The sequence below is a fragment of the Novacetimonas hansenii JCM 7643 genome (genome assembly GCF_000964405.1).
GTDB classification, from domain to species: domain Bacteria; phylum Pseudomonadota; class Alphaproteobacteria; order Acetobacterales; family Acetobacteraceae; genus Novacetimonas; species Novacetimonas hansenii.
Map to the genome: position 1 here is coordinate 1 of NZ_BANE01000067.1, position 50734 is coordinate 50734.

Genomic DNA, 50734 nt, shown 5'->3' on the forward strand with positions numbered 1-50734 from the left:
TTTTGAAAAAAGGCGGCGTCTTCTGAAGCTTTTTAGAAAAAGCTCTACCAAAAACCTTTATAATTTCAGGGTGTTATAAAGCCTGACTTTTCAAACACCCCTTACAACTGGCGAAGCGCAGGCATGACCTGAGTGCGCAGCAGCGGGGCCAACAGTGGCTCGGCCTTGGGATCATGAAGGTCAATCCAGCGAATTTCCGCAATTTCCGCCTGCGCCTGTGGAACGCCTGACAGGTCCGCCAGCCAGATATCGGCATGCACCGTCCGCCCGGCCTCATGCGCGGCAGGGGCCTTATACCGCCCCAATGGCCGCGCACCACCCGGGTGCAGGGCACAACCCAGTTCCTCCATCACTTCACGTTGCAAGGCGGCAAGACCTTCTTCCCCGGGTTCGGGCTTTCCCCCCGGCAGCATGAACAGTCCCGTCCCCACCTTACGCACGCACAACAGGGCGCCATCACGGACGATCGCGGCACAGGCAACGCGGATGTCCCCATCCGCCGCCATTACTTGTCCCCTCCCTTGAGCGGCGACATCAGGAAGCAGAACGGCACCACCAGAAGCGATCCGATCCCAAGGATCATGAACACCTCGTTATAGGCAAGGATCGCGATCTGTTTGGAAAACTGCTGGTACAGCTTTCCCATGGCCACGGAATTGACGACAGGTTCGGCAAAGCCCCGCGCCACCGCCGCGATACGCGCCTGTGACAGATATTCGTTAAAGGGCTGATGGAACGGCGTCATCCAGTGGACCATATTGCTCTGATGTGCCTGGCGCAGTTCCGTCACCATCGCTGTCGCCCCGGAGATACTGAGCGATCCCAGCACATTGCGCGCCATGCTGAACAACGCGGAACCATCGGCATTAAGTTCACGCGGCAAGGTGGCATAGGTGATGGTCGAAATCGGCACGAACAGGAAAGCCATGGTGGCCGTCTGGCTCATACGGAACAAGACGAGATGGCGGAAATCCAGTGCCGGGACCAGCCGCGCCGACCACAACATCGACATGCCCATCAGGAAAAAGCCAAAGGCGATGATGTAACGCAGTTGCACCTTTTTCATCGCCATGCCGACAAGCGGGATCAGGATGATGACGGCCACACCGCCGGGCGACAGGATCAGGCCCGACAGGGTCGCGGTATAGCCCATGACCTGCTGCGCAAACTGCGGCACGATAATGGCAGAGGAATAGAGCAACGCCCCCACCGCCCCCATCAGCGCAGTGCCGACCGCGAAATTCCTGTCCTTGAACACCCTTAAATCCACGGCCGGTTTCTTGGTATGCAACAGCCAGGCAATGGCCCCGCCGATACCCAGCACCGCCAGGATCGCCATGATGACAATGATGCGCGACCCGAACCAGTCTTCGTCCTCGCCACGATCGACCGCGACCTCCAGACAGCCGAACCCGATGGTGATCAGGCCGATCCCGATGAAATCCAGCGGGGCCGGCTGCTTGCGCGCCCATGGCGGGTCCTCGATCATAAACGACACCGCAACCGTCGCCAGTGCGCCGACGGGCACATTGATGAAGAACACCCACCGCCACGAATAATTGTCGGTAATCCACCCCCCGAGCGACGGCCCGATGACGGGGGCCACCACGGTTGCAATCGCCGTCAGGCCAAAGGCCGCAGCGCGTTTTGCCGGGGGAAAGGTATCAAGGATGATCGATTGCTGGTTCGGTTGCAGGCCGCCCCCGAAAAACCCCTGCAACAGGCGGAAGAAGATCAGTTCAGGCAGGCTGGTCGAAATTCCGCACAGGAACGAAGAGATCGAGAACATCGAAATACATATCAGGAAGTATTTCTTTCGCCCGAACAGCTTCCCCAGCCAGCCGGAAATGGTCAGCACGATGCCGTTGGCGACAAGGTAGGATGTCAGCGTCCATGTCGCATCATCATAGGTGGACGACAGGTTCCCCGCGATGTGCGGCAGGGAGACGTTGACGATGGTGGTGTCAAGGATCTCCATGAACGCGGCAACCGTGACCACCACGGCAATCAGCCACGGATTATGCTTCGGCTTCCACGCCTGTTCGGCGTGGCCATCGGTGGGGGCTGCCGCCGCACTCATCGCGTGAAGACCGTGGGTTCGACCGACAGGCCAAGCGACAGCGGCAGGTCAGGACGCAGCCCTTCGTCGATCAGGATCTTGACGGGGACGCGCTGGACGATCTTGACGTAATTGCCCGTGGCGTTTTCTGGCGGGAAGGCGCTGAAGGTCGCACCGGTGCCCAGCTGCAACGAATCAACATGCCCCTTCAGCTTCAGGAACGGATAGGCGTCAACCGCGATATCCACCTTCTGCCCCGGACGCATGTTCGCAAGCTGCGTTTCCTTGTAATTGGCGACGATCCACACCTCGGGCTCCACGATGGAAAAGAGCGTCTGCCCCACCTGTGCAAGGGTGCCGCGCTCGATATTACGCTGCGAGATCCAGCCATCATGCGGTGCGCGGATCACGGTCCATTCAAGGTTCAGCTCCGCCTGCCGCAGCCGGGCTTCCGCCTCATGCTCCTGCGCCTGCGCCTGGGAAACCTTGCTCTGCGTGCTGGAAATATTGGGCTCCACCGGCAGGGCCTGCTGCAATTCGCCCTGCGCCTGCAACACGCGGGCCTTTGCCTCGTCCAATGCCGCGGTGGCGTAATCTATGTCCTGCTGCGACGTGGCGGCACGGGCAACGGAATGCTGCCGCCTGAAATCGGTCTGCGCGCGGAATTCCTGCGCCTGTGCGCCCTGCAACGCGCCTTGTGCCGCCAGCAGGTGGCCGGGGAAGTTCTTCTGCGCAACGGCAAGCATCAGTTCGGAACTTGCAACCTGTGCGCGGGCCATTTCCAGGTTGGCCGCGGCCTGGTCGCGTTCGGCGCGCCAGTCACGGTCATCAAGCCTCGCAAGGACCTGCCCTTCATGGACGAACTGGTTGTCATTGACCAGCAGCTCGGTCACGTAACCACGCACATGCGGTGCGATCGTGACCGCACGGCCAGAGGTAAACGCGTCATCGGTCTCCACCTCGCCCCGATGCAGGAACCAGTACACCGCCGCAGCAAGGACCAGCGCGACGAGTACCGCGATCAAGATGATCTTGCGGGACGATTTTTCCGTGGGCTTGTGGTCGCTTGCCTGTGCTTTGTCTGGCGTCTGGGCTTCATCACCGGCCATGTGGTTCCCTCATTTCGTGCGATTCGTATCTTCCGGCTTCGCGCAGCGCGACCGTATTGACCGAACGGGTCGGTCAATGCATGGCACGAACGCGAAGCGACTTCAACCATCGTGCATGGCTTATTCGCCCCTAATGCACCAGCAGGCGCACTACAGGCCAAAAGCCTGTGTTCGGACCATACGGGCATAGACGCCGTCATGGCGCATCAGGTCATCGTGGGTGCCACGTTCGACGGCCCGCCCTTCGGCCATCACGACCACCAGATCTGCGGAACGAATGGTGGACAGGCGATGGGCGACGATGATGGTCGTCCGCCCGTGACGCAGATGCGCCAGCGCCTGCTGCACGGTGGCCTCGCTTTCGCTGTCAAGCGCGCTTGTCGCCTCGTCCAGCAGCAGGATGCGCGGATTGCGCAGCAGCGCACGCGCCAGGGCGACACGTTGACGCTGCCCCCCCGACAACCTCTGCCCCCCCGGCCCGACGATGGTGTCATACCCATCGGGCAACGCCATGATGAACGCGTCCGCCGCCGCCGCACGGGCTGCCGCACGCATCTGCGTTTCATCGGCATGGCGGTTGCCCATGCGGATATTGTCCCCCACCGACATGTCGAACAGCAGCGAATCCTGACTGACATAGGCAATGGCATCGCGCAGGTCCGACAGGATCAGGTGGCGCAGATCCTCCCCATCCAGCACGATTCCGCCGCCGGACACGTCATGCAGGCGCGGCACCAGCGACAGGGCCGTGGACTTCCCCGCCCCCGATGCCCCCACCAGTGCAACGGTCGTACCGGGACGGGCAACGAAATCCAGCCCCGCCAGCCCCATCCGCCCGTCGGGATAGACGAAGGACACATCATTGAAACGCAGATCCCCCCGCCCGGCGGGCAGGGGCCGCGCGTCGGCGGACTGACACACTGCGGCGGGTTCATCAATGACCTCAAAGACACGCTGTAACCCGCCCATGCCTTCTTGCAGCGCGACATTGAGCGTGCCAAGCGCGCGCAGCGGCCGCGCCGCAAGCAGCAGCGCTGCGACAAAACCGGAAAAATCCCCCAGCGTCGCGCCACCCTGCGTCGCGCGCCACCCGGCAAAACCAAGCACCGCCGCCACCGCGATCCCGCCCAGCACCTCCAGCATCGGGTCCACGCGCGCACGCCCCCGCGCAATGCGCAGCAGGCCGGCATGCAGCATGTCGAGGACATGGTTCGCGCGCGTCTGCTCCACCGCCTCCAGCCCATAGACGCGGATGGTACGGGCCTGTGCAAAGCTTTCGGTCAGCAACGCGGCAGTACTGCCTGTCTGTTCATGCACCCCCCCCGATTCCCGGCGCAGGCGCTTACCCAGCCTGCGCACGGGCATTGCGGCGATGGGATACAGCACGGCGGCGATCAGGCTGAGTTCCCAATCCATGTAGAACATCGACACGATCAGGCCGACGACCGTCACGCCATCGCCAAGCGCGTTGGTCGCACGGATCATCGCCTCGCGGATGGAAACGGCATCGGTGGTGAACCGCGCGGCCAGCCGGGCCGGGGCCTCCGCCTCGATGCGGGAGATGTCGGCATTCACCAGATGGGCGAACATCCGCCCCTGCAGACCCCGGATGACCGACAGGACCAGCCCCTGCACCGCAACACTCTGCCCATATTGGGAAATGGCCTTGGCCGTGGTGATCAGGACCACCAGAATCGGAACCTGATACAGGATGCGCCTGTCCTGCGTTGCGAACATGTCCAGCGCACGCTGGATCACCAGCGGATACAGTGCGCTGAAGACCGCCATCAGGGCCGTCAGCACCACCACCCCCGCGATGCGCAGGCGATAATGGCTCAGCTCCTCGCGCCACAACCGACGGGCAAGCCCGTCGGCTGACGCCGGGGCATGGGGATCTGGCGGCATTATTTTTCCGGCGGCATCGGGCCGCGTCGATCGAACAACGTTCATACGGCCCTATAAACTCCTGCATGCCTTTAATGCAAAACCGGTTCGTGTTTTTTTTCATCGCCCCAGAAAAACGGCACTTAAAAACGGCACCCAAAAACGGGACGGAAAACCGGCACGGAAAAACCGGGACACCACGAAATCCGGTGTGGCGTGCCCCTCAGGCCCCCAGCACATGCCGCAGGTGCGCAAGGCAGGCGACGCGATCCGCCACGCATCCCCCCGACAGCCACCAGTCCCGCACCTGTGCCAATATCGCCCCCACACGGGGGCCGGGCGGACATCCGGCCGCCACCACGTCGCGTCCCGCCAGTGTAAAGACCGGGCGTGGGCATCGGGTTATGATGGCACGCAGGTCGTCCCACCCGACATCGGGGCGCCCCAGCACCTCCCCCTGCCGCAGCCATGTGCGGGCGATCAGGATATCGGTCGGGTCCGCCACCAGCATGCGCGCGATCTCCGCTCCTGTCATGCCCGGATGAAGGCCATCGCCCCCGCCATGCAGTGCCCCATCATGCACCGCCCGCACGAAACGTTCATCCGCGCGCGACAGCCGCAGCCGTTGCGCCACCACCTGCATGTCCCCCACAAACAGTGCCGCGCACCGCAGCAACGCATCTGCCGGCCCATAGCAGGCCAGCAGCCGCCCAAGGCGTGAAAGGTCGTAGCCTTCGGGCAGGATACGGGCCAGCACGCCGCCATGCTCCATCAACGCCAGTGTGGCCGCAACCCGTGGTCCGCTCAGGATACGGCGCAGTTCGGACCATATCCGTTCAACCGACAGGCGTTCGACCATGGGGGCCAACGCGGTTGCCGCCGCCATGGCATCCGCATCGGGCACGTCGCCACCATAACGGGCATTGAACCGGAAAAAACGCAGGATACGCAACGCATCCTCCGTAATACGGGCGTGCGCGTCCCCCACGAAACGCACACGTCCCGCCGCAAGGTCCGCCCGCCCGCCAAACGGATCATGCACCACGCCCGCACGGTCGCAGGACATCGCGTTGATGGTGAAATCACGCCGGGCCGCGTCCTCGCGCCAATCATCGGTCCATGCAACCTGCGCGTGGCGGCCATCGGTCTGTTCATCACGGCGCAGGGTCGTAATTTCGTAAGGGCGCCCCTCCAGCACCGCCGTCACCGTCCCATGCGCCAGTCCCGTCGGCACAACCCGGATGCCCGCAGCGCCCAGCCGCGCCATGACGTCCTGCGGGGGAAGCGCCGTGGCCATGTCCATGTCCGACACCGTACGTCCACACAACAGGTCCCGCACCGCACCGCCCACCAGCCGTGCATCAGGCACGATGTCCCATATCCGCGCCAGTGTCGCGACAGTCTCCGGCCGCGTGCGGTACAGCCGCGCCAGCGGGTCAGAGGCAAGCTGAACATGGGCAGGCTGAACGGGGGCGGACTGACGGGGCGTAGGCTGGGTGGGGGCAACTGGCGGCAGGGCATCGTTCATCGCCCGTCCCCTGTGCAATAAATCCCCCCACGCGCCCCGAAGCATCGGCACATCAGACGGGGCGTGGCGTCATTGCGCACAGCCATCCCCGTCATCATCGTCGCCCATATCCCCCTCCCTGCAACAGGGCAGGCGGCCAAGGGGGAAAAAGACCCCGCCGCTCCAGACCCCAAGGCAGGGGGCGCCGTGGCAATGCCCCGGCACCGCAAGGGCCGCAAGTTCGTAATAGACAGCCCGCGATACCCGTGCCTCGATCGGCAGGGGACCATCGCCCGGCCGCACCTGCACATACGGCACCGCCCCGGCCCCGTCCTCGTCACAGGGACGGTCCCAGTCGACACGAATCGGATGGTCCGGCCCGGCACAGACTACCTGATCCACATTGGTGCGAAAGGACAGGACCTGGTTACGGCCACAGCCGCACCATTCAAGGCTGACGGCGACAAAGGGCGCGTCCTCCACCTCTATCGTGCCGGATTCCACCGGGGTCTGCAGCCGGAACGCCCCGGTCAGGTCACGCCGCAATGTGGAGGCGAACAGGCAGACCATCGGCTTGCGCGTAATGGGCGAGCCACGATACAGCCACGTCCCGTCCCGGCGGATCAGGAAAGGCAGCGCCCCGCATGACGGACCGCCCGGCCCCATGGATGCCCCCATGGATGGCCCCGTAGATGCCCCCGTGGCCGCGCGCGCCCCTTGCGAAGGCATGCCCGGACCGGCATCGTGCCCATGTAGCCCGGCAACGGAACCTGCCGCAGCGGGGCGGCCAGCAGCGGGGCGCATGCCACCGAATGTGACTCTCGTCTCGAAATCGTCCGTCAAGTGCGTTAACCCGAACATTATGAAACCTTGCTCCACCTGATATAGGGAGCAACCCCGGCTTGATGAAACCCCCGGACGTGTCAGACTGAAGGAATGATGACCTCCGATGCCTTTTCCCCCTCCCGCGCGGAGCCTGCGAACATGACGATATCCTCCCCCCCCGATGCCATACAGGCCGCGGCGATGGCCGATGCCACTGCCGCACGGCTGCGCGCCGCCCGTGCGGAGGTGGGCAAGGTCATACTGGGACAGAATCGCGTGATCGACCTTGCGCTGACATCCCTCCTCGCGGGGGGGCATGCGCTGCTGGTGGGTGCGCCGGGGCTGGGCAAGACGTTGCTGGTCACGACCATCGGGCGGGTGATGGGCCTTGATGCACGCCGGGTGCAGTTCACGCCAGACCTGATGCCGTCTGACATCCTCGGCAGTGAAATCCTTGACGAGGACGCACAGGGGCGGCGCAGCTTCCGCTTTGTCGCCGGACCGGTTTTCTGCCAGTTGCTGATGGCCGACGAAATCAACCGCGCAAGCCCGCGCACACAGTCCGCCCTGCTGCAGGCGATGCAGGAACACCATGTCGCGATCGCAGGCACCGACCATGCCCTGCCGCGCCCGTTCCACGTGCTGGCGACGCAGAACCCGATCGAACAGGAAGGCACCTACCCCCTGCCCGAGGCGCAGCTTGACCGCTTCATGATGCAGATCCTGCTTGATTTCCCGGACCTTGAGGCCGAACGCGCCATGCTGCTGGCCACCACCGGCACCACGCAGGCCACGGCGGAACCTGTCATGAGCGCGCATGACGTCATCGCGGCGCAGCAGGTCGTACGCGCCCTGCCCACGGGGGAAAAGGTGGTGGACGCCATCGTCCGCCTGGTGCGCGAGGCCCGCCCGGAAACCACCAGCACCCCCGCGATCCGCGATACCGTGGCCTGGGGCCCCGGCCCGCGTGCGGCACAGGCGCTGATGCTGGCGACGCGGGCACGCGCGCTGCTTGACGGGCGGCTATCGCCCACGCTGGATGACGTCGCAGCACTGGCGCACCCCGTACTGGCGCACCGCATGGCCCTGACCTTTACCGCACGGGCCGAAAACCAGAAACTGGAGCAGTTGATCGACGGACTGCTTGGGCATCTGGGCTGATATGGGTCGTGGCTGATCATATGCCCGCGCCCGCTTTCCTCAGACGCTTCTTTCCACGCGCCAGAAGGGGCGTCATGGGAAATACCCCAGGTCATGGCGTGGGGGATACCGTGGGGAAAAGCGCCACCGTCGGGACCACCACGTCCGCTGTCCTGCCCTCTGGTATCCTGCCCTCTGGCCTCTCCATGGCCACGCAGGACGGACCCGCCCTGGCACGTGCGCTGGCCGCGCGGATGCCTGCCCTGATCATGACGGCACGCCGGATCGCACAGGCGGTACAGCAGGGCGGGCATGCCCGACGCCGGGCCGGATCGGGAGAAAATTTCTGGCAATACCGCCCGGCACAACCCGGGGAGGCCGCATCGCGCATCGACTGGCGACAGTCCGCGCGCGGCGAACGTCCCTTTGTGCGCGAAAACGAGGCACAGACAGCCCAGACTATTTTCATCTGGTGCGATAACAGTTCTTCCATGAACTGGCACTCCTCCGACACCCTGCCGACCAAGGCGGAAAGCGCCCTTGTGCTGGCGCTGGCGCTGGCGGCGATGCTGCTGCGGCAGGGGGAACGCGTGCGCCTGCTGGGCGCGGATGGCGCGACGGTCACGGCCATATCGGGTAATGGCGGGCTGGAGCGCATGTCGATAGTGCTGATTGATGCGATGCGCCGCCCTTCCCCGCCCGCAACCCTGCCACAGGCCGGACATCTTGCGCGCAATGGGCGACTTGTACTGCTGGGGGACGGGTTATACGATCCGGCCGCATTTTCGGGCCTGTTGCGCGCGGCGCTGGCGCGACAGGTGCGTACCAGCCTGATCGAGGTTATCGACCCGGCAGAACGCGACATGCCTTATGCCGGGCGCACGCGGTTCATGGGGCTGGAGGATGAAGCCCCCCTGACCCTGTCTGCCGGGACGGACCTGCGCACCGCCTATCGTGCGGCATTCACGCAGCATCAACAGCAGCTTTCGGACCTGTGCCGCGCCGGCGGGAACGCGATGATCACCCAGACCACTGACCAGCCCCCCGAACGTGCCCTGCTGGCGCTGCATGCGCAACTTGCCGCGGCCCACCATACAGGCGGGGGGATGCGCGCATGATCCTGGCCGCACCATGGGTCTTGTGGGCGTTCGTACTGCTGCCGGTGGTCTGGCTGCTGTTGCGTGCGCTGCCGCCGCGTCCGCGCGAACAGTCCTTTCCCCCCATCGCCCTTCTGCGCGGGCTGGGCGCGCGCAATGATGACGTGGCACGCGCGCCGCTGTGGCTGCTGATCCTGCGTTGCATGGCGGTGGTCCTTGTCATCACGGCCTGCGCACAGCCTTTCATCACGCGTGACCGCGCAGGCATCAGCATGTCTGCGGACACGCTGCTGGTGATCGACAATGGATGGGCCGCCGCCCCCGGCTGGACACAGCGCCTTCGCGCGGTGGACAGCATCCTTGAACGGCTGGCGCGCAATGGGCATTCCGTGCGCCTGCTGCTGACGGCGCCACCCACGGGAAATGAGGTCATGCGGGTTGGCGATGCGCAGGACCCTGCGATCATGCGCACGATACTCGCCCCTTCGGAACCGCAGCCATGGGGGGTGGACCGCCGGGCCGCCACCGGGGCGGTGCGGGCGCTGCTGCAACATGGCTGGCACGGGCCGGTGCTTTATCTGGCGGACGGAATGGCGACGGGCGATGACGCGGCGTTCGCCACGGCGCTGCGCGATGTCGGTCCGGTGCATGACCTGCGCCTGCCCGATGCGGATATCGTCACCCTTGCCCCCGGCCATAATGGTGCCGAGGCGCTGGACCTGCGGCTACGCACGGTACCGCGTCCCGTCCTGCGCCAGGTCAGCGTGCGGGCGCAGACCATCGACAACAGCACGCTACAGGTCCTGCATGTTACGATGCCCCCTGATGCACGTCAGGCCGATGTGCGGCTGACGCTGCCGGTGGAACTGCGCAACCAACTGGACCATGTGGAGGTCGATGCCATCAATGGCCCCGCCAGCGTACGACTGCTGGATGAAAATGACCGCAGGCGCCCGGTGGGCCTGATTTCGGGCAACGCGTCGGATACCCCCCTGATGGGCAGCCTGTTCTATCTGCGCCGGGCGTTGGCGCCGGGGGCGGAACTGCGCGAAGGGACACTTGACACATTGCTGTCGCGTCCCCTGTCCATCCTGATCGCCCCGGACGGCACGCTGGGCAGTCCCGATGCACGCCACAAGGTCGAGGAATGGGTCCGCAGGGGCGGCACACTGATCCGCTTTTCCGGCCCGCTGCTTGTACAGGCCGCGGGTGGCACCGGCATTGCCCCCCCCGTCCCTGCCGACGGACCGCGTACCGATACACCCCCGGCCGAGACCACTTCGCGCGATATACACGGGGCCAATACCTCTGTGGCGGATACCCTGCTGCCGGTGCCGCTGATGGATGGGGAACGCGTGCTGGGTGGTGCGATGTCGTGGAGCAAGCCTGAACATCTTGCCGCTTTCGATGCGCGCTCGCCCTTCCATGACCTGCCGGTGCCTGCCGATGTCACGGTGTCCAAACAGGTGCTGGCACGGCCCTCGACCGATCTGGACACCCATACATGGGCCCGGCTGGTGGACGGGACGCCGCTGGTGACGCATGCGGCACTGGGGGCGGGACAGGTTGTGCTGTTTCATGTCACCAGCACGGCAGACTGGTCCAACCTGCCGCTGTCCGGCCTGTTCGTCGGCATGCTGCAACGGCTTGGCGAACGGGCGGTCGGCATTGAAACCCCGGCGGACCAGAGCCTGCTGTCACCTTACATGACGCTTGATGGCGCGGGGGTGGAAGGTCCACCCCCCGCAGGCGCGCAGGCCGTACGTGCCGATGCGTTCGGACATATCGCGGTATCCGCGGCGCATCCGCCGGGCCTGTACGGCCCACGCGCGTCGCGCCGGGCGCTGAATATCGGCGATGATGCGGGGGAAATGCTGCCGCAACAGCCGGTTGGTACGGTCATGGACCTGCGCGGGCAAACCCCCGACCTCGCACTGGGACCGATCCTGGCGGTATTGGCGCTGGGGCTGGTTCTGGTGGACGGGATCGCCGCGATCCTGATGCGTTCGGGCATGATCCGCGCGGGCGGGGGGCGCACGAACGGACGGCGGGCGGGACTTGTCAGCGCCGTCATCCTTGCGGCACTGGCATCGGCGCCCTCCGCGCCCGCATGGGCCGAAACACGCGACGTGCCGGGGGCGGCACTGGAAACGCGTCTGGGCTATATCATCACGAACCACGCCGATATCGACGACGTCTCGCGCGAGGGGCTGCAGGGCCTGTCGGATTACGTGAATGCCCGCACCTCCGCCGTGCTGGGCCATCCCGATGCGCTGGTGCCCGAACGCGATGACCTGTCTTATTATCCCATGATCTACTGGCCGGTAACAGCGGACGCCACCGCCACACCCGCGCGCACGGCGGCGCTGAACGCCTATATGCGCCATGGCGGTATTCTGATGATCGACACGCAGGGGCAGGACCCCGCCACGGCCCAGGCGGGAAATGACGACAGCTTTACCGGTTCCGCCCCCGGAACCGCGGCCGCATTGCGACGCATGACGGCGGGTCTGGACATCCCGCCCCTGACGAAGCTGGATGACCACCACGTCCTGACGCACACGTTCTACCTGCTGCATGACTTTCCCGGCCGTTATGACGGGATGCCCGTATGGGTTGCGCAGGAAGGCGACAGCACCAATGATGGCGTCAGCCCCGTCATCATCGGCAGCAATGACTGGGCGCATGCATGGGCGGTGGATGACAGTGGCGGCACGCCCTATGCCACCATCCCCGACGGCCCCGAACAGAGGACGCTGGCCTATCGCTTTGGCGTCAATGCCGTGCTGTATGCCCTGACGGGGAATTACAAGGCAGATCAGGTCCATGTCCCGGCCCTGTTGAAGCGCCTGGGGGAATGATGCCGTCACTTGACCGCCTGCATCACATGATCGGCTTTCAGCCGCTGGTACCACCATGGCTGCTCTGGGTGCTGGGCGGCGCGCTTCTTGCGATGGGTGCATGGGGGATCGCACGCCGCGCACGGGGCACCACGTGGCGGGTGCTGGCGGGTGCCGGGCTTGTACTATGGCTGTCGGGGCCACAGCGGTTACGCGAAAGCTGGCATCCCCTGCCGCAGACGGCGCTTGTGGTGGTGGACCAGTCGGCGTCCATGTCCATCCGCGACCGCGCGGTCATGGCCCATCGCGCCGCCGAACGCGTGCAGGAGGAAATCGGCCATATCGACGGGTTGCAGACCCGCACCATTACCGTGCGCGACGCCCATCATGACGGCACGCGCCTGTTTTCCGCCCTGACACAGGCGGCATCGGACATCCCGCCCTCACGCCTGGCCGGTGCGGTCATGATTACCGACGGGCAGGTTCACGACATCCCGGCCCAGTTGCCCGAAGTCCTGACACCACCGGATGCGCAGGGCCATCGCCTGACCCTGCCGTTGCATGTGCTGCTGACGGGACAGGGCGAGGAAACGGATCGCCGCCTGCGCATCCTGCAGGCGCCGCCTTATGGCATCGTGGGGCAGGACGTGACGATCCGTGTGGAAGTGGACGACCTTGGCCGTCCCGACGCCCGGAACGCCACGACGGAACTGACGATGACACAGGGCGGCGCACAGCCCAGCAGCCGGATCGTACGGATCGGACAGCCACAGGACATCACCCTGCCTGTTACCCATCCTGGCCCGATGCTGGTGGGACTGTCGGTACCGGAACTGCCCGGTGAGGCATCGGATATCAACAACCGCGATATCGTGCGTATCAACGGCGTGCGCGACCGGCTGCGTGTATTGCTGGTTTCGGGCACGCCCAACCAGGGCGAACGCGTATGGCGGCGGCTGCTGAAGGCCGATCCGTCGGTCGATCTGGTCCATTTCACCATCCTGCGCCCACCCGACAAGGATGACGGCACGCCGCTATCGGATCTCGCGCTGATTGCATTTCCCGTCAACGAACTGTTCCAGCAGAAGATCGGGCAGTTCGACCTTATCATCCTCGACGGGTTTGAAAATCACGGCATCCTGCCCCAGGCCTATCTGCGCAACATCGCCAACCATGTGCGCGAGGGCGGCGGCCTGCTGCTGATTGGCGGGCCGGAGTTCATCGGTCCGGGGTCGTTGCAGGACACGCCCCTGTCGGAAATCCTGCCTGCCCATATCACGCCCGACGGGGTGAGGAACGAGAAGTTCCGCCCCATGCTGACCGAAGCGGGGCAGCGTCATCCCGTGACGGCGCGGCTGCCCGGTGCCCCGGCATCAGCCGGCGGGCCGGGCTGGGGGCCATGGTATCGCAGCCTGGCATCCGATTCCGTCAATGGGGAAGTGCTGATGACCGGCCCGCATGAGCAGCCTCTTCTGGTGCTGGACCATGCGGACAAGGGACGTGTGGCCTTCCTGATGTCGGATCAGGCGTGGCTGTGGTCGCATGGAGAGGGCGGCGGAGGCCCACAGTCCGAACTGCTGCGGCGGATTTCACACTGGCTGATGAAAGAGCCGGAGCTGGAGGAAAACCAGCTTGAGGCAGAAATCACGGGCGGGCAGCTCAACATCACCCGTCGTTCTCTCCTCCCCGCGCCACCCGCGATGGTGCGCGTGACCCATCCCGACGGCACGATGCAGCAGGTCCCCCTGACCGCGACAGGGGACAAGGGCGTCACCACGGCGCACCTTCCGGCCCGCGAAAACGGGATCTGGAGCGTACGTGACAGCGATGGGCATGAGGCATTCGCGGCCCCCCGCGCCGAAGATCCGCAGGAATTCGCAGACCTGCGCGCCACCGCAACGCGCCTGCAGCCGCTTGTCGCGATGACGGGCGGTGGCATGCACTGGCTGGGAAAACGGGCGGAGAGCGCATCACTGCCCGCGATCGGAATGGTCAATGGCGCGGCGCATTCGACGGCTGAGCGTTTCGACTTTCCCGACCGCCATGCCCATATCGTGACCGGACAGCAGGCACATGCGTTGCTGCCGCCATGGGCGGTGCTGCTGTTCGTGCTGTCGATGCTGATGCTCGGCTGGTGGCGCGAAGGGCGCGCACGGGCATGAGACTAAAGTTTGCGTTACCCTGCCACCGTGCGATATTGCTGCGCTACGGGGTAATGCACACCTGCATCGCGTACGGCGCGCGGCGTTTATTCATGGGACACGACATGCTTTCCAGACCAGGCATCGGGCTTCTTGCGGCGTTTTTCCTGTCGGCCGTTCCTTTCGCCACCGTGCCGCTGCACATGGCCCATGCGCAGGATGCCGATGATGCGGAAGCCGAGGCCGACGCCGCCGATGCCGCCAAGAAGGCGGAGGCCCGACGCGCCGCCAAGGCCGCCGCCCCCCCGGCCGCCCTGCCTGGTGCGGAGTCGAACGAAGAAGTGCGCGGCCATGCCAGCAATGACATGAACCCGACCGATGCCCTGTTCGACGCCATTAACCGTGGCAGCCTTGGCGCAGCGAAAGAAGCACTGAACCGTGGGGCGGACATGACCGCGCATAACGTGCTGGGCCAGAGCCCGCTGGACATGGCCATCGACCTGAACCGCAACGACATTACATTCCTGCTGCTGTCGATGCGCACCTTCTCCGATTCCGACCCACATTTCGCATCCGGTTCGACCCAGGGGCCGGACATGGATGAAGCCGCGGATACGGTCCGCACGCCACCTCTGGCCGGGCGGGCCAGACATGTTGACTCACGCTATGACGTAACCGGTGGCCATGCGAAACCGGCGGCGGGCTTCCTCGGGTTTGGCGGTAGCTGACGCACACCACGCGGCTGGCACCCCAGGCCCTTTCACCCCCCGGCAGAAGCCGTTTCGGGATGCTGCGCCAGGATGCGCGCCTCCGCCATGCGGATTTCGTCCACGATCTGTGTCACCGTGCGCGTGCATCGCTGCCCCACACGCGTCAGGAGGATGAATTCCACATTCATCGGTTTGGATGAAAAACGCTGGCTGCTGACGCGGTAACGCTTGTAGCCGCGTGTAAAGACCGATACCTGCCCCAGCGCCCGGTTCGCCGCGACCATATCAGGCAGGTCAATCATCCCGTCAGTGCTGTAACTTGTGGCGATCCAGCGCACGGGCAACGTCTCCAGCAGGCGGGCATAGGCCTGCGTGGCGCGATCGCGGTAATTATAGGCGCTGCGCCGCACGGTGCGCCAGTCAGTGCGGATCGCAGCCTTGTCACGTCCGCTGATCTTGGGTGAAAGGGCAGGCTGGTCCCACAGCACGATGCTGTTGAGGACATGGTAATTCGCGCCATAGGGATGCTGGTTATAAGGCGGGTCGATATAGGCAATGGCCGGACCGCGAAGATAGGGGCGCAGGTTGCGCGCAACGTCCTGCGCATCGGCGCGCAGCACAACATTGTCACGCCCATTATCAAGGAACGTCGCAGGGCGCAGGCACAGGTCGGCGGCGATACGGTACAGCGCGGTGCCCGTCCGTCCACCCCACCCATTGTGAAACCCCTTGAACAGGCCACTGGTATTGCTGTTGTAACATGCACTGAACAGCAAGGGCGCCAGAAGGCACGCGCGCTGCACTGGCGACAGCAGGCCCTCGGCCTCCCACGTTGCCACCTGTTCACGGATGGCGTCGATCCGCCGCCCGTTCTTGCGCATATAGAACATGCGGTCACGCGCCACATCATAGGCGTCGTCATCGTCAGGACAGAGGTGACGCGTCACCCATCCATCCACCGGCGGTAACGCATTGAGGCGCGCCATGACCTCCTCATACCCCACACCATTGAAAAACAATGGTGCGCGCTGCGCCAGAAGGTAACAGTTGCCAAGAACCTCGCCATAAGGTTCCCAGTCATTGGCAATCACGCGAAAGCCCATCTGCTTGGCCAGCCGCCCGACAACCCCCGTTCCGGCGAAGAGGTCTACGAAATCTGTGGCATTGGGGGGCTCCCCGGTTGCCGCGATCGCCCTGGCGATCAGGTCGAGCAGCTTTCGCTTGCTACCGATATAGGGAATGAGCTGGCTGAACAGGAAATCGTCGGTACTGTTCGCGGAATGCGCTGTGCGGTTCCATTCCATCGCCTGCCGCCCGCCCGGACGATTACGCCCGGGCCTGCTCCGCCCCCTGTTCCGCGCGCAGTTCATTGCGCAGGATATCCAGCGGCTGCAACACCCCTGCACGTTCGAAATGCCAGAAGGTCCAGCCGTTGCATGATGGCGCGTTCGTCAGGGTTGCCCCCAGCTTGTGAATGGACCCGCGATGACCTCCGCTGATCAGGGTGCCATCGGGGGCCACGGTGGCGGATACGCGCTTCTGCCGGTCCATCAGGACCGTGCCCGGCGGCAATATCGCGCGTTCAACCAGTGTACCGAACGGAATACGTGGGCATTCACGCCGTGCGGGCGTGGTCAGCACACTGTCGAGTGGTACGGGCTTTTCACGCCGGGCACGGCCAATCGCCGCCTCGGCATAATCGGGGTGGCGTTCGATACCGATAAAGCGCCGCCGCAGCCTGCGCGCCATCGCGGGCGTGGTGCCAGTGCCGGTAAAGGGGTCAAGCACCACGTCATCAACATTGGTGGACGCAATCAGCACGCGATGCAGCAGGCTTTCGGGCTTTTGTGTCGGATGCAGTTTCAGCCCATGTTCATTGCGCAGCCGCTCCCCCCCCGTGCAGAGCGGAAGGTACCAGTCCGAGCGCATCTGCACATCGTCATTAAGCGCCTTCATCGCCTGGTAATTGAAGCGATAGCGACTGTCGGGACCACGTGCCGCCCAGATCAGGGTTTCATGCGCATTGGTAAAGCGCCGCCCCCGGAAATTGGGCATCGGGTTGGATTTACGCCAGATCACATCATTAAGGATCCAGAACCCCAGATCCTGCAGGATTGCGCCGATGCGAAAGATGTTGTGATAGGACCCGATCACCCAGATCGTCCCGTCCTTGCGCAGGACGCGCCGCGCCTCGCTCAGCCAGGCGCGGGTGAAGCGGTCATAAGCCTGCAGGTCCGCAAATTTGTCCCAGTCATCATCGACGCCATCGACGATGCTGTCATCAGGGCGACGCAACTCCCCGCGTAATTGCAGGTTATAGGGGGGATCGGCAAAGACACAGTCGATCGACCCGGCAGGCAGGGTCTGCATCATTTCCACGCAGTCGCCGCGCAGGATCTGGTCCAGCGGCAGTTCCATCATGACTGCACCGCTCATGAGTTTGTCAGCATGATGGCTGCTCCGCATTCTTGGGGGTAAGTGGGGCCGGGGGGCAAGCCACGGATTGGGATTGGGATTGGGATCGGCTTCTGGGCGGGGGTGCCGACATACCGGCCAGCGCGCGCACCGTGCCAAACGCGGCACGATGATGTGGCGTAATCCCCACGGCGCACAGCGCCGCGCGATGGGCCGCGGTGCCATAACCGGCATTACGTTCCCAGCCATAGCCGGGCCAGCGTACCGACAGGCGTTCCATCAGGCGGTCACGGATGACCTTCGCCACGATGGAGGCCGCCGCGATCGACAGGCTTTTTGAATCCCCGCCCACCACGCATTGCGTGGCGCAGCCGAAATCCGGCGTGGCATTGCCATCAACCAGCACAAGGTCGGGACGTTGGGGCAGGCGCGCGACCGCGCGCTGCATCGCGATATGGGCGGCACGCAGGATATTGTGGCGTTCGATTTCCGTGACGGAGGCCGCAGCCACGCCAATCAGGACAGAAGGCAGCGCCCGAAGCTCGGCAAAGGCACGCAGACGCGCGGCGGGCCGAAGTTTCTTGGAGTCGTCAAGGCGGGAAGCCAGGTCGTCGGGCACGCCGTGCATGAACATGACGGCGGCGGCCACGACAGGGCCCGCAAGCGGGCCGCGACCGACCTCGTCCACGCCCGCGACCCTGCCGCCATGTGCCTTCTCGCGTGTGTAATCTGGCATCCACCCCTTCCCGACTCGCATGCGAACCGTGCTGCCACAGCCCGATTCGCATGCGAATTCCGTTCTGAAAGGATGAAAACCATTTTTAAGTACTGTTGCGCAAGATGCTCTGGAATCAACGAGTCCCTTAAAATGAAAAAAAAGCGACTCGACAGCTTCCCTCAGCTTTTGCGGCGGGGGACAAACAGCAGCGCAAGCAGCGTCCCGATGGCTGCGGCGATACCCAGCGACGTCAGCGGGCGTTCGCGCACGAACGTCACGGCTTTTTCAAGCTTCCCCTCGGTTTCTTCATACAGCTCGGCGAATTCCTGCCGCGCCATGCCGGACAGTTGATCGACCTTGCCTTCCGCCTGCAGGCCCGCATCCCCCGTCAGGCCACCCACGGCGTCCTTGACGCGGCCGATGCCCTGTTCCACCAGGCCTTCTGCCTTGTTTTCAAGTGCTTCACTCTTGTTATCGGCCATCTTCAATGCTCCTGCATCCTTAGTGGTGTGTTTCCAAGATTCAACGCATCGCCCGAAAGCACGTTCCCTTGGGCTGTTGCCTATCTTGCACCATAATGCGTTCAATGCCGACCGCCATGCCGACGACCCAGCCCCCACCTTCCTATGCGATCCCGCCATCGCGGCGGCGTATCGTCGCGATGATCGTCGCCAGCACATTGTTCATGGAACAGATGGATGGCACGGTCCTGACGACCGCGCTGCCGACCATGGCGCGCACCTTTGGCGTCGATGTGGCACAGACCGCCGTCGCCCTGACGTCCTACATGCTCAGCCTTGCGATCTTCATTCCCGCCTCCGGCCCGGTCGCGGACCGTTTCGGCGGCCGGCGCGTCCTGCAATCGGCGATTGTCGTCTTCATGGCGGGCTCCCTCCTGTGCAGCATGGCGCCGGGGCTGTGGTCGCTTGCCGCCGCACGCATGCTGCAGGGCATGGGCGGGGCGATGATGGTGCCGGTGGGACGGCTGGTCATCTTGCAGAATGTTCCGAAATCCGCGCTGATCGGGGCAATGTTCTGGATGATGCTGCCCGCGACGCTTGGGCCGATGATCGGGCCTGTGGTCGGTGGCGTGCTGACGACCTACCTGTCATGGCGCTGGATCTTCTATATCAACATCCCCGTCGGGCTGGCGGCCATCGTACTGACACACATCTTCATCCCGCAGATCCGCGCACCTGAAATCATCCCCTTCGACATGCGCGGCATCATGCTGTCGGGTGTCGGGCTGGCTGCGCTGATGCTTGGGGTGGAACTGTCAAGCCATGGGCAGGTCTCCCTGCCCGGGATGGCTGGCCTGTGCGTGGTCGGAATCGCGGGGCTTGTGGCCTATGCCCGCCATGCGCGCCATGTGGCGCATCCCGTGCTGGACCTGTCACTGTGGCGGGTTACGACATTTCGCGTGTCGATCTGCGCGGGGATGTTCACCCGCCTTGCGACCGGGGCGATCGGCTTCCTGCTCCCCTCCTTCCTTCAGCTCGAATTCGGCCTCAGCGCGGCGCGCAGCGGTATGCTCACCTTTGTCGCTCCTGTTGGCGCGCTGCTTGTGCGGGTGCTGGCGGTGCGGGTGTATCGCCGGTGGGGGTTTCGCAACATTCTGGCGTTCAATGCCTGGGTCCTGCCCGCCACGTGCTGCTTCCTTGCCATGGTCGGCGCGCAATGGCCATTATGGATACTTGTGGTGACGATGCTGCTGCTGGGCATGTCGCAGGCGTTGCAGTTCACGGGATACAACACCATCGCCTATGCCGACATGCCCACCGAACGCATGAGCGCGGCGACAAGCTTTTATTCCACTGCCCAGCAGATGAGCCTGTCGCTGGGGATATGTGTCTCGGCAGGTGTGCTGTCACTCAGCCGCATGGCATTTTCCCCTGCCGGGGCGGCCGACGCCACCGCTGCGACCTTCAGCGCGGCATTCATGACGATGGGGGTCCTTGCGGCGCCGGCGTCGCTGCTGCTGGCGCGCCTGTCGCCGCGCGCCGGGGCGGAAATCAGCGGACATACACACGAAATGGGGCAACCTGCCCCCAAAGTATAACAAAAATTAAATCGACACTGAAACATTCGCCTTTATAACGAAAAGACCCTTAATCGAGACGTTACATTCCAATACTTTATGCCCCTGTCATTTCAAAGTTACCTTCTTCAAGCCCGTGCCGGTGGGCTGGCAAGCCACCAGCCACCTGATCAACGTGACGCAACCTGCGGTGGAAAACTGACCTGAACATGGATACCCCGAACCAGTCCCCGTCATCCCCGTCCCCCACGAACCGCAGGCCCACTCCCCCGCCCCGGCGCAGGCGCCTGCTTGTATGGGGCGGTATCGGGGTGCTTGGCGTCATGCTCGGGGTTGCGTTCCTGCGCCCCCATGGCGGCGGCGGGAAAAAGCATAACGCGAACAACGCCCCACAACCCGTGGCCGTCGCAACCGTACATGCGGGCGACATGCCCTTCGTGCTGACGGAACTCGGGACGGTCGTGCCCATCACCAACGTGACGGTGCAGTCGCGCATCGACGGCTACCTGATGAAAGTCCTGTTTACCGAGGGGCAACATGTCCACAAGGGCGACCTGCTCGCGCTGATCGACACGCGCCCTTATGACGTGCTTTTGGCCCAATATGAGGGGCAGCTCGCACAGGATGAGGCGCTGTTGCAGAAGGCGCGGGTGGACAATGCACGTTACCAGACCCTGATCCGGCAAAACAGCGTGGCCGCCATGACGGCAAAGGACCAGCAGTTCCTGGTCGAACAGTACGAAGGCACGGTCAAATCCGACCAGGCGCAGGTGGATAACGAAAAACTCCAGATCGCATACTGCCACATCATCGCGCCGGTGGATGGCAGGGTGGGTATCCGCCAGGTCGATGCGGGCAACTATATCACGGCGGGCCAGACAAACGGCCTGGTCATCCTGACGCAGATGCAGCCGATTTCCGTTATCTTTACCCTGCCTGAAAACGATATCGGCCCGGTGGCCCAGCGCCTGCATGAAGGCACGGCGCTGGCGGTGGAGGCATGGGACAGCAGCAACCAGCACAAGATCGCCGACGGGCAGGTCAGTGTGCTTGACAGCCAGATCGACACCTCGACCGGGACGGTGCGCATGCGCGCCATCTTCCCCAACAACGAAGAAACGCTGTTCCCCAACCAGTTCGTCAATGCGCACCTGATGGTCATGACGGAACATGGCGTACTGCTGGTGCCGACCAATGCATTGCAGACCGGCCCCAACGGGCAGTTCGTGTATGTCGTAAAAGAAGACCACACCGTCGATGTCCGCGATGTAAAGACCGGCCATGCCAATGACAGCATGACGGTCGTGACGTCCGGCCTGAAGGATGGCGAAACCGTCGTGACTGATGGCGTCGATCACCTGCGCAGCGGCATAAAGGTCAGCATTCCGGCCGAAACCCCCGCCACCGCCGCCACGCCCGCGTCAAAACAGGGATGATCCTGCCCGCGCCCATGGCCCGAACCGCCATGTCCCCGCCGCCCATCGCCCCGCCCCTGACGGAGACGCCCGCGTGAATCCCTCCCGCCTGTTTATCCAGCGCCCGGTCGCGACCACGCTGCTCATGCTCGCCATCATGCTGGCGGGCATGCTGGGCTATCACTTCCTGCCTGTCTCTGCCCTGCCAGAGGTCGAATATCCGACCATCACGGTACAGACCTTCTATCCGGGGGCGAGCCCCGATGTGATGGCCACATCGGTTACAGCGCCGCTGGAGACACAGTTCGGGGAAATGTCGGGACTGGACCAGATGACATCGCAGTCATCCGGGGGGGCCTCGGTCATCACGCTGCGCTTTGGCCTGACGATGACGATGGACATCGCGGAACAGGAGGTTCAGGCGTCGATCAACCAGGCCAATTCCCTGCTGCCGACCGACCTGCCCGCCCCCCCCGTCTATGCCAAGGTCAATCCCGCAGATACCCCCGTCCTGACGCTGGGCATCACGTCAAAGACGATGCCCCTGACGGAAGTGGAGGATTATATCGACACCCGTCTGGCGCAGAAGATCAGCCAGATTTCGGGGGTCGGGCTTGTCACCCTGTCGGGTGGCAACCGCAAGGCGATCCGTGTGCGGGTCAATATCCCGAAACTGACGTCGTTCGGCATTGACCTCGATACGCTGCGCACGACGATCGGCAATGTGAACGTCAATTCCCCCACCGGCACATTCGATGGGCCGCAGCGCGCGACAACCCTGCGCATCGACGGGCAGATCGCGGGCGTGGATGAACTCCTTAACCAGGTCATCGCCTATCAGAACAGCGGGCCGGTGCGCATCCGCGATGTCGCAAGCGTGGTGATCGGGCCGGAGAACACGGAACTTGCGGCATGGGCGAACAAGACACCCGCCCTTGTTCTCAATGTGCAGCGCCAGCCTGGCGCGAACGTCATCTCCGTTGTGGATAACATCAAATACGCCCTGCCCCACCTGCAGCAATCCCTGCCGCCGGGCATCACCATCACGCCGCTGACGGACCGCACCACGACGATCCGCGCCTCGGTGGAGGATGTGGAGTTCGAACTCGGGCTTGCGCTGTTCCTTGTGGTGGGGGTGATCTTCATCTTCCTGCGCAACGTGCCCGCGACCATCATTCCCAGCCTGTCTGTACCGCTGTCACTGGTGGGAACGCTGGCGGCGATGTACCTGCTGGGCTTTTCGCTCGACAACCTCTCGCTGATGGCGCTGACGATCGCGACCGGCTTTGTCGTGGATGACGCCATCGTCATGATCGAAAACATCGCCCGCTACATCGAAATGGGCGATGACCGTATGACCGCCGCGCTGAAGGGCGCGGGGGAAATCGGTTTTACCATCATCTCGCTGACCGTGTCGCTGATTGCGGTGCTGATCCCGCTGCTGTTCATGGGCGATGTGGTGGGACGCCTGTTCCACGAATTTGCGGTCACGCTGGCAGTCACCATCATCCTGTCGGCCGTGGTGTCACTGACGCTTGTGCCGATGATGTGTGCGCGCCTGCTGTCGGAAAAGCAGGAAAACCGCAAGGAAGCCGCATGGGCGATGCATGTGGAACGCGCGATGGTCGCCACCATCGCCGCCTATGGCCGTGCCCTTGACGTCGTGCTGCGCCATCAGCGGCTGATGCTTGGGGTTTTTGTCGTGACGCTCGGCCTGACCGGGGTACTTGCGGTCGTCATCCCCAAGGGCTTCTTCCCCACGCAGGATACCGGCGTCATCCAGGGCATTTCCGTGATGGCGCAATCCACATCGTTCGACGCGATGAAGCAGCACCAGCAGGAACTGGCCGCGCGTATCCTGAGCGATCCTGACGTGACCAGCCTGTCGTCGTTCGTGGGCGTGGACGGGCAGAACGTGACCCTGAACCAGGGGCGTTTCCTGATCAACCTGCGCCCGCAGGACAAACGCAGCGACAACGCCAGCACCATCGCCAGCCGGATCCAGCGTGAAACCGCGGACATCGCGGGCGCCAGCCTGTATCTGCAACCTGTGCAGGACCTGTCGCTCGACACGTCCGTGGCGGCGACGCAGTACCAGTTCCTGCTGGAAAATCCCGATTACAACCAGTTTACAAGCTGGGTGCCGAAATTCCTCGATCGCCTGCGCAAGGAACCCGCCCTGTCGGATGTGACGTCCGATCTGCAGGCGGCGGGGCTGGTTGCGCATGTCACGCTGGACCGTACCACGGGCGCACGATATTCCATCACGCCGCAGACGATCGACAATGTGCTGTATGACTCATTCGGTCAGCGCCAGATTTCCACCATCTTCACGCAGTCGAACCAGTATCGCGTGATTCTGGAGGCCGATCCCCGGTTCCAGACCAGCCTGACATCGCTGGATCAGATGTATCTGCCGGGCATCAGCGGCAATTCGGGCGAAAGCACGTCCGGGCCGACGCGTTCGCCCACATCGGGCCTGGTGCCGCTGGCGTCCGTCACCTCCGTCACGCAGGATACGGCTCCGCTGCTGATCACGCATGTGGGGCAGTTCCCGGCAACCACGATCTCCTTCAATGTCACGCCAGGCTATTCCCTGGGCAGCGCCACGAACGCGATCGAAAAGGCGGAGCATGACATCCACCTGCCCTCCACCTTCCAGACATCGTTCCAGGGCACGGCGGCGGCATTCCGCAACTCCCTGTCGAACGAGGCATGGCTGGTACTGGCCGCACTGGCGGCGGTCTATATCGTGCTGGGCATCCTGTATGAAAGCTTCATCCACCCGATCACCATCCTGTCCACCCTGCCCTCGGCCGGGATCGGTGCGCTGCTGGCGCTGCTGGTCACGGGATCGGGCCTGGACATCATGGGGATCATCGGGCTGGTGCTGCTGATCGGCATCGTCAAGAAAAACGCGATCATGATGATCGATTTCGCGCTGGAGGCCGAACGGATCGAGGGGATGTCCCCCCTGCATTCGATCCGCCATGCGGCGCTGTTGCGTTTCCGCCCCATCCTGATGACGACGCTGGCGGCGATGCTGGGTGCAATCCCGATGGTGATCGGCACCGGCACCGGGTCCGAACTGCGTCGCCCGCTGGGTATCGCGATTGTCGGCGGCCTGCTGGTCAGCCAGTTGCTGACGCTGTTTACCACGCCGGTCATCTACCTGTTCATGGACCGCATCAGCCTGCGCCTGCGCAGGCGTTTCTCCATGGATGAAGACACAGCGCCACGCACCACCGACCCGACGCAGGCGCCCTCGTGAATCCGATTGCCCTGTTCGTCAGGCGGCCGGTCGCCACGACCCTGCTGACGGTTGCCCTGCTGATTGGCGGGGTCATCGGGTATATGACATTGCCTGTGGCCGACCTGCCGAACGTGGATTTCCCTGTCATCCAGGTACAGGCGCGCCAGCCAGGCGGCACGCCGGAGGAAATTGCAAGTTCGGTCGCAGCCCCGCTGGAGCGTCACCTCGGGCAGATCGCGGACCTGACGGAGATGACCTCGCAATCCTCCGCCAATCAGGCACGCATCACGTTGCAGTTCGCGTTGTCGCGCGACATCAACGGCGCGGCCCGCGACGTCGAAGCCGCGTTGCAGGCGGCGCATGCTGACCTGCCGACCTCGTTGCGGCAGAATCCCAGCTATTTCAAGGCCAACCCCAACGGCGCACCGATCATGATCCTTGCGCTGACATCGAACACACGCACGGCGCCACAGCTTTACGACCTTGCCTCCAACGTCCTGCAACAGCACCTGTCGCAGATCAGCGGCGTGGGAGAGGTCGAGGTCGGCGGAAGTTCGCTGCCTGCGGTGCGGGTGGAGATGAATCCGCTTGCGTTATACAAATTCGGCATCGGGTTCGAGGACGTGCGTGCGGCGCTGGCATCGGCCAATGCGCACACGCCCAAGGGGTTCATCGACCATGGCAATTACCGCTATACCCTTTCAACCAACGATCAGGTGCATAATGCGCAGGCCTATCGCGACCTGATCGTCGCCTATCACGACAGCCGCCCCGTGCGCTTGGCGGATGTGGCCTATGTCGTGGATGGGGTGGAGGACGTGCGCAACGCGGGGTACGTCAACCGGCAGCATGCGGTACTGGCGATCATCTATGCGCAGGCCGGGGCGAACATCATCCGCACCAACGACCAGATCCGCGCGGAAATCCCCGCCCTGCGCACGGCCCTGCCTGCCGATGTCGGTCTGGCGAACCTGATGGACCGTTCGACCACCATCCGCGCGGCGCTGGAGGATACGCAGTTCACGCTGGTCCTGTCTGTCGTGCTGGTGGTGCTGGTGGTGCTGGTCTTCCTGCGGTCGTGGCGCATCACCATCGTGCCTGCGATTGTCGTGCCCACCTCCATCATCGCAACGTTCGCGGCGATGAAATTCCTTGGCTACTCGCTCGATAATCTCTCGCTCATGGCGCTGACGGTCTCCACAGGGTTTGTGGTGGATGACGCGATCGTGGTGGTGGAAAACATCAGTCGCCATCTGGAGGCTGGCATGGGCCGGATGCAGGCCACCCTGCTGGGCGCGCGCGAGGTCGCATTCACGGTCATATCGATCACGGTATCACTGATCGCCGTGTTCCTGCCGATCCTGCTGCTGGATGGGGTGGCGGGGCGCCTGTTCCATGAATTTGCGATGACCATGTCGGTGACGATCGTGATTTCCATGATCCTGTCCCTGACACTGACCCCCATGATCACGGCGCGCGTGCTGTCGCGGGAGGGGGAAAAGCCCCCTACAACCGGCATTCTGGGCCGCATATCGAACCTGCTGGAACGTGGCCTGGTCGGGTTGCAGCAATTTTATGCCCGTACGCTTGATATTGCGCTGGCCCATCGGCGGCTGACGGTCATGTCGCTGCCGCTGACGATCATGCTGATGGCGGCCTTGTTCATGAAAATGCCCAAGGGCCTGTTCCCCGATTCCGATACAGGGATGCTGATGGGACGCCTGATGGGGGATCAGTCGATTTCGTTCCAGGCGATGCAGGGCAAGATCGATACGGTACAACAAGCGATCATGGCCGATCGCGACGTCTCCCGCGTTATGGGGTTCATGGGGGGGCGTGGTTCATCCAACCAGGCCAACCTGTTCGTGATGCTCAAGGACAAGTCCGAACGCAACGATCCGCCGGCGACGACCATCGCGCGCATCAACCATCGCCTGCGCAACATGGTGGGGGCACGTTTCTATGCCACCGCACCGGGCACCCTGCGTATCGGGGGACGCCAGAGCAACGCGGCCTACCAATATTCGCTTCAGTCAGATTCATCAGCCGACCTGTATGAATGGACGCCCCGGCTGGTCACGGCGCTGCAACGCCATCACGAACTGATGGACATCTCCTCCGATGTGCAGCAGGGCGGCGACGCGCTGGAGGTTTCGATTGACCGTGACACCTCCAGCCGCGTCAACATCACGCCGCAGTTGATCTCCAACACGCTGTATGACGCCTATGGCCAGCGTGCGGCCTCGGTCATCTATAACCCGCTCAACCAATATCGCGTCGTGATGGAGGTCCAGCCACGCTTTTGGCAGGATCCCACGACGCTCAAGCAGGTATGGGTCAGTGTCGCGGGCGGCAGTGCCGGTGGCGGGACCGTATCGAACACCATCCGTGTCAGCAGCAGTACCAGCACGACCCAATCCACACTGAGTTCGCAGTCCTTTCGCAACCAGATCGCCAACAGGCTGGCGGGGGGCAGCAGCACGTCATCGGGTTCCGCGGTGTCCACGAATTCGGAAACGATGGTGCCCCTGACATTGGTTTCGACGCCAAAGCCGGTGCTGACCGCGCTGAGTGTCAATCATCAGGGACAGTCGGTCGCGACCACCGTTTCGTTCAACCTCACCAACGGCACATCGCTCAGCCAGGCGGTGCAGATCATGCAGGAGGAAATGGTCCGCCTGCACATGCCCGCCAATATCCAGGGCAGCTTTGCCGGGAATGCGGCGCAGTTCCAGAAATCGGTCAATAATGAACCGCTGCTGATTCTTGCGGCGCTGGCGGCCGTCTATATGACGCTGGGCATCCTGTATGAAAGCTATGTCCATCCCTTTACCATCCTGTCCACCCTGCCATCGGCGGGCGTGGGCGCGCTGCTGGCGCTGCAGATGTTCGGGGAGGAGTTTTCGCTGATTGCGATGATCGGGGTGATCCTGCTGATCGGAATCGTCAAGAAAAACGCCATCATGCTGGTGGATTTCGCCATCACGGCAGAGCGCGAAGACGCAATGTCACCCCATGATGCGATCCGTACAGCCTGCCTGATGCGCTTTCGCCCCATCATGATGACCACGTTCGCCGCCGCCCTTGGCGCGCTGCCGCTGATCTTTGGCCATGGATACGGGTCCGAACTGCGTCGGCCACTGGGCATTGCCATCGTGGGCGGCCTGCTCGTCAGTCAGGCCCTGACGCTCTACACCACGCCAGTTGTCTATCTTTACCTTGACCGCCTTGGCGCATCATGCCGGGACCGTTATCGTCGTCTGACTTCCGGCATTTCCACATCGCGGCCCAACCTTTCCAAACAGGATTCCTGACCCGGATGACACACTCCAGGCCATCCCCCCTTACCTGCCCGCCGTCCCGCACGCCGCTTCCCCGCAACCGGGCGCGGGCGCGACGCGCACTCTGGCGGCTCCTGCCGCTGGCATTGCCTGCGGCCCTGCTGGGCGGATGCATGGTCGGACCGAACTATCACCGTCCCTCCGCCATCGTGTCCGCACGATTCAAGGAACTGCAACCCGCGCCCGGGTGGGAACGCGCGGCCCCGCAGATGGCCAGCCTGCCCAAGCATGACTGGTGGACCATCTATAACGACCCGATCCTGAACGGGCTGGAATCACAGGTGGCTGTCTCCAACCAGAACGTCAAGGAATACGAGGCGAACTACCGCAGCGCACGCGCCATGATCGACAGCGTGCGCGCGCAGCTTTTCCCCACCATCAGCGGCAGCCTTGGCTTTAACCGTAACGCGCACGGGGCAGGATCACTGTCGTCATCGGGAAGTTCGCTGTATGGCAAGAGCCAGTACAACACCTATGACATCGGCCCCTCCGCCAGTTGGGATCTGGATGTGTGGGGCAAGATCCGTCGCCAGATCCAGCAGCAGGTGACGACAGCACAGGCCAGCGCCGCGGACCTTGCCAATGCCACCCTGTCCTATCAGGCACAGTTGGCGACGGCGTATTTCAACCTGCGTTATCAGGATTCCCTGCACGACCTGCTCGAACGCTATGTCCGTTTCAATGAACAGGCGTTGCAGATCACGCAGAACCAATATGACGCGGGCACTGCTGATCCGACCGCCGTGCTTCAGGCGCGCACCACACTGGAACAGAACCGCGCCGCACTGGTGCAGACAGGCGTGGCCCGCGCACAGTACGAACATGCGATCGCCGTCCTGATTGGCAAGCCACCTGCCGACCTGACCATCGCGGCGGGTGAACTGACCCGCACCATCCCGCCCATTCCGGTTACGGTTCCTGCCGACCTGCTGCAACGCCGTCCCGACATTGCGTCAGCCGAACGCGCGATGGAGGAATATAATGCCCAGATCGGTGTGGACATCGCCGCCTTCTTCCCCGACATCACCATCACCGCCAGTTTTGAGCAGAGTGGCGGCGACCCTGTCACATCATTGATGAGTGCGGCCAATCGCATCTGGTCACTGGGGGCTGCGGCAACGGAAACCCTGTTTTCCGGTGGGTCGCGCACTGCCGCCGTGCATGAAGCGAATGCACAATATGACGCCGCTGTCGCCACCTATCGCCAGACAGTGCTGACGGCGCTGCAATCGACAGAAGACAGCCTGTCAAACCTGCGCATTCTGGCACAGCAGCAGGAACAGCAGCAAAAGGCGCTGGAATTCGCCAATCGTTCGGTGGAAGTGGCCCTGAACCAGTACAAGGCCGGGACCGAGATCTATACAACCGTCATCACCAACGAGACCTCGGCGCTAAGCGATGCGGAAAACGTGCTGTCCATCCAGCAACAGCGCGTGGTGGACAGCGTGAACCTTGTCGAGGCACTGGGCGGTGGATGGGATGTGTCACGCCTGCCGACGAAGGCGTCCTTGCAGAAGGATAACCCGTTCCTGCCGTCCTTTATCCAAAAGGACAAGAACCAGTAAAAAAGGCCCCCGGCTCAGGCCGGGGACCCTCTGGAACGCGCAGCCCGGCAACAAGAGCCGGGAAACTGCCGGACATCGCCCTTGAAACAGGGGAGATGCCTTTTACGACGGTTGGGTCATCCCCTGCCACTGGCAGGATGCTGACCGCACTGATGTCCAGACTACGACATGAAGACCGTCAAAAACTTTTATTATTTACAACATGCGTCTAGTTGAACATCGCGCGTGCCAGCAGGACACACAGCACCACCACGATGACAAAGCCCAGGACCGCGATGAAGAGCAGGACTTTGGCCATCCCTGCCGAAACGGCGGAAATACCGCTAAACCCGAACACCCCGGCAACCAGCGAGACGACAAGAAAAAACAACGCCAGTTTCAGCATGATATAAAACCCTGTTTCCCCATACGGTTACTGAAACGCGGCACCATGATCCAGAGTTGCCCCGAACATCATGTATGCCGCACGTCGCAATTAACGCCGACGCCACATCAATGTTGCGATAAACGCCACGAATGAGGCCCCAAGCAGCGCGAACAGCGGACGATCCGCCGTCAGGTCACGCACGGTGTCGCATACACCGCCCAGCCCCCCTGCGCCGCCAACACGCGGGGCGCCAGACGACCATCCATTGGCATCATCCTGCAACCGGCCAACGCCTTCTTCCAGTTGCGCTTCGAATTCATTCATTCCAATTACTCCCTTGCCGGTCATCCGTGGGGCCTTATGCATCATGCGACACCCTGCCCCATGGCCGGGTCATATATCCCCATCATGTCGGGGACATCGCGCCCTGTCCATCATGATGGCGGAATTCAGATTTCGGAAGCCTGCCAATATGCCGGCCGTTCCCCGGGATCAGGTTCCCCGGCGATCAGGGCCTTCAGCCGTTCGACAAGCGCCTGAAGCGCGGGAGAAGAACGGTCACGAGGGCGCGGCCCCACCATGAAATCCCCCCGGACAGAAGCCGGGTGCCCCGACAGGACAATAATCCGGTCGGCAAGGATCAGGGCTTCGTCAATGTCATGTGTGACAAACAGGACCGTCTTGTGCGTCTGTGCCCAAATCCGAAGCAATTCATCCTGAAGGCCACTGCGCGTAATGGCATCCAGCGCACCAAAGGGCTCATCCATCAGCAACAGGTCAGGTTCCACCGTCAGGGCGCGGGCGACACCGACGCGCTGACGCTGTCCACCGGATAACTGTCGTGGCCAGCGATCCGCCCTGTCCGCCAGCCCTACCAGCTCCAGCGACGCCAGCGCACGCGCGTGGCGATCCGCCCGCGACAAGCCGATCCCCTCCAGCCCCAGTTCGACATTCTGTCGCACGGTGCGCCATGGCATCAGTTTCGCATCCTGAAACACCAGTGCGGTCGATCGTCCCAGTGGGGATTCCGGGGCTGTCAGGGTGACTGTTCCCTCACTTGGTGGGGTCAGGCCCATGATGACACGCAACAGGGTGGATTTCCCCACGCCTGATGGCCCCAGCAGGGCCACGAACTGCCCCTTGTCAATGTCAAGGTCAACACCACGCAGAACGAAGCTCCTGCCCCTGTCATGGGACAGGCCGATATCGGACAGGCGGACCATCGTGTTATCAGTCGAACTGTCACTGCGGGTCCCGGTTTCGGGCATCGCCATGTCCATCTTCTATCCCTGCCAGCCCAGAAGCCGCCTGCGCACCACCATGAACAGCATGTCCGTCAACGCGTACAACAACGCCATCGTCAGCATATAGACGACGACCAGATCCGTCGCCAGCAGGCTTGATGCCTGCATCATGCGCGCACCGATACCCGGCACGCCAAACAGTTCCGCCGCCACAACCGACATCCATGCCTGCCCCAGCCCCGTCCGCAACCCGGCAAGCAGACCCGGCGCGGATGCAGGCAGCACAACCTTCATCAAACGTCCGGCGAACCCGCCATGACCAAAGGCGGCCGCCACTTCATACAGGTCCGGGTCGATCGACTGCACCGCGCCATAGGCGGCGTAGAAATTGATCCAGAAAACCGAAATCGCAATGACAAACGTAGCACCGGCGGTATTCAACCCGAACCACAGGATCGCAAACGGCACCCAGGCCAACCCCGGTATCGGGCGCAGGACACGCACCACCCCCGCCAGCAACGCATCAAGCGCTCCAACCGCACCGCACAGCAGGCCCACCAGCGCCCCCAGCACCGTCCCGATCACAAGGCCAAGAAGATAATGCGTCAGGCTGTCGCGGATGGCCGTCTGCCATGCCCCATTTCGCACTTCATCCAGCCATGCGGGCCCTAGTGAGGATGGGGCGGGTAACAGTCCGGCGGGCACCCAGCCCAACCGGACCACTGCCTCCCATACACCAAACAGCAGTCCCAGCCCCACAGCCCCCAGGCCGAGGCGGATCAGTGATTTCCGGTCAGGCTTCATTTCCCCAAACGCCGGTAGCTTTCCAGATCAAACAGGTCCGCCACGGGCTGCGCCGTATGCAGAAGGCCATTCTGGACCTCAAAATCCTGCAATTTGGAGACAGAGTCGACAATGATGGAGGGATCGGACACGTAATGCGATGCCGACGCCCTCAGGGATTCCTGAACGATTGCCTGTGGAAGCATCCCACCGGCCAGGGCGCTCCTGACATAGGGAACGGCCTCGTCTGGCGAATGTGACAGCAGGTCGGTCGCCCGCACGAATGCCGCAAGGAACTTGTCCTTCCATTCCGCGCGATCGGGTGCATCCTCGTTCAGGATCGCAAGCACCGATCCCGGCTGGCCCGGCATCATGTCATGCCCGGTGGCAAGGATACGGGCCTGTGGCAGGCGATGGCGCACAAGTGTCAGTGTCGGCTCCCGCAGAACGGCCGCATCCACGGCACCGGCAAGGAACGCCTGCTGTTCTGCATCAAGATCCACCCCCACGATTTCCGCCACCTGTGCAGGGTCAAGATCGTTGCGGGCCTTCAGCCAGTAACGCAGCATGGAATCCGGGACGGAGCCAAGAGGCTGCGCCCCGATCTTGGCCTTGCGACCATTGGTCCGGGCGAAATCGTCAAACCGCTGCTTTAATGCAGCCCCTTCCATTGGTTGGGACGCCGTTTCGGGCAGGCCCTGCGCCAGCGGACCGTTTGCCATGACTTCAAGTTCTTCGATCGCGGCGCTGGCGACCACCTTTACGTTCACACCATGCGCCCGCGCCTGCAACAAGGGCAGCACCCCGGCCACATAGGCATCAATCTTGCCCGCAGCAAGCGCCTGAATCGCCTGGGGGCCTGACTGGAAACGGATCAACTGCATGTCGATACCCGCATCCTTCAGCCAATGCCTGCCATCCATGACAAACAGCGGCGCAGAGCCCAGAACGGGAATATAGCCGACACGCACCGTCGGGGCAGCATATGCCTGCGTGCACAAGGCCATGACCGCAGCAAAAACATACGTTCCAAAACGTGAAAACATAGACCGTGCCATCGCGCGCATTCCCGAAAAATTACCGGAACTTAATCGTTATTAATTCGTACCACCATTCATTAGACGATGCGAATCAGGAAATAAACCTGAGACAACGCATAATATGGGACATATCCAGGCATGGCATAAAAAAAGCCCGGCCGAAGCCGGGCTTTTTCAGGAGATCCCGTGGCGATCAGGCCGCCAGGTCTTCCTTACCTTCGGTCGAAGGACGCGGACCGCTATCCTTGCCCTTGGCCGTCACGTCGCGATCAACCAGTTCGATCACAGCCATGTCGGCCGCATCGCCATGGCGCATACCAGCGCGCAGGACGCGGGTATAACCACCAGAGCGGGCCTTGTAACGTTCAGCCACGGCCGAGAACAGTTTCGTCACGATCACATCGTCACGAAGCTGCGCAAAGGCCTGCCGACGGGCATGCAGGTTGCCCCGCTTGCCAAGGGTGATCAGCTTTTCGACGACCGGACGCAGTTCCTTTGCCTTGGGCAAGGTGGTCGTGATCTGTTCGTGCTTGATCAGGGCGACGGCCATGTTCCGAAACATGGCCTGTCGATGGGACGAGGTAACGCCGAGCTTCCGGCCAGCAACACCGTGACGCATGATGTAGTCTTCCTGTCTTTCCGGTTCAGAGGATCAGAACGGCTCGTCGAGCCTCTTGGCCAGATCTTCAATGTTCTCCGGCGGCCATGCCGGAACGTTCATACCCAGCGAAAGCCCCATGGCGGTCAGGACTTCCTTGATTTCGTTCAGAGACTTCCGCCCGAAATTCGGGGTACGGAGCATTTCCTGCTCTGTCTTCTGAACCAGATCGCCAATATAGACGATGTTGTCGTTCTTGAGGCAGTTCGCGCTGCGAACCGACAGTTCAAGCTCGTCAACCTTGCGCAGAAGGTTGCGATTGAACGGCAGGTCGTCCTGCGGTTCCTCGGTGCGGACCGCACGGGGTTCATCAAAGTTGATGAACAACTGCAACTGGTCCTGAAGGATACGTGCGGCCAGAGCCACCGAATCCTCGGGCGTCACCGCACCGTTGGTTTCCACCGTCAGCAGCAGGCGGTCATAATCCGTCACCTGTCCCACGCGGGTCTGCTCGACCTTGTAGGAAACGCGACGCACCGGGGAGTAGATCGCATCAATGGGGATAAGGCCGATCGGTGCGTCCTCGGGCCGGTTGGCCGCAGCAGGAACATATCCCTTGCCCATGTTGACGGTGAACTCCATCCCGAACTTCACGCCTTCATCAAGCGTGCAGATCACGAGATCAGGGTTCATCACCTCAATATCATGGCCGGTCTGGATCTGGCCTGCACGCACCTCACCCGGACCGGTGGCGGTCAGGACCATGCGCTTGGGGCCTTCGCCATGCATCCGCAGGGCAAGCTGCTTGATGTTCAGGACGATGTCGGTGACATCCTCACGCACACCCGCAACAGAAGAGAACTCGTGCAGAACGCCGTCAATCTGGATCGCCGTAACCGCGGCCCCCTGCAGGGAGGACAGCAGAACGCGACGGATCGCATTGCCGAGCGTCATGCCAAAACCACGTTCCAGCGGTTCCGCAACGACAGTCGCCGTGCGCGACGGTTCTGCCCCCGGTTCAACTTCCAGTTTTTCCGGCTTGATCAGGGATTGCCAGTTTTTCTGGAGGACCAAGGTAATGGCCTTTCAAGACTGATCTGCCGTCACAAAGACAACAGATGGCACCCACACCGGGTGCCTGATGACAATCAGATCCTCCCGCCCCGTCAGGTGACGGAACAGGAAGAAGCGAATTCGATTTCCCGGATCAGACGCGGCGACGCTTGCGCGGACGGCATCCGTTATGGGGAACCGGCGTCATGTCACGGATGGCCGTGATGGAGAAGCCAACCGCCTGCAGGGCGCGCAGCGCGCTTTCACGCCCCGAACCAGGACCGGACACTTCGATCTCAAGCGTCTCCATCCCATGCTCACGTGCCTTGCGGCCCGCATCCTCGGCAGCAACCTGGGCGGCATAAGGTGTCGATTTACGCGACCCCTTGAACCCCTGCGCACCAGCGGACGACCATGCAATCGCATTGCCCTGCGCATCGGAGATGGTGATCATCGTATTATTGAAGGTGGACAGCACATGTGCCACCCCGGAAATGATATTCTTCCGCTCTTTCTTACGAATACGCGGTGCCGCAGCTTTCGCCATAATCTTCTAGATCCTGTCAGTTCATTGGGCCTGGCCACAACGCCCCGTGCGGGGCTGTTATGTCCAGGCATATCAAGGCGCCCGTTTTAGCGGGCTGCCTTCTTCTTGCCTGCGATCGCAACCGCCTTACCCTTGCGGGTACGGGCGTTGGTATGTGTCCGCTGGCCATGAACCGGCAGGCCCCGACGATGGCGCAGGCCGCGATAGCAGCCAAGGTCCATCAGGCGCTTGATGTTCATCGCGACTTCACGGCGAAGATCACCTTCCACGCGATAGTCGTTGTCGATCAGTTCACGGATCTTGACGATCTCGTCATCGGACAGTTCGTTCACGCGGCGTTCGCCGGGGATCGAAAGCTTGTCACAGATCGTCTGGGCCTTCGTCGCCCCGATACCATAGATATAACGCAGGGCAATCGTTACCCGCTTGTTCGTTGGGATGTTCACGCCGGCAATACGCGCCACGCCACTTACTCCTCGTCCGCCCGTCCGCGACGGGCACTCACATTTCGGCAGGGCTGCTTCACGCCATCGGGTTACAACCCGGAGCGCCGTGAACATACCGGATAAAAACCGGCCAACCCCATCATCAATTCCAGTTGGTCATACCAGTGCTGCGTGGCCGATCAACGACTCACGCGGCACTCATACCTTGAGGGCGCGGAATATACCCGCCAGCCCATCCAAGTCAATTATTCTGCATCACTTTTTCGTGATACCATCGACAGCAGCAAAGACCTGCTTCGTCACATCGTCGATATCCGCCATGCCATCAATGCGGCACAGACGTCCATGCCCCTCATAATATGGCAGGATTGGCGCTGTCTGCTCTCGGTATGCCTTCAGGCGTGCCGCCACGGTTTCCCTGCGATCATCCTCACGGCGCACAAAATCGTGCCCACCGCAGACATCACATGTACCTTCGACCCTGGGCCGCTTGTACAGGTCATTATACCCCTCACCACATTTGGCGCAGGTAAAACGTCCAGCAATCCGATCAGCCAACGCATCCTCATCCACATCAAGCAGAAGAACGAGGTCGATATGGCGACCTGTCTTCTTCAACATGGAATCGAGTGCTTCGGCCTGGGCACGCGTCCGGGGGAATCCATCAAGGATAAACCCACGGGCGCAGTCCGGACGGTCGATACGCGCCTCAATCAGGGCGATGATCAGGTCATCGGGCACCAACTGCCCCGATGCCATGACGCTCTTCACCTTCTTGCCCAGCGGGCTGTCCGCCGCGACTTCCGCGCGCAGCATATCGCCCGTGGAAATCTGCGCGATCCCGTAATGGGCCTCCAGCAGTTTCGACTGGGTCCCTTTTCCGGCCCCCGGCGGCCCAAGAAAAATTATATTCACCGGAATTTACCCTTCCTGCCACGCGCCTTGCGCATAAGCCCTTGATACTGATGCGCAACGAGATGGGACTGGATCTGCGTAACCGTATCGATTGTCACCGTCACAATGATAATCAGGCTGGTCCCACCGAAATAGAACGGCACATTATAATGGCTGATCAGGATTTGCGGCAGCAGACAGACCGCCACCAGATACATCGCACCGATTGTCGTAATGCGCGTCAATATCCGGTCAAAGAAGACTGCTGTATTCGCCCCTGGACGGATGCCCGGGACAAAGCCCCCCTGCTTGCGCAGATTTTCCGCCGTTTCCTGCGGATTGAACGTTACAGCCGCATAAAAATAGGAAAAGAACACGATCATGGCAGCATAGAACAGCATATAAAGCGGCTGTCCCTGCCCCAATGACTGCCCCAGGAACGACAGCCACCCCGGAAGGGCGCTATTGTTCATAAAGCCCGCGATCGTCACGGGAATAAGCAGGACGGACGAGGCGAAGATCGGCGGAATCGAGCCCGCAGTATTGACCTTCAGCGGCATATGCGTGGAGTCGCCACCAAACATCCGCTGTCCAACCTGACGTTTGGGATACTGGATCACCACACGCCGCTGCGCCAGTTCCATGAATACGATGAAGGCAATCGTAATCGCCGCAAGAGCGAGGAATACCAGCACGAAGAATGGTGAAAGCGCCCCGGTATAGCCAAGCTGGAACAGGCTTGCCAACGCATTGGGCAGGTTCGCCACGATACCGGCGAAGATAATCAGGGAAATCCCGTTCCCCACGCCGCGCGACGTAATCTGCTCGCCCAACCACATCAGGAACATCGTGCCGCCCACCAGCGTCAGCACACACGAGACAATAAAGAACATGCCCGGGGAAATGACCGCCGATCCGGCTTCTGTGTGCATATTCTCCAGCCCGATGGCAATCCCATAGGCCTGGAACAACGCAATCGCGACCGTCAGATAGCGCGTATATTCATTCAGCTTGCGACGCCCACCTTCACCCTCTTTCTTGAGGGCCTCCAGCGACGGGATTGCTGCCGACATCAACTGCACAATGATGGATGCACTGATGTAGGGCATGATATTCAATGCGAACACGGTCATACGCCCAAGCGCACCACCCGTGAACATGTCGAACATGCCCAGAATACCACCCTGATGCCGGGCCAGCAGTTGCCCCATAACCGTCGCATCGACGCCAGGAACTGGAATATAGGTGCCAATCCGATAAACGATCAGCGCGCCCAGAGTAAACCAGATGCGCTTTTTCAATTCCGTTGCATTGGCAAACGAATTGAAATTCAGATTGGCAGCCAGCTGTTCGGCCGCGGAGGCCATGCGCCCATCCTTTCACAAGAACAGCGTCACCACATTAAAGCGGGACGCTGTCATGATAAAAACCTGTTAAAAATAATAAAGCGATGCGCCTGCAGAGTGCAAGACGCATCGCTTTCATTATTCTGGTATGGGGGAGATGGAACAGTCCCCCATCCAGTCATTTCGCAGGAGCAGCAACCGCCTTGGCGGCCTTTTCCTTAACCTGCACCTTGCCACCGGCCTTTTCGACCGTAGCAATGGCACTGGCCGATGCGCCGGAAACTTCGATGGTCACACCATGACGAAGCTCGCCATTGCCCAGAAGACGGACACCAGCCACATTCGTTGCCTTGACCAGTCCAGCCTTGCGCAGGGCTTCTTCGGTGACAGGGGCCTTGGCATCAATCTTGCCAGCCTCAATCGCCTTGTCCAGCACATCGAGATTCAGGATCGCAAATTCCTTGCGGAAGATGTTCTTGAATCCACGCTTGGGCAGACGGCGATACAGCGGAAGCTGACCACCTTCAAAACCATTGAGCGACACGCCGGAACGCGCCTTCTGGCCCTTGACGCCCTTACCCGATGTCTTGCCCTTGCCAGAGCCGATACCGCGCCCCAGACGCTTCTTCTGGTAGCGGGCACCTTCGTTATCGCGCAGTTCGTTGAGATTCATCTCAATTCTCCACCTTCACAAGGTGGGCGACCTTGTTCACCATTCCGCGCACCGAAGGAGTATCCTCCAGTTCGCGGGTACGGCCGATCTTGTTAAGCCCCAGACCGATCAGCGTAGCCTGCTGACCCGGCTTGCGCCCGTTGCCAGACTGGATCTGGGTGATCTTGATGGTTCCCTTTGCCTCAGACATCTGCACCAGCCTCCGCTGACGCAGTCACCTCACGGCGACCAAGGATATCGGAAACCTTCTTGCCACGGCGGTTTGCCACCGAACGCGGGCTTGCGCAGCGTTCCAGGGCGGCAAAAGTCGCCTTGACCATGTTGTGCGGGTTCCGGGTGCCCAGTGACTTCGCCACGACATCATTGATGCCCAGGCTTTCGAACACTGCGCGCATCGGGCCACCAGCGATAATGCCCGTGCCGGCATCAGCCGAACGCAGCACCACCTTACCGGCACCGAAATGACCCGCCACATCATGATGGAGGGTACGACCCTCCTTCATGGGGACACGGATCATCGCGCGCTTGGCGCGATCTGTCGCCTTGCGGATTGCCTCGGGAACCTCACGGGCCTTGCCCGCGCCGAACCCTACGCGCCCCTTCTGGTCACCAACGACAACCAGTGCGGCAAAAGCGAAGCGACGACCACCCTTGACGACCTTTGCCACACGATTGATCGTGACCAGCTTGTCAACGAGATCATCGCCTTCGCGATCACGATCGCGGCCGCCCCGGCCGCCTTCTCTCGGTTCACGTGCCATTGTGCGTGCCCCTTTCGTCAGAACGAGAGACCGCCCTCACGGGCAGCCTCCGCCAGGGCCTTGATGCGCCCATGATACAGATACGAGCCGCGATCGAACACGACCTTCGACACACCCGCCGCAACCGCACGTTCGGCAAGCAGCTTGCCAACGGCACCAGCCGCGGCAATGTCTGCGCCATTTTTGTGGGCGCTGCGCAGATCCTTCTCGATGGAAGAAGCTGCCGCAAGCGTGCGACCGGCGACATCGTCGATCACCTGCGCGTAAATATTCTTGCCCGACCGGAACACCGAAAGGCGCGGCCGTCCGCCACTCTTGCGGCGAAGCTGGAAGCGAAGACGCTGACGGCGCCGCTCCCGCAGATCCTGCTGCGCGCTCATTATTTCTTCTTACCTTCCTTGCGACGGATGGTCTCCGTTTCATAACGGACACCTTTGCCCTTATAGGGCTCGGGCTTGCGGAAGCTGCGGATATCAAGCGCAACCTGGCCAACACGCTGCTTGTCGATCCCTTCGACAGTAACAGCGGTCGGACGCGGGGTCGTGATCTTGATGCCAGCGGGGATTTCATACACGATATCGTGCGAATATCCGAGATTCATGACAAGATTCTTGCCCTGAACCGCCGCACGATAACCCGTGCCGCTGATCTCCAGCGTCTTGGAGAATCCTTCGGACACTCCCTTGACCATGGTCGCGATCAGCGAACGTGTCGTGCCCCACATCATGCGGGCCTGCGCCTGCGTTCCGACGGGCTTGACCGAAACCTTGCCATCCGCAATTTCAGCTTCGATGTGGTGCGACAGAGGCAGCTTCAGCTCACCGAGCTTGCCTTTTGCCGTCAGCACACCATCAGCGATGGAAACCTGAACTCCCGACGTAATCTCGACGGGATATTTGCCAACTCTCGACATTCATCCCTCCTTTAGAATACGCGGCAGAGAACTTCGCCGCCAACATTGGCAGCGCGCGCTTCCCCATCCGACAGGACACCACGCGGGGTCGACAGGATCGACACACCCAGCCCGGCATACACCCGCGGCAGTTCCTTGATCTTGGAATACACACGGCGACCCGGCTTGGAGACGCGGTGGATTTCCTTGATCACGGGTTCGCCATCAAGATACTTCAACTCGATACGCAGCTGAGCCACACCCTTGCGCAGTTCTTCCTTGGAAAAACCACGGATATAACCCTCACGGCGCAGTGCCTCGAGTACATTTGCACGCAGCTTTGACGCAGGTGCGACGCATGCCGCGTGACGCGCACGCTGGGCATTGCGGATCCGGGTGAGCAGATCACCCAAAGGATCAGAAAGTGACATCGTTCCCTGCCCTTACCAGCTCGATTTGACCATACCCGGGATCTGGCCATTGGAGGCCAGGTCGCGCAGGGCGATACGGCAGAGTTCGAACTTTCTGTAATTGGCGCGGGAACGCCCCGTCAACTTGCACCGCAGACGAACGCGCACGCGCGATCCGTTTCGCGGAAGTTCAGCAAGCTTCAGCGACGCATCAAAACGATCCTCAACCGGCAGAGAGCGGTCCATGATGATGTTTTTCAATGCTGTCCGCTTTGCCTTGTCCCGTGCTGCCATGCGCTCGCGCTTGACATTCCGGTTTACGGCGGAAATCTTGGCCATGCCTTGTTTTATCCTCCGGAACCTGTCGGGCCATTCCCAACGGTTTTCCAAACTACGTGTGTCTTAGGTCTTCCGGGCTTCCAGTGAAAGCCCCTCTCGCAACTTTTATGCTGCGAAGGGCAGATCGAACGCCTTCAGAAGAGCCTTGGCTTCAGCATCGGTCTTCGCGCTTGTCACGAAGATGATGTCCATGCCGCGAATATCGTCGACCTTGTCGTACTCGATTTCCGGAAAGACGATCTGTTCCTTCAGGCCCATGGCAAAGTTGCCATGCCCGTCAAAACCCTTGTTCGCCGGCAGGCCGCGGAAATCGCGGACACGCGGCAGGGCAATCGTCACCAGACGGTCAAGGAATTCATACATCTGCGCACGGCGCAGTGTAACCTTGCATCCAATCGGCAGACCTTCACGGATTTTGAAGCCCGCGATCGCCTTTTTCGCAACCGTCTTGACTGGCTTCTGACCCGCGATAAGGGTCATTTCCTGAAACGCGGCATCCAGTTTCTTCTGGTCGCCCGCAGCTTCACCGACACCCATATTGAGAACGATCTTCTCAAGGGCCGGAACCTGCATCACGTTCTTGTAACCGAACTCCTCGCGCAGTTTCGCGCGCAGTTCGTCATTGTAACGCTGCTGCAGGCGCGGCACCGAGCGGGTTACGTTAGCTTCTGACATACCCGCCTCCTCAGCCTTCGATGACTTCGCCGGTCGCCTTGGCGACACGAACCTTGCGACCGTTTTCCAGAACGCGATAACCGACACGCGTCGGATCACCGCTCTTGGGATCGATCAGCTTCAGGTTGGACAGGTGAACCGGCATCTCCTTCTCGATGATGCCTCCCTGCTCACCCATGCGGCTGGGGCGTGTATGACGCTTCGCAATCGCGACGCCGCGCACGATGGCCTTTTCGGCCGTCGGCAGCACGGTCACGACTTCACCGCGCGTGCCGCGCGACGAACCGGTGATGACCAGGACCTGATCGCCCTTCTTGATACGTGCGGCCATTACAGCACCTCCGGCGCCAGCGAAATGATCTTCATGAACTTGCGCGCACGCAGCTCACGCACGACCGGGCCAAAGATACGGGTTCCGATCGGTTCCTGCTGCTTGTTGATCAGCACGGCGGCATTGCGGTCAAAGCGGATGGCGCTGCCATCAGGACGACGCACGGGATAGGACGTACGGACGATCACCGCCTGGTGCACATCACCCTTTTTGACCTTGCCGCGGGGAATCGCTTCCTTGACGGACACGACAATCACGTCGCCGACCGAGGCGGACTTCCGCTTGGAACCGCCCAGCACCTTGATGCACTGCACCTGACGCGCGCCGGAATTGTCGGCGACGTCAAGGTTGGTCTCGGGATGGATCATGCTCTATGCCCTTCTTTACGCCTGTGCGCCAGACTGGACCTCGGTCGCCGGGGCCGCCACCAGGGGGGCACCATTGCGAACCACGACGGTCCAGGTCTTGCGCCGGGAAATGGGGCGGCATTCTTCAATGCGCACCGTATCCCCGATCTTGCATTCATTCAGCTGATCATGCGCCGCGTACTTCTTCGAACGGCGAATGAACTTCTTGTACAGCGGATGGATGATGCGACGATCGACAAGAACGGTAACCGTCTTGTCCATCTTGTCGCTGGTCACCCGTCCGGTCAGGACGCGCCTTGGCATCGCCCGTCTCCCTTCAGGACTTGACTGCCGGCGTAGTACCGGCAGCGATCTTCTTCAACGCCTCAGACGCAATCGTCTTGACGCGGGCAATCTCGCGACGCACCGCACGCATACGCGACTGCCCTTCGGTCTGGCCGGTTGCATGCTGGAACCGAAGATTGAACTGCTCGCGCTTCAGATCAATGAGAAGCGTATCCAGTTCTTCAACAGTCTTGGCACGCAGATCGGCCGGCTTGCTTGCCTTTGCCATCTCACGCGTCTCCAATACGGGTCACAAACTTCGTCTTGATCGGCAGCTTTGCCGCACCCAGAGCCAGCGCTTCACGCGCGACTTCGGGTGACACGCCTTCGATCTCGAACAGGATACGACCCGGCTTCACTCGGGCCACCCAGTATTCAGGCGACCCCTTGCCGGAGCCCATACGCACTTCTGCGGGCTTTGTCGAGACCGGAAGGTCAGGAAAAATCCGAATCCACACGCGACCCGCACGTTTCATCGCACGGGTAATGGCCCGACGGGCCGCTTCGATCTGACGGGCGGTAATCCGTTCCGGCTGCAGCGCCTTGAGGCCAAAGGCCCCAAAGTTCAGGGTCGTCCCGCCTTTCGCCAGTCCATGAATGCGGCCCTTGTGGGCCTTGCGGAACTTTGTCCGCTTGGGAGAAAGCATTGTTTCAAATCCTCAGCGCCGCCTGGCGCACTCTGGTCCCTATTCCCCGCAGATCAGCGCTGCGGGGCCTGCTCGGCGGCGCGACGATCCTGCGCCAACGGATCATGGGCAAGAATCTCGCCCTTGAAGATCCACACCTTCACACCACAGGTGCCATAGGTCGTCTTTGCCGTCGCCACACCATAATCAATATCGGCGCGCAGCGTATGCAGCGGCACGCGTCCTTCGCGGTACCATTCGACACGCGCGATTTCGGCGCCACCCAGACGACCGGAACAGTTGATCCGGATGCCCTGTGCGCCAAGACGCATGGCGGACTGCACGGCGCGCTTCATGGCGCGACGGAAGGCAACACGACGTTCAAGCTGCTGCGCGATATTATCAGCCACCAGCGTCGCATCGATTTCCGGCTTGCGGATCTCGACAATGTTCAGCGCAACATCGGTCTTCGCCATACGGGTCAGATCCTTACGCAGCACGTCGATATCCTGCCCCTTCTTGCCGATGACGACACCCGGACGCGCGGCATAGATCGTCACGCGGGGCTTCTTGGCCGGACGTTCGATCACGACACGCGACACGCCAGCGCCAGACAGCTTGCGACGCAGGTAGGAACGCAGCTTCAGGTCATCATGCAGCAGACGGGCATAATCGGCATCCGCATACCAGCGGCTGTCCCAGGTGCGATTGATGCCGAGCCGCAGCCCGATCGGATTGACTTTATGTCCCATGGATCAGGCCGCCTTCTTTCCGGTTGCCGCTTCTGCCTCGGGCTGACGCTCTGCCACGATGATCGTCAGATGGCTGAAAAACTTTTCGATGCGGGCCGAACGGCCACGGCCACGGGCGTGGAAACGGCGCATGACGATCGACTTGCCAACTTCCGCACGCGCCACGACCAACTGGTCAACATCCAACTGGTGGTTGTTCTCGGCGTTCGCGATGGCGCTTTCCAGCGTCTTCTTCACCTGCTGTGCAATGCGACGCTTGGAGAATGTCAGCGTCGCAACAGCCTGTGCGGCAGGCTTGTTGCGGATCAGACCCGCAACAAGGTTCAGTTTACGCGGGCTGATGCGGATGTTCCGCGTAGTGGCCTGCGCTTCGGTTTCCGCGAGCGTGCGCGGATGCTTAGGCTTGCTCATGATCAGCCCCGCTTCGCTTTCTTGTCCGAGGAATGACCCGTAAAGGTGCGGGTCGGCGAAAATTCACCGAACTTGTGCCCGACCATGTTCTCGGTCACCTGCACGGGCAGGAACTTGTGCCCGTTATAGACGCCAAACGTCAGTCCCACGAACTGCGGCAGGATGGTTGAGCGACGCGACCAGATCTTGATCACTTCGTTACGGCCCGACGCGCGCGACGCATCGGCTTTATTCAGTAGATACCCGTCCACGAACGGGCCCTTCCAGACGGAACGTGCCATCTTGTATGCCCCTTACTTGCCGGTCTTCCGGCGACGGATAATCAGACTGTCCGTACGCTTGTTGACCCTGGTCTTGTAACCCTTTGTCGGCTTGCCCCATGGCGTAACCGGATGACGACCGCCCGAAGTCCGGCCTTCACCACCACCATGCGGATGGTCGACCGGGTTCATGACAACGCCACGGTTATGCGGACGACGGCCGAGCCAGCGGGCGCGACCTGCCTTACCCATATGCTGGTTCATGTTGTCCGGGTTGGACACCGCACCGATCGTCGCCATGCACTCGGCACGCACGACACGCAGTTCACCAGACTGCAGCTTGATCTGGGCATAGCCCATATCCTTGCCGACCAACTGTGCATAGGTGCCAGCCGAACGGGCGATCTTCCCACCAGCACCGGCCTTGAGCTCGATGTTGTGGATGATCGTGCCCACCGGCACCGCCGACAACGGCATCGCGTTGCCAGGCTTGATGTCCGCACGCAGGCCGGACACCACCTGATCACCCGCCTGCAGACGCTGCGGCGCAATGATATAGGCGAGTTCACCGTCAGCATACTTCACCAGTGCGATGAAAGCCGTGCGGTTGGGATCATATTCCAGACGCTCCACCGTGCCGACAACGTCGAACTTGCGACGCTTGAAATCGACATAGCGATAGGACTGCTTATGACCACCACCGATGAAACGCGAGGTGGTGCGGCCGTGGTTATTACGACCGCCGCTCTTGTTCTTGCCCTCGGTCAGCCCTTTGACGGGCTTGCCCTTCCACAGCTCCTTGCGGTCGATCAGGACCGTTCCGCGCAGGCTGGGGGTAACCGGGTTAAAGTGCTTCAATGCCATTTCTTGTCACCCCGCGTCAGGACAGCTTGGCGGTCAGGTCAATGGACTGACCATCTGCAAGCTGCACAAACGCCTTCTTCACATCAGACCGCTGGCCGGGACGTCCCTTGAAGCGCTTCGCCTTGCCCTTCTGGATCAGGGTGTTCACACCCAGAACCTTGACGCCAAACAGTGTTTCCACCGCGACCTTGATCTCGAACTTCGACGCACCGGAAGCGACCTTGAAACCAACCTGGTTCTTTTCAGACAGGGCGGTCGCTTTTTCCGTGATCAGCGGCGCACGAATGATGTCATACATCGCCTCACGCGACATACGTTCCGCCTTTTTGCGGAGAGCGAGGATGTTGGTCATGCCAGACGCTCCTTCAGACCCTCAAGCCCGGCGCGCGTAATCGCCAGCACTTCGTGATTGAGGATGTCATAGACATTCGCACCGATGGTCGGAAGGATATCGATCTTCGGCAGGTTGCGTGCCGCCCGACCGAAGTTTTCCTCAACCGCGGCATCCACGATCAGCGCGGACTTCCAGCCAAGCACCTTCAGCTTCTTCGCCAGTTCGGAAGACTTGCCCGATGCCGTGGCGGCGTCGAGCACCACCAGCTTGCCTTCGGCAGCCTTCTGCGACAGCGCTGAAATCAGGCCCAGGCGACGCACCTTCTTGGGCAGGTCATAGCCATGGTCGCGCACGACCGGCCCATGAACCACGCCACCAGTACGGTACTGCGGTGAACGCAGCGACCCCTGACGGGCGCTACCCGTGCCCTTCTGCCGATAGGGCTTCTTGGTCGTGCCGGAGACTTCCCCCATGCCCTTGACCTTATGCGTGCCCGCACGGCGCTTCGCCAACTGCCAGTGAACGACGCGGGCCATGATGTCGGCACGCGGCTCAACCTTGAAAATCTCGTCGGGAAGCGTTGCCGTACCGGCGCTTCCGTTCTCGAGGGTTTTGATCTCGTAATCCATTGCCCTCTATCCTCAGCCCGCTACCTGGGCCAGGGCGGCCGGATACGGCACCTCGGCATGACGGGGCTTCTTGATCGCATCACGAACCAGAATCAGCTCATTCTTGCCGCCCGGGACGGAGCCGCAGATCATCAGCAGATTCTTCTCGGCATCGACGGCGGCCACTTCCAGATTCAGGGTGGTGACGCGTTCCGAACCGAGATGTCCGGCCATTTTCTTGTTCTTGAAGACCTTGCCCGGATCCTGACGATTACCCGTCGATCCGTGCGAACGGTGACTGATCGAGACACCATGCGAGGCTTCGAGACCGGCAAAGTTCCAGCGCTTCATCGCGCCGGCAAACCCTTTACCCTTGCTGGTGCCGGTCACATCCACTTTCTGCCCAACGACGAAGTGAGCGGCAGAGAGCGTGGCGCCAACTTCCAGAACGGCATCATCTGCCACCCGGAATTCCACCAGCTTCTTCTTCGGCTCCACCTTCGCCTTGGCGAAATGGCCACGGCACGGCTTCGTTACATTCTTGACCTTGGCCTTGCCCGAACCAAGCTGGACAGCTGAATAGCCATCACGCTCCTGGGTGCGGACATCAACCACCTGCAGGTCATCAACCTGCAGGACAGTCACCGGCACATGTGTGCCGTCTTCCTTGAACAGCCGGGTCATTCCCAGCTTTTTTGCGATCAATCCGGTGCGCATCGTCTGGACCTTAGAGTTTAATCTCGACATCCACGCCAGCGGCGAGGTCGAGTTTCATGAGTGCGTCCACGGTCTGCGGGGTCGGCTCGACAATGTCGAGCAGCCGGCGATGGGTCCGAATTTCGAACTGCTCGCGGCTTTTCTTATCCACATGGGGAGAACGGTTGACAGTGAACCGTTCGATATGCGTCGGCAGCGGGATAGGACCCCGAACCCGCGCACCCGTACGCTTCGCCGTATTGACGATCTCTTTTGTGCTGTTATCGAGCACCCGATGATCGTACGCCTTCAGGCGAATGCGGATGTTCTGGTTGTCCATCTTTCTGTTTCAGTCCAACTTTAACTGGTTCGGGGGAACCCGATCCGCCAATGATATCCCCGGCCAGATCACTCTGACCGGGGGCATCATCACTTCAGTTACTTACAATCACGCAGTGATCGAAGCGACCACGCCTGCACCGACCGTACGGCCACCTTCGCGAATAGCGAAGCGCAGGCCTTCATCCATGGCGATCGGGGCGATCAGTTCAACATCCATGGCGACGTTATCACCAGGCATGACCATTTCCGTGCCTTCCGGCAGGTGAACAACGCCAGTGACGTCGGTTGTGCGGAAATAGAACTGCGGACGATAGTTGGTGAAGAACGGCGTGTGACGGCCACCCTCTTCCTTCGTCAGGATGTAGGCTTCAGCCTTGAACTTCGTGTGCGGGGTGATGGAACCCGGCTTTGCCAGGACCTGACCACGCTCCACGTCTTCACGCTTCGTGCCACGCAGCAGCGCACCGATGTTGTCACCAGCTTCACCGCGATCAAGCAGCTTGCGGAACATTTCGACGCCCGTCACCGTGGTCTTCTGCGTCGGACGCAGACCAACGATTTCGATTTCGTCGCCCACGTTCACGGCGCCACGTTCGACACGGCCCGTCACCACGGTGCCACGACCGGAGATCGAGAACACGTCTTCGATCGGCATCAGGAACGGACGGTCAATCGGACGCTCCGGCTGCGGGATATATTCGTCAACAGCGTTCATCAGGTCGAGAACACGGTTTTCGCCAACTTCCGGATCGCCATCTTCCAGCGTCACCAGGGCCGAACCCTTGACGATGGGGATATCGTCGCCGGGGAACTGATAAGCGGACAGAAGTTCGCGAACTTCCATTTCCACCAGTTCCAGCAGTTCCGGGTCATCAACCTGGTCGACTTTGTTCAGGAAGACAACCAGGGCCGGAACGCCAACCTGGCGGGCCAGCAGGATGTGTTCACGCGTCTGGGGCATCGGGCCGTCAGCGGCCGACACAACCAGGATCGCGCCGTCCATCTGCGCCGCACCCGTGATCATGTTCTTCACATAGTCAGCGTGACCGGGGCAGTCGACATGGGCGTAATGACGCTTTGCCGTTTCATACTCAACGTGAGCGGTGGAGATCGTGATACCACGGGCGCGCTCTTCCGGCGCCGCGTCGATCATGTCGTACGCCTTGAACTCCGCACCGCCGCTCTTGGCGAGCGTCTTGGTGATAGCAGCGGTCAGCGAGGTCTTGCCGTGATCGACGTGACCGATCGTGCCGATGTTGCAGTGCGGCTTATTCCGCTCAAATTTAGCCTTTGCCATCGTTTTCTCCGTTACTTCGGCCTCATGCCGAAAGTCGGGTTAGAAAGTTCCGTGTCGGAAGCCGAGCCGGTGAATATACCGACCTGACGCCCTTTACCAGCGGTAATGACTGAACGCCTTGTTGGCTTCTGCCATGCGATGCGTATCTTCGCGCTTCTTGACGGCGGCACCACGGTTGTTGACCGCATCCAGAAGCTCGTTCGACAGGCGTTCCTGCATCGTGTTTTCGCCCCGCTTGCGCGACGCGTCGATCAGCCAGCGGATCGCAAGCGCCTGACGACGCTCGGCCCGGACTTCGACCGGAACCTGGTAGGTCGCACCACCAACGCGGCGCGAACGCACCTCGACGGCAGGCTTCACGTTATCCAGCGCACCGTGGAACAGCACAACCGGATCAGCAGCAGCCCCACCGCGACGACGCAGCACCTCAAGGGCGCCATAGACGATCCCTTCGGCGGTGGACTTCTTGCCGTCGTACATCAGGGCGTTCATGAAACGCGTGATGACGACATCACCAAATTTCGGATCGGGAAGAATCTCGCGCTTAACAGCGCGATGACGGCGACTCATGCCTGATATTCCTTTTACTTAGGACGCTTCGCGCCATAGAGCGAGCGACGCTGACGACGCTTGGCGATACCCTGGGTATCCAGAACGCCGCGCAGAATGTGATATCGCACGCCAGGAAGATCCTTGACGCGACCGCCGCGGATCAGGACGACACTATGTTCCTGAAGGTTGTGGCCTTCACCCGGAATATAGCTCACAACCTCATAACCGTTCGTCAGGCGCACCTTCGCAACCTTACGCAGAGCCGAGTTCGGCTTCTTCGGTGTGGTTGTGTAAACACGAGTACAAACGCCACGCTTCTGCGGACATCCCTGCAGGGCAGGTACCTTGTTGCGTTTGGCTGCGGGCTCGCGGCCTTTCGCGATCAACTGGTTGATGGTCGGCATACGCCTTTCCCGATCCTTACAAATTTCGGCCGGCCAACCCCAAAGTCTGGTTGCCGACTGTCGTTCACAACAAAACCCCAACGAATGAAGATCATTCGGTCGGGCATCATATATGCATCCGGCCTTGGCCGCCCGATTCCCGGGTGGCGGCACCGCATGCGAGCATGCTGCATTCGACGGCCAACGACGTCATTCAGACAGGGCTAGCCGAGGGCGCGGAACCTACGAAGAGAATGGCTTGAAGTCAAGCCTTTGCTCAGGATTCGGCCATGCATGCAGCATGGCCATTCCGCATGGGGTATGAAAACACCCCATTACAATATGAAACGGGATGATTCGGCGTTCCATGCACCGAGTCCCGAATCGGAATCCGCCAGATTGCAGACCCCGATGCAGCATTAGACCGGCGGGTGGGGCGCCACATGGCCCCCACCCGCACA

At 61.8% G+C, this 50734-nt stretch carries 55 protein-coding genes; 10 read left to right on the forward strand and 45 right to left on the reverse strand.

Annotated elements, in window-relative coordinates; genetic code table 11:
- Positions 1-101 precede the first annotated feature (101 nt).
- From B7G66_RS05325 to B7G66_RS05350, 6 genes are all read right to left on the reverse strand, one after another.
- Positions 102-506: an NUDIX hydrolase gene (locus B7G66_RS05325; protein WP_003621017.1), complete on the reverse strand. Its 405-nt coding sequence runs from the start codon at positions 504-506 to the stop codon at positions 102-104.
- Positions 506-2080, reverse strand: coding sequence for a DHA2 family efflux MFS transporter permease subunit (locus tag B7G66_RS05330; RefSeq protein ID WP_003621018.1), 1575 nt, complete (start codon positions 2078-2080; stop codon positions 506-508). The genes B7G66_RS05325 and B7G66_RS05330 overlap by 1 nt, the downstream gene beginning before the upstream one ends.
- On the reverse strand, positions 2077-3168 hold the full coding sequence (locus B7G66_RS05335) for an HlyD family secretion protein (RefSeq protein WP_003621019.1): 1092 nt from the start codon (positions 3166-3168) through the stop codon (positions 2077-2079). The genes B7G66_RS05330 and B7G66_RS05335 overlap by 4 nt, the downstream gene beginning before the upstream one ends.
- A 150-nt stretch (positions 3169-3318) precedes the next feature.
- Positions 3319-5073 carry an ABC transporter ATP-binding protein gene (locus B7G66_RS05340; RefSeq protein WP_040512487.1) on the reverse strand — a complete coding sequence of 585 codons (1755 nt, stop codon included), beginning with the start codon at positions 5071-5073 and terminating at the stop codon, positions 3319-3321.
- Positions 5074-5275: 202 nt separating this feature from the next.
- On the reverse strand, positions 5276-6580 hold the full coding sequence (locus tag B7G66_RS05345) for a CCA tRNA nucleotidyltransferase (protein WP_003621023.1): 1305 nt from the start codon (positions 6578-6580) through the stop codon (positions 5276-5278).
- A 69-nt stretch (positions 6581-6649) separates the two neighbouring features.
- Positions 6650-7237 carry a DUF1285 domain-containing protein gene (locus B7G66_RS05350; protein ID WP_048858903.1) on the reverse strand — a complete coding sequence of 196 codons (588 nt, stop codon included), beginning with the start codon at positions 7235-7237 and terminating at the stop codon, positions 6650-6652.
- 258 nt (positions 7238-7495) lie between these two features.
- On the opposite strand from B7G66_RS05350, the gene B7G66_RS05355 reads away from it, so the two are divergent.
- The 5 genes from B7G66_RS05355 to B7G66_RS05375 all read left to right on the forward strand — a co-directional run bounded on the left by B7G66_RS05355 (position 7496) and on the right by B7G66_RS05375 (position 15330).
- Positions 7496-8545 carry an AAA family ATPase gene (locus tag B7G66_RS05355; protein ID WP_040510945.1) on the forward strand — a complete coding sequence of 350 codons (1050 nt, stop codon included), beginning with the start codon at positions 7496-7498 and terminating at the stop codon, positions 8543-8545.
- 74 nt (positions 8546-8619) lie between these two features.
- A complete protein-coding gene (locus tag B7G66_RS05360) occupies positions 8620-9642 on the forward strand; it encodes a DUF58 domain-containing protein (protein ID WP_003621028.1) in 1023 nt (340 codons plus the stop codon).
- Complete coding sequence (locus B7G66_RS05365; RefSeq protein WP_003621029.1) at positions 9639-12482, forward strand: DUF4159 domain-containing protein; 2844 nt, start codon at positions 9639-9641, stop codon at positions 12480-12482. Before B7G66_RS05360 ends, B7G66_RS05365 begins: the two co-directional genes overlap by 4 nt.
- Positions 12482-14623, forward strand: a complete 2142-nt coding sequence (locus B7G66_RS05370; protein WP_040512494.1) for a glutamine amidotransferase — start codon at positions 12482-12484, stop codon at positions 14621-14623. The genes B7G66_RS05365 and B7G66_RS05370 overlap by 1 nt, the downstream gene beginning before the upstream one ends.
- Before the next feature lie 104 nt (positions 14624-14727).
- Positions 14728-15330: an ankyrin repeat domain-containing protein gene (locus B7G66_RS05375; RefSeq protein WP_003621033.1), complete on the forward strand. Its 603-nt coding sequence runs from the start codon at positions 14728-14730 to the stop codon at positions 15328-15330.
- 32 nt (positions 15331-15362) lie between these two features.
- Here B7G66_RS05375 and B7G66_RS05380 read toward each other — a convergent pair whose 3' ends face one another.
- From B7G66_RS05380 to B7G66_RS05395, 4 genes are all read right to left on the reverse strand, one after another.
- On the reverse strand, positions 15363-16616 hold the full coding sequence (locus tag B7G66_RS05380; protein WP_003621035.1) for a DNA adenine methylase: 1254 nt from the start codon (positions 16614-16616) through the stop codon (positions 15363-15365).
- 22 nt (positions 16617-16638) lie between these two features.
- Positions 16639-17748 (reverse strand): site-specific DNA-methyltransferase, encoded by a 1110-nt coding sequence (locus B7G66_RS05385; protein WP_040510948.1) that lies wholly within the window; start codon positions 17746-17748, stop codon positions 16639-16641.
- Positions 17749-17755: 7 nt separating this feature from the next.
- Positions 17756-18463, reverse strand: a complete 708-nt coding sequence (locus B7G66_RS05390) for a ribonuclease HII (RefSeq protein ID WP_003621039.1) — start codon at positions 18461-18463, stop codon at positions 17756-17758.
- Positions 18464-18624: 161 nt separating this feature from the next.
- Positions 18625-18927 (reverse strand): CsbD family protein, encoded by a 303-nt coding sequence (locus tag B7G66_RS05395; RefSeq protein ID WP_003621041.1) that lies wholly within the window; start codon positions 18925-18927, stop codon positions 18625-18627.
- A gap of 116 nt (positions 18928-19043) precedes the next feature.
- On the opposite strand from B7G66_RS05395, the gene B7G66_RS05400 reads away from it, so the two are divergent.
- The 5 genes from B7G66_RS05400 to B7G66_RS05420 all read left to right on the forward strand — a co-directional run bounded on the left by B7G66_RS05400 (position 19044) and on the right by B7G66_RS05420 (position 30057).
- On the forward strand, positions 19044-20504 hold the full coding sequence (locus tag B7G66_RS05400) for an MFS transporter (protein WP_048858904.1): 1461 nt from the start codon (positions 19044-19046) through the stop codon (positions 20502-20504).
- 188 nt (positions 20505-20692) lie between these two features.
- Entirely contained in the window at positions 20693-21919 is a 1227-nt protein-coding gene (locus B7G66_RS05405; protein WP_040510950.1) for an MdtA/MuxA family multidrug efflux RND transporter periplasmic adaptor subunit, read from the forward strand.
- A 73-nt stretch (positions 21920-21992) separates the two neighbouring features.
- Complete coding sequence (locus tag B7G66_RS05410) at positions 21993-25169, forward strand: efflux RND transporter permease subunit (RefSeq protein WP_003621048.1); 3177 nt, start codon at positions 21993-21995, stop codon at positions 25167-25169.
- Positions 25166-28465, forward strand: coding sequence for an efflux RND transporter permease subunit (locus B7G66_RS05415; RefSeq protein ID WP_003621050.1), 3300 nt, complete (start codon positions 25166-25168; stop codon positions 28463-28465). The genes B7G66_RS05410 and B7G66_RS05415 overlap by 4 nt, the downstream gene beginning before the upstream one ends.
- 5 nt (positions 28466-28470) lie before the next feature.
- Positions 28471-30057 carry an efflux transporter outer membrane subunit gene (locus tag B7G66_RS05420; RefSeq protein WP_003621052.1) on the forward strand — a complete coding sequence of 529 codons (1587 nt, stop codon included), beginning with the start codon at positions 28471-28473 and terminating at the stop codon, positions 30055-30057.
- 208 nt (positions 30058-30265) lie between these two features.
- Here B7G66_RS05420 and B7G66_RS05425 read toward each other — a convergent pair whose 3' ends face one another.
- The 35 genes from B7G66_RS05425 to rpsL form a co-directional block, all read right to left on the reverse strand.
- Entirely contained in the window at positions 30266-30442 is a 177-nt protein-coding gene (locus B7G66_RS05425) for a DUF1328 domain-containing protein (protein WP_003621054.1), read from the reverse strand.
- 90 nt (positions 30443-30532) lie between these two features.
- Positions 30533-30748, reverse strand: a complete 216-nt coding sequence (locus B7G66_RS05430; protein WP_003621055.1) for a hypothetical protein — start codon at positions 30746-30748, stop codon at positions 30533-30535.
- Positions 30749-30873: 125 nt separating this feature from the next.
- Positions 30874-31704, reverse strand: coding sequence for an ABC transporter ATP-binding protein (locus tag B7G66_RS05435; RefSeq protein WP_003621057.1), 831 nt, complete (start codon positions 31702-31704; stop codon positions 30874-30876).
- Positions 31705-31707: 3 nt separating this feature from the next.
- The gene (locus B7G66_RS05440; protein WP_003621061.1) at positions 31708-32472 is read right to left on the reverse strand and encodes an ABC transporter permease; all 765 of its coding nucleotides are present in this window, start codon (positions 32470-32472) and stop codon (positions 31708-31710) included.
- Positions 32469-33509: an ABC transporter substrate-binding protein gene (locus tag B7G66_RS05445; protein WP_040512506.1), complete on the reverse strand. Its 1041-nt coding sequence runs from the start codon at positions 33507-33509 to the stop codon at positions 32469-32471. The genes B7G66_RS05440 and B7G66_RS05445 overlap by 4 nt, the downstream gene beginning before the upstream one ends.
- A gap of 175 nt (positions 33510-33684) precedes the next feature.
- Complete coding sequence (rplQ, locus tag B7G66_RS05450; RefSeq protein ID WP_003621065.1) at positions 33685-34110, reverse strand: 50S ribosomal protein L17; 426 nt, start codon at positions 34108-34110, stop codon at positions 33685-33687.
- A gap of 33 nt (positions 34111-34143) precedes the next feature.
- The gene (locus tag B7G66_RS05455) at positions 34144-35163 is read right to left on the reverse strand and encodes a DNA-directed RNA polymerase subunit alpha (protein WP_003621068.1); all 1020 of its coding nucleotides are present in this window, start codon (positions 35161-35163) and stop codon (positions 34144-34146) included.
- 133 nt (positions 35164-35296) lie between these two features.
- Positions 35297-35689 carry a 30S ribosomal protein S11 gene (gene rpsK / locus B7G66_RS05460; RefSeq protein ID WP_003621069.1) on the reverse strand — a complete coding sequence of 131 codons (393 nt, stop codon included), beginning with the start codon at positions 35687-35689 and terminating at the stop codon, positions 35297-35299.
- A gap of 86 nt (positions 35690-35775) precedes the next feature.
- Entirely contained in the window at positions 35776-36153 is a 378-nt protein-coding gene (gene rpsM, locus B7G66_RS05465) for a 30S ribosomal protein S13 (protein ID WP_003621070.1), read from the reverse strand.
- A gap of 237 nt (positions 36154-36390) precedes the next feature.
- A complete protein-coding gene (locus tag B7G66_RS05470) occupies positions 36391-37050 on the reverse strand; it encodes an adenylate kinase (protein ID WP_003621072.1) in 660 nt (219 codons plus the stop codon).
- Positions 37047-38396 carry a preprotein translocase subunit SecY gene (secY, locus tag B7G66_RS05475; protein WP_048858896.1) on the reverse strand — a complete coding sequence of 450 codons (1350 nt, stop codon included), beginning with the start codon at positions 38394-38396 and terminating at the stop codon, positions 37047-37049. The genes B7G66_RS05470 and secY overlap by 4 nt, the downstream gene beginning before the upstream one ends.
- Before the next feature lie 157 nt (positions 38397-38553).
- The gene (gene rplO, locus B7G66_RS05480; protein WP_003621074.1) at positions 38554-39048 is read right to left on the reverse strand and encodes a 50S ribosomal protein L15; all 495 of its coding nucleotides are present in this window, start codon (positions 39046-39048) and stop codon (positions 38554-38556) included.
- 1 nt (position 39049) lies between these two features.
- The gene (gene rpmD / locus B7G66_RS05485; protein WP_003621075.1) at positions 39050-39238 is read right to left on the reverse strand and encodes a 50S ribosomal protein L30; all 189 of its coding nucleotides are present in this window, start codon (positions 39236-39238) and stop codon (positions 39050-39052) included.
- Positions 39231-39809, reverse strand: coding sequence for a 30S ribosomal protein S5 (rpsE, locus tag B7G66_RS05490; protein WP_003621076.1), 579 nt, complete (start codon positions 39807-39809; stop codon positions 39231-39233). The genes rpmD and rpsE overlap by 8 nt, the downstream gene beginning before the upstream one ends.
- Positions 39810-39826: 17 nt before the next feature.
- Complete coding sequence (gene rplR / locus B7G66_RS05495; protein ID WP_003621078.1) at positions 39827-40189, reverse strand: 50S ribosomal protein L18; 363 nt, start codon at positions 40187-40189, stop codon at positions 39827-39829.
- Positions 40189-40722 carry a 50S ribosomal protein L6 gene (gene rplF, locus B7G66_RS05500; protein WP_040510954.1) on the reverse strand — a complete coding sequence of 178 codons (534 nt, stop codon included), beginning with the start codon at positions 40720-40722 and terminating at the stop codon, positions 40189-40191. The genes rplR and rplF overlap by 1 nt, the downstream gene beginning before the upstream one ends.
- An 11-nt stretch (positions 40723-40733) precedes the next feature.
- Positions 40734-41132, reverse strand: coding sequence for a 30S ribosomal protein S8 (rpsH, locus tag B7G66_RS05505; protein ID WP_003621081.1), 399 nt, complete (start codon positions 41130-41132; stop codon positions 40734-40736).
- A gap of 12 nt (positions 41133-41144) precedes the next feature.
- Positions 41145-41450 (reverse strand): 30S ribosomal protein S14, encoded by a 306-nt coding sequence (rpsN, locus tag B7G66_RS05510; RefSeq protein WP_003621084.1) that lies wholly within the window; start codon positions 41448-41450, stop codon positions 41145-41147.
- Between the two features lie 105 nt (positions 41451-41555).
- Entirely contained in the window at positions 41556-42125 is a 570-nt protein-coding gene (rplE, locus tag B7G66_RS05515; protein ID WP_040510957.1) for a 50S ribosomal protein L5, read from the reverse strand.
- 10 nt (positions 42126-42135) lie between these two features.
- Positions 42136-42456 carry a 50S ribosomal protein L24 gene (rplX, locus tag B7G66_RS05520; protein ID WP_003621087.1) on the reverse strand — a complete coding sequence of 107 codons (321 nt, stop codon included), beginning with the start codon at positions 42454-42456 and terminating at the stop codon, positions 42136-42138.
- On the reverse strand, positions 42456-42824 hold the full coding sequence (gene rplN, locus B7G66_RS05525) for a 50S ribosomal protein L14 (RefSeq protein WP_003621089.1): 369 nt from the start codon (positions 42822-42824) through the stop codon (positions 42456-42458). The genes rplX and rplN overlap by 1 nt, the downstream gene beginning before the upstream one ends.
- A 15-nt stretch (positions 42825-42839) precedes the next feature.
- Complete coding sequence (gene rpsQ, locus B7G66_RS05530; RefSeq protein ID WP_003621091.1) at positions 42840-43127, reverse strand: 30S ribosomal protein S17; 288 nt, start codon at positions 43125-43127, stop codon at positions 42840-42842.
- Positions 43128-43140: 13 nt separating this feature from the next.
- Entirely contained in the window at positions 43141-43377 is a 237-nt protein-coding gene (rpmC, locus tag B7G66_RS05535) for a 50S ribosomal protein L29 (protein WP_040510960.1), read from the reverse strand.
- Between the two features lies 1 nt (position 43378).
- Complete coding sequence (gene rplP, locus B7G66_RS05540) at positions 43379-43795, reverse strand: 50S ribosomal protein L16 (protein WP_048858897.1); 417 nt, start codon at positions 43793-43795, stop codon at positions 43379-43381.
- A 53-nt stretch (positions 43796-43848) separates the two neighbouring features.
- Positions 43849-44526, reverse strand: a complete 678-nt coding sequence (rpsC, locus tag B7G66_RS05545; protein ID WP_003621098.1) for a 30S ribosomal protein S3 — start codon at positions 44524-44526, stop codon at positions 43849-43851.
- A 3-nt stretch (positions 44527-44529) separates the two neighbouring features.
- Positions 44530-44937: a 50S ribosomal protein L22 gene (rplV, locus tag B7G66_RS05550; RefSeq protein ID WP_003621100.1), complete on the reverse strand. Its 408-nt coding sequence runs from the start codon at positions 44935-44937 to the stop codon at positions 44530-44532.
- A gap of 2 nt (positions 44938-44939) precedes the next feature.
- A complete protein-coding gene (gene rpsS / locus B7G66_RS05555) occupies positions 44940-45218 on the reverse strand; it encodes a 30S ribosomal protein S19 (protein ID WP_003621102.1) in 279 nt (92 codons plus the stop codon).
- A 12-nt stretch (positions 45219-45230) separates the two neighbouring features.
- The gene (rplB, locus tag B7G66_RS05560) at positions 45231-46061 is read right to left on the reverse strand and encodes a 50S ribosomal protein L2 (protein ID WP_048858898.1); all 831 of its coding nucleotides are present in this window, start codon (positions 46059-46061) and stop codon (positions 45231-45233) included.
- 16 nt (positions 46062-46077) lie between these two features.
- The gene (locus tag B7G66_RS05565) at positions 46078-46374 is read right to left on the reverse strand and encodes a 50S ribosomal protein L23 (RefSeq protein WP_174805736.1); all 297 of its coding nucleotides are present in this window, start codon (positions 46372-46374) and stop codon (positions 46078-46080) included.
- A 35-nt stretch (positions 46375-46409) separates the two neighbouring features.
- Positions 46410-47024 (reverse strand): 50S ribosomal protein L4, encoded by a 615-nt coding sequence (rplD, locus tag B7G66_RS05570; RefSeq protein WP_048858900.1) that lies wholly within the window; start codon positions 47022-47024, stop codon positions 46410-46412.
- Positions 47025-47036: 12 nt separating this feature from the next.
- Positions 47037-47720, reverse strand: a complete 684-nt coding sequence (rplC, locus tag B7G66_RS05575) for a 50S ribosomal protein L3 (RefSeq protein ID WP_048858901.1) — start codon at positions 47718-47720, stop codon at positions 47037-47039.
- Between the two features lie 10 nt (positions 47721-47730).
- Complete coding sequence (rpsJ, locus tag B7G66_RS05580) at positions 47731-48039, reverse strand: 30S ribosomal protein S10 (RefSeq protein WP_007282720.1); 309 nt, start codon at positions 48037-48039, stop codon at positions 47731-47733.
- A gap of 108 nt (positions 48040-48147) precedes the next feature.
- Positions 48148-49338 (reverse strand): elongation factor Tu, encoded by a 1191-nt coding sequence (gene tuf / locus B7G66_RS05585; protein ID WP_048858902.1) that lies wholly within the window; start codon positions 49336-49338, stop codon positions 48148-48150.
- A gap of 93 nt (positions 49339-49431) precedes the next feature.
- The gene (gene rpsG, locus B7G66_RS05590; RefSeq protein ID WP_003621106.1) at positions 49432-49908 is read right to left on the reverse strand and encodes a 30S ribosomal protein S7; all 477 of its coding nucleotides are present in this window, start codon (positions 49906-49908) and stop codon (positions 49432-49434) included.
- Between the two features lie 14 nt (positions 49909-49922).
- Entirely contained in the window at positions 49923-50294 is a 372-nt protein-coding gene (rpsL, locus tag B7G66_RS05595) for a 30S ribosomal protein S12 (protein WP_003621118.1), read from the reverse strand.
- Positions 50295-50734: the final 440 nt, after the last annotated feature.

Bases quoted from the DNA above. Each gene is read 5' to 3' on its own strand.
- B7G66_RS05325 (WP_003621017.1), bottom strand. From the start codon at position 506: ATGGCGGCGGATGGGGACATCCGCGTTGCCTGTGCCGCGATCGTCCGT.
- B7G66_RS05330 (WP_003621018.1), bottom strand. From the start codon at position 2,080: ATGAGTGCGGCGGCAGCCCCCACCGATGGCCACGCCGAACAGGCGTGG.
- B7G66_RS05335 (WP_003621019.1), bottom strand. From the start codon at position 3,168: ATGGCCGGTGATGAAGCCCAGACGCCAGACAAAGCACAGGCAAGCGAC.
- B7G66_RS05340 (WP_040512487.1), bottom strand. From the start codon at position 5,073: ATGCCGCCAGATCCCCATGCCCCGGCGTCAGCCGACGGGCTTGCCCGT.
- B7G66_RS05345 (WP_003621023.1), bottom strand. From the start codon at position 6,580: ATGAACGATGCCCTGCCGCCAGTTGCCCCCACCCAGCCTACGCCCCGT.
- B7G66_RS05350 (WP_048858903.1), bottom strand. From the start codon at position 7,237: ATGGGGGCATCCATGGGGCCGGGCGGTCCGTCATGCGGGGCGCTGCCT.
- B7G66_RS05355 (WP_040510945.1), top strand. From the start codon at position 7,496: ATGATGACCTCCGATGCCTTTTCCCCCTCCCGCGCGGAGCCTGCGAAC.
- B7G66_RS05360 (WP_003621028.1), top strand. From the start codon at position 8,620: ATGGGAAATACCCCAGGTCATGGCGTGGGGGATACCGTGGGGAAAAGC.
- B7G66_RS05365 (WP_003621029.1), top strand. From the start codon at position 9,639: ATGATCCTGGCCGCACCATGGGTCTTGTGGGCGTTCGTACTGCTGCCG.
- B7G66_RS05370 (WP_040512494.1), top strand. From the start codon at position 12,482: ATGCCGTCACTTGACCGCCTGCATCACATGATCGGCTTTCAGCCGCTG.
- B7G66_RS05375 (WP_003621033.1), top strand. From the start codon at position 14,728: ATGCTTTCCAGACCAGGCATCGGGCTTCTTGCGGCGTTTTTCCTGTCG.
- B7G66_RS05380 (WP_003621035.1), bottom strand. From the start codon at position 16,616: ATGGAATGGAACCGCACAGCGCATTCCGCGAACAGTACCGACGATTTC.
- B7G66_RS05385 (WP_040510948.1), bottom strand. From the start codon at position 17,748: ATGAGCGGTGCAGTCATGATGGAACTGCCGCTGGACCAGATCCTGCGC.
- B7G66_RS05390 (WP_003621039.1), bottom strand. From the start codon at position 18,463: ATGCCAGATTACACACGCGAGAAGGCACATGGCGGCAGGGTCGCGGGC.
- B7G66_RS05395 (WP_003621041.1), bottom strand. From the start codon at position 18,927: ATGGCCGATAACAAGAGTGAAGCACTTGAAAACAAGGCAGAAGGCCTG.
- B7G66_RS05400 (WP_048858904.1), top strand. From the start codon at position 19,044: ATGCCGACGACCCAGCCCCCACCTTCCTATGCGATCCCGCCATCGCGG.
- B7G66_RS05405 (WP_040510950.1), top strand. From the start codon at position 20,693: ATGGATACCCCGAACCAGTCCCCGTCATCCCCGTCCCCCACGAACCGC.
- B7G66_RS05420 (WP_003621052.1), top strand. From the start codon at position 28,471: ATGACACACTCCAGGCCATCCCCCCTTACCTGCCCGCCGTCCCGCACG.
- B7G66_RS05425 (WP_003621054.1), bottom strand. From the start codon at position 30,442: ATGCTGAAACTGGCGTTGTTTTTTCTTGTCGTCTCGCTGGTTGCCGGG.
- B7G66_RS05430 (WP_003621055.1), bottom strand. From the start codon at position 30,748: ATGAATGAATTCGAAGCGCAACTGGAAGAAGGCGTTGGCCGGTTGCAG.
- B7G66_RS05435 (WP_003621057.1), bottom strand. From the start codon at position 31,704: ATGGACATGGCGATGCCCGAAACCGGGACCCGCAGTGACAGTTCGACT.
- B7G66_RS05440 (WP_003621061.1), bottom strand. From the start codon at position 32,472: ATGAAGCCTGACCGGAAATCACTGATCCGCCTCGGCCTGGGGGCTGTG.
- B7G66_RS05445 (WP_040512506.1), bottom strand. From the start codon at position 33,509: ATGGCACGGTCTATGTTTTCACGTTTTGGAACGTATGTTTTTGCTGCG.
- rplQ (WP_003621065.1), bottom strand. From the start codon at position 34,110: ATGCGTCACGGTGTTGCTGGCCGGAAGCTCGGCGTTACCTCGTCCCAT.
- rpsK (WP_003621069.1), bottom strand. From the start codon at position 35,689: ATGGCGAAAGCTGCGGCACCGCGTATTCGTAAGAAAGAGCGGAAGAAT.
- secY (WP_048858896.1), bottom strand. From the start codon at position 38,396: ATGGCCTCCGCGGCCGAACAGCTGGCTGCCAATCTGAATTTCAATTCG.
- rplO (WP_003621074.1), bottom strand. From the start codon at position 39,048: ATGAATCTCAACGAACTGCGCGATAACGAAGGTGCCCGCTACCAGAAG.
- rpmD (WP_003621075.1), bottom strand. From the start codon at position 39,238: ATGTCTGAGGCAAAGGGAACCATCAAGATCACCCAGATCCAGTCTGGC.
- rpsE (WP_003621076.1), bottom strand. From the start codon at position 39,809: ATGGCACGTGAACCGAGAGAAGGCGGCCGGGGCGGCCGCGATCGTGAT.
- rplR (WP_003621078.1), bottom strand. From the start codon at position 40,189: ATGAGCGCGCAGCAGGATCTGCGGGAGCGGCGCCGTCAGCGTCTTCGC.
- rplF (WP_040510954.1), bottom strand. From the start codon at position 40,722: ATGTCGAGAGTTGGCAAATATCCCGTCGAGATTACGTCGGGAGTTCAG.
- rpsH (WP_003621081.1), bottom strand. From the start codon at position 41,132: ATGTCACTTTCTGATCCTTTGGGTGATCTGCTCACCCGGATCCGCAAT.
- rpsN (WP_003621084.1), bottom strand. From the start codon at position 41,450: ATGGCCAAGATTTCCGCCGTAAACCGGAATGTCAAGCGCGAGCGCATG.
- rplE (WP_040510957.1), bottom strand. From the start codon at position 42,125: ATGTCAGAAGCTAACGTAACCCGCTCGGTGCCGCGCCTGCAGCAGCGT.
- rplX (WP_003621087.1), bottom strand. From the start codon at position 42,456: ATGGCCGCACGTATCAAGAAGGGCGATCAGGTCCTGGTCATCACCGGT.
- rplN (WP_003621089.1), bottom strand. From the start codon at position 42,824: ATGATCCATCCCGAGACCAACCTTGACGTCGCCGACAATTCCGGCGCG.
- rpsQ (WP_003621091.1), bottom strand. From the start codon at position 43,127: ATGCCAAGGCGCGTCCTGACCGGACGGGTGACCAGCGACAAGATGGAC.
- rpmC (WP_040510960.1), bottom strand. From the start codon at position 43,377: ATGGCAAAGGCAAGCAAGCCGGCCGATCTGCGTGCCAAGACTGTTGAA.
- rplP (WP_048858897.1), bottom strand. From the start codon at position 43,795: ATGCTTTCTCCCAAGCGGACAAAGTTCCGCAAGGCCCACAAGGGCCGC.
- rpsC (WP_003621098.1), bottom strand. From the start codon at position 44,526: ATGGGACATAAAGTCAATCCGATCGGGCTGCGGCTCGGCATCAATCGC.
- rplV (WP_003621100.1), bottom strand. From the start codon at position 44,937: ATGAGCAAGCCTAAGCATCCGCGCACGCTCGCGGAAACCGAAGCGCAG.
- rpsS (WP_003621102.1), bottom strand. From the start codon at position 45,218: ATGGCACGTTCCGTCTGGAAGGGCCCGTTCGTGGACGGGTATCTACTG.
- rplB (WP_048858898.1), bottom strand. From the start codon at position 46,061: ATGGCATTGAAGCACTTTAACCCGGTTACCCCCAGCCTGCGCGGAACG.
- B7G66_RS05565 (WP_174805736.1), bottom strand. From the start codon at position 46,374: ATGTCGCGTGAGGCGATGTATGACATCATTCGTGCGCCGCTGATCACG.
- rplD (WP_048858900.1), bottom strand. From the start codon at position 47,024: ATGGATTACGAGATCAAAACCCTCGAGAACGGAAGCGCCGGTACGGCA.
- rplC (WP_048858901.1), bottom strand. From the start codon at position 47,720: ATGCGCACCGGATTGATCGCAAAAAAGCTGGGAATGACCCGGCTGTTC.
- rpsJ (WP_007282720.1), bottom strand. From the start codon at position 48,039: ATGGACAACCAGAACATCCGCATTCGCCTGAAGGCGTACGATCATCGG.
- tuf (WP_048858902.1), bottom strand. From the start codon at position 49,338: ATGGCAAAGGCTAAATTTGAGCGGAATAAGCCGCACTGCAACATCGGC.
- rpsG (WP_003621106.1), bottom strand. From the start codon at position 49,908: ATGAGTCGCCGTCATCGCGCTGTTAAGCGCGAGATTCTTCCCGATCCG.
- rpsL (WP_003621118.1), bottom strand. From the start codon at position 50,294: ATGCCGACCATCAACCAGTTGATCGCGAAAGGCCGCGAGCCCGCAGCC.